This is a genomic window from Stieleria mannarensis, from assembly GCF_014154935.1.
Lineage (GTDB): Bacteria > Planctomycetota > Planctomycetia > Pirellulales > Pirellulaceae > Stieleria > Stieleria mannarensis.
Map to the genome: position 1 here is coordinate 1 of NZ_JACEHH010000014.1, position 57671 is coordinate 57671.

A 57671-nucleotide genomic window follows, 5' to 3' on the forward strand; every position below is an offset into this window, starting at 1 on the left:
GAATCTTTGTAGTCATGATCTTGCCTCAAGTTTTCAAAAAAACGATTGGGCGATAATGATAGGCGGGGGGGGCGATTGCCGTCAATGTGCGCGCATGTCTATCACACCCGTCGTTTTTTGATGTCGCGGAATTGTGGTTTGTTTTTTGCCCGCCCCCACTCGGTAGTTACCCGCGCGATGTCTTTGGCCGTTGTATGGACCACCGTACGTGTTCTAGTTGCCCAGGTTTAGCTTGGCGGCTAGGTCGGCGGGCAGCCGGTTTTCACCGTCTCGATGATTCTCTGAAATAGTGCAGCGAATTGGCTACTGTGGCGGAATCAGTGGATCAGCATTGTGGCATGCGTGTACCAATACGATGGCGCCGGAGACCTTGCTCGCCAACGCAGTTCAAAATCACGCTTTGCTTTCGCTGCCTTACCGATGCTGAAGCGGCAGCTTAAAATGCCTCCACGGCCTGTCGATTTATTCCGATCATACGTGGGACCAACCGTTTCGCGCGGGCGCACGGGCTTCCATCACCAAGAAAATGCACTCACGCCCGTAGGCTAGGGCCAAACGTCTGATTTACTCAATAGGCCGTCCAGCACACAGTTCGTCGACGCGGCCCAGTTAAATGGCGTTTGGATCTTCTTGGGATGCCTCAGAGTTCTGCTTCCGCAGGGTTCCCTCGCAGTGGGCTGACTCTCAACCGCGACGAACAAGGCGCCTCTGCACACTGCCCGACGGTGAGGATTCTACCGGTTGCCCCTGCGCGATCGAAAATGATTCTTCCTCATTGCCGGATTCATTTAGGGCAAAATGAAGGGATGGACGCACGTACCATCGCCCGCACGGTTTCTGAGCTAACCTTGCTCAGCGCCGCGACGGCGGGCACGTCGGGCGGTTCACGCGTCCCGATCCGCTCAAACCGAATCCTCCAACGACGGCCGATCCAATGAACCGACTGAGAAAGAGCCTTTGCGTAGCAATCGCCGGCGGGATGCTCGCGACGATTCCGTCCGAATCCCCGGGGCAAGACATCATCGGCGAAGCGTTGGGAAAGGTCATCTTGCCGGCCGTCGGGCCGGTCATCCTGGATCGTGCCGGCGGCCAGATCTTGGAAAAGGGCTTGAACGGGGGCTTCAGACGGGGGGGAGTCCTTCCGGGGCGAGGCTCCTCGCGTCCCTCCAGACGCCAGGGATCTTCCGGGTCACAAACGATCCGGCAGCCTTACTCCCAATCGGTTCCATCGCAGACGTACCAAGTCCAGCCCAGCGCCCAACCCAGCCCGCCGCCCGCGCCCACTCCGCCGGCGGTTAGCCCACCGGAGAACACGATCGTCACTCGGCCGGCGGTTTCCCCCAACCCTTCACCGACCGAAATCGCATTGACGCACGTCGTCTCGGCCGGCCCGCAACTGACCGCTCAAGTCATCCGTGTCGAAGCGACCGAGATCGCCAGACAGATCGACCAGGCCGTCGCGCGATTCCTGGATCAATCGAGTTCAGATCCGGCAGTGGACTCGCTGCGCCGTGATTACGGGCGATTGTCGACTCAGTCGCGCGATGGCGGTGCGCGGGCGTCATTGTTGACAACCCATGACGACGCCTTGGCGCAATTGGGCAATCGGCAATCCTGGGCGTCACTGGTCGGCGCTGCCGACACCGCCGATCAAATCGCCGCGCTCGCCCCCGAGTCCGACTCGGAAACTCTGACACAAGCCATCGATGATTTGCGGACAGAACTGACCGGAGTGACTGGACCGCTGCTCGCGGGAACCGAGCTGGCGATCATTGCCCAACGCGCCAAGAACATCCGCAACATGAGCGTGATCAGTGAGATCGCGCGGGTGTTGGGCACCCAGCGTCGAGACGACTTGTTTGTGCGGATCGCCGAGGCGGCCGTCAAGAGCGATGCTCCCGAAGAGGCGATCGCGGGCTTGTTGGGTGTCGGTCTGGGGCTGGCCGGCAACGCGGTCACCGACATGCAATTGCCCGAGGGCATCCCGGCAGTCGTGCTCTACAGCCCGTCGATCAACACGTCACCGATCAGTTTCGTGTGCGACGATGCGCTTGAGATCACACTCGCCCCCGGCGAAATGGTGCCGCTGGATCAAGCCTTTGTCGTCGCGTTTCAAAACGGCAAGGGCGCCGTCAAACGCTACACGATCAACGACGGCATGTATCGCTGGGTGGTCGGCCAAGAGGGTTGGGACGTTCGTCAAAAGACGGCCGTGGAGGTCTCGATCGATGCCAGCGGTTCCCCCGCCGAATTCCATTATCTGGTCAACGGCCAGCCGCAGAGTGCCCCAGCCGGATCGGTGGTCGAGCACCGCCTGGACGGACCGGTGCGAATTGATTTTGACACCGGGCTGGGCGACGGGACCATGAAGTCCACACTGGTCACGCCCGGCAATTATGTCGTCGGCGTCAATGCGGAAACCGGAGGCTGGGATCTGCACATCCAACCGCAACCGCAGTCGGTCGAGGAATCGACCACCTCGATCGCAAAGCAGCATTGGCGAGAGAGTGTCGCGAAAGCCCAACGGGCGCTGTCGATCGATCCGGCCGAGGCGAAGGTCGACGCGCTGTTGGATTTGATCGAATGAGAGAAGCTGCCTGGAATGTCGTTTGTCGAAGTAACGGATTTGATCGTAGCGGAAGTCGCCAAGACTTTCGCCAGCGGTGGCCCCTCTCTGGCGTTTGCTTGCTGCGCAAACGCCGTCTCTCCCCGAGGGAGAGAATCTAAGTCCGCTGCCAAATGCGGCAGGAATAGAAACGACGCCACTCGCAGCGAGGGGCGACGGCCCGGAAGGGACCATCGTACTTTTGAAAAGCGTCGTGCTAATTCCCTTCTGGGATACGAAACTCGGCGGGCAGTTCGTACTTGCCGGCGGCTGCGTCGCGGGTCGTGATCAGAATCTCGGTCTCTTCGGGCGGTTTGCCCGTCGGGTGCACGACCCAAATCAGCGATTGCTTGGGATCGGTCGGCCCGGTCGCGGTTTTGTCCGGATTGGCTCCCAGCACCAAGTCGGTCAGCACCTTTCGTAGCGGCTGCCCGTCACGCTCGAAATTGCGGATCTGTTGGTTTTGCGTGATCCCGTTTTTCTCCAGGTCCGCGCCGATGATTCGGACTGCTGGCATCGTCGATCCGTCCGGCAATGATTGTTCAAACTCGTCGACGACGGCATCGACGGCGAACTGCAAGGAGAGCTGCAAGAACGAGATCGACATCGGCCGATCGAGGATCTCATCGAGCGACAACGGTTCGGCTTTGGTAGCCTCGGCCACCGTGTCACCGCCGGCCGGGGTGTTCATCGCCAAGAACGTCCCCAGGGCGACTTGCGATCCTGCATCGATGGGCAGATACGTCGACGCGACGACGGTTTCACCCAAGATGGTGCTGCGTGTTTGTTCGTTGACGAACCGCAGCATCAGCGGCAATCGGGTGGCCAACAGTCGCCACGACGGATCGGGGACCGACGTCAAAATGAAATTGTCCGCCCACTCGGGCCATGTTTGCGTCGTGTCGCGGAAGCCTTTTAACAACGTCGCCGCGGTCGCCCCGCCGCTGGGCAGCTCACGCAGTTCTAAGTACAGCGCCCCATCGGCTGCCGAAGCGGACAAGGAGAACGCGGCGACATCGGGAATCAACCATCGTTTCAGCGGCCGAGTGAATTCGGGCAACGAGGACGCCAGCATTTGGCGGCCGTCGGCGAACAGGAAGTTGGGCGTGACCAAGGCGACCAGGTCGCTTTCGGCGCTGGTTTGGTTCCACAGGGTTTGCATGCTGCGAACCAACGGAATTGCTGCGCCTTCGGTTTCGGCCACCTCACGGATTCGATCCAACGAGGCGATGGCGAACCGCCCGACATTCCCGCCTTCGGGCGGTTTTCCTTTTTCGCCGCCGCCGACGAAGTACGCATCGCCGTCCAGGTCTTCGCCGGCGTAAATGATCACCCCGTCGGGCGTGCGCGATTCAAATGCCTGCCACTTCTCGGTCAGCGCGTCCAACGCGACCGGTGCGACCAGGTCGATCACCAAGGCGACTTCGGGCCATCCATCTCGGCCCGGAAAGAACGCCGCGGTGCAGCGCTCGATCTGGTCCTGCGGCACCCCGGCGCGCTGCTGGGCCATCGCGATCCAAGGCGATAGTTCCGCGTCAAAGGTCGACATCAACGACCGCGCATCGGCACTTTGTGTGATGCGTGCCAGCGGAATCGACAGGATCATTGCCGGCCCGGGCGGCAAGAGTTCCAGCGATGGTGGCGGGGAGTCGGCCGAGTACGGCGGCACCCAAAGCAAGCGATCGCTGTCGACGATTTCATAACCATTGACCAGTGTCGGTTCTTCACCGGCAACCGCGCGCCGCGACTCGCGGACTTCGGGAACACGGTTGATGATCCCCGGACTCGGTCGCGGCGGCCGAGGTGGCTCGACGGGACCGCGACCACGCAATGCGATGGCCAGGCCCAACATCAACAGCGGCAGCACCATCATGCCGGCCAAGATCGGGATCCGGTTCTTGCGCCGCGTGCGACGCTTCCGCCGCGTGCGTTTCGGTTCGCCATCGGGCTCGGTCGCGTCGACGGTCGCGTCGACGGTCGATGCGGTGTCAGCGGGCGTGGGGGCAGACGGTGCCGCTGCGACGTCTGGCGTCGTCATTTCCGGCGCCGCGATGTCCGGTGTTCCCGCGGCATCGGCGGCGGGTGATTCGATCGGCTGTACGGCGGGCGGTTCAACCGGCGGAGCGCCGTCCCCGGCAGGCCGAGCCGGTTCAGCAGGGGGGGCGGCGTCTTGGGCGGAGGTTGTCGCTGCGCCAGCGGGCTTCGCTGCGCCAGCGGGCTTCGCTGCGCCAGCGGGCTTCGCTGCGCCAGCGGGCTTCGCTGCGGTCGGTCGCTTCGGCGTTCGGTCGGCCGTGGGTACGGTATCGGCCGACGGTTTGGCCACCGGCGATGACTTTGGTTTCGTCCCCGCCGGGGCGGACTTCGCCGCCGCGTCGACCAACTCACCTGCCCGCCGCAGCGCTTCGGCCATCGCCGCGGCGGAATCAAACCGGGCCGCGGGGTCGTGGGCCATCGCATAGGCCAACACACGAAGCAGCGGGTTTCCCGCCGCCCCTTGCTGGACCGCTTCGATCAACTCGGGCGGTTGCGGCTGGTTGTGCCCCGCCGGCAACGCATGCCCGTCTTTGCGGGCAAAGGCGGGACGTCCAAGCAGTAGCTGGAACAACAGAGAGCCCAGTGAATACAGATCCGAGGCCGGCGTCGGCGTCGCGGCCGGATCGGCCAGCTCGGGTGCGGCATACAGGCCGGGTGATTCCAGGTATTCAATCCAGCTGGTGGAAAGGTCCGCCAGCGGTGATCGCGCCGGAGAGGACGGGTCACGGAGCAGAATCGCGTGTCCTTTGGCGGTGACCCAGACGTGATCGGATGCCACCGCCCCGTGAGCCATCACCAATCCGGAATCGAGTGGCTGATGTAGGGCGTGCAGTGCGTTGGCCAGATCGACACCAATCCGAACCGTCTTTCGCGGACTGAGCGACGGCTTGGTTTGCAGCACCTGGAAGAGCGGCGCTCCGGCGGGAAGCGGTGAAAAGATTTCGACGGTCTGATCGGCCGTTCCCGCTTGGGCGCCCCCGGACAGTTCGATCGTCTGCAGCGATTCGGCGCGAATCTCACTGTGGACGGCGATCCAGCTGCGTCGGGTTTCATCCAGGCTGCCCAGCGGGACGCGTAACAGGAATCCGTAGCGGGGGACCGGAGCGTGTTCGGTCACCGGTGTCTGGACGGGGATCCAATGCGAAAACGGCCGAACCGGTTGATCGCTGGTCATCACAAACGAACCGACCCGCAGGGCCGGACCAATCTGTCCCGCCGGACCGTCGGCTGCGAGCAGTTGGTCGGCCTGGAATTGCGTCAGAACGCCGGTTCGGACCAAAAAGGCAGCGACGGCGGCGCCGTCATCGCCCGTCGACTTTTCCGGGGACTGTGCAAATGCGGCACCGTAGCGTTGGCAACTGCCCGGGTCGGCGAGCCCGGATTGGACCAGACGAGACCAGAATTCGCTCTGTGCGATCGACATGCAGGCAACACAACTCGTGATTCGGACAAGGAGGAGCAGATTACGACGATTGACCCCTAAGTTTAGCTGATCCGGGGCAAATTCGACGTCGTCGCCCCCCGAGCTTTCTGGCGCGAGCGTTAATTGCGACCAATATTTCCATACGGGTGGGTGGGAACGCTGTGAATCCTCGGCTCGCTGCATTAACTTCGGCCGTTTCCTGTCGCCACAGGTGACGCCGGCTACGACTAAGGTATCAAGTTTTGAATATTGTCTACGTAACCTCCGAAGCAGTTCCATTGGCGAAAACGGGTGGTTTGGCCGACGTGTGTGGCACGCTGCCCCGCGAAGTCGCCGCGTTGGGGCACCGCTGCGCCGTGATTTTACCGGCCTTTCGAAGCGTCCATCGTGCGGGATTAAAAATTGACACCACCGACATCAGCTTTGCGATCCCGATGTCGCCGGGAAAACTGGTCGGCGGCCGGCTGCTGAAATGCTTGCTGCCCGAGAGCAACGTGGTCGCCTGGCTGATCGACCAACCGCAATACTTCGATCGTGAATCGCTGTACGGAGACGAACTCGGGGACTACCGCGACAACGCCGAGCGGTTCGCATTTTTTTGCCGCGCCGCGCTGGCCGCGTTGATGCGGATCGAAATGAACGTCGACGTGCTGCATTGCAACGACTGGCAATCCGGGTTGATCCCCGCCCTGCTACAGGCCTCGCCGACAGCCTATGGATCGCTCTCTCGCGCCGCGACGTTGATGACCATTCACAACATGGCCTATCAGGGCAATTTCCATCGTGACGCCTTCGCCTGGACGGGGCTGGACTGGAAACACTTCACACATGAATCGTTCGAGTACTACGGGCAGCTGAACTTTCTGAAAACGGGGATCGTTTGTGCCGACCATGTCACGACGGTCAGCCCGCGTTATGCGATGGAAATCTGCACACCCCAACACGGCTGCGGCCTGGATGGCGTGCTTGCGTCAAAGGGGGGACGTGTGACGGGGATCACCAACGGGATCGATGAGACGGATTGGAATCCGGCGACCGACGCCAAGTTGCCCGTGACGTTTGACAAAGACGACTGGCAATCCGGCAAGGTCGCTAACAAACGTTCGCTGCAGAACGAGTTCGGGCTGGAGGAGTCCGACGACGTGCCGATGATCGGGTTGGTCGGGCGGTTGGCCGAACAGAAGGGGTGGGATTTGATTCTGCCGGTGATTCGGCAACACGTCCAAGAGGGGCGACCGACGCAGTGGATGATCCTCGGCAGCGGCGACAAACAGATCGAGACCGAGCTGGCCGCCCTGGCCGCCCAGGCCCCGCAGCAGGTCGCTGCCCATGTCGGGTTCAGCGAGGCACTGGCGCATCGGATCGAAGCCGCGGCGGACCTGTTTGTCATGCCCAGCCACTATGAGCCGTGTGGGCTGAATCAGTTGTACAGTTTGCGTTACGGCACGATCCCGATCGTTACGGCCACCGGCGGACTGGCCGACACGGTGGTCGACACGACGGCGGAAAGTTTGGCCAACGAAACGGCGACCGGATTCCATTTGCGCGAGGTTTCCCCGCGTGGACTGGACGAAGCGATCGGTCGCGCTCTGCAATTGCGTTATCACGACCAAAAAAATTGGAAGAATTTGGTCGAGCGTGCGATGTCGGCGGATTGGTCCTGGAGGAAAAGTGCATCCCAGTATGTAGAGCTTTACGACCACGCAGTTTCCCTTAAGGGGGGCATGGTGAAAACGCCAAAGTAAGTGCAAGCAAACGTTTTCGTTTTTTTGATCCCCCAAGGCTGGTAATCGCTCAAAAATTGGTAGAGTGAGGTTAATCGGGTCCGCCAAAAACATTCCCAGAATGGATCATCTGGGATGGCTCACGTGGACGAGAGGATGATGTACAAGATCGGGCGGTGGCTCCGCGGTGCAGGCGTCCTCCCCTATCCCAATTACCCCCTGCTGCGAAGCTATGCCTTCTGATTCTGAGCAACGACCGCCCACCTTTTCGGCAGAGGCTCATCCTTCCAGCCGGGTCGGCGAAAACGTCTCAGGATATCGCGAAAAACCGGGGGTCATCGACACCGACACGCGGCTCGCATCGGCCGGGGAAACCGAAGCGATGTGGCCGGGGCGGCCGGCGCGGCGATCGGTGATGCGTTCGCTGGCGCGTTCGGCAACCGATAGCAAAGCCCGCAAGGAAGCCGCAGCCTCTCGTGGCAACCAATCGACCTCTCACACGCGGCGAGACCTGTTGACCGGGGACTGGACGATCTTTGCGCCCAAACGCGACCAGCGTCCCAACGATTACGAATCCAAAACCGCACCTTCGTCGGTGGCCGTGGCCACTCCGCCGGCCGTGGACGCCGATTGCCCGTTCTGTGCCGGCGCCGAAAGCCGCACGCCCGAAGCCATCTGGTCGGCCAAGCTGGGTGACCAGGGATCGCCCGCGATCGAAAATGGGGCAACGCGTTTTGCCGGACCGCACGTCGAAGTCGTGGCCGGGGAGCAAGACGGCTGGAACGTCCGTGTGGTGCCCAACAAGTTCCCGGCGGTCAGCCCCAGTGACTCAGTCACCGGCGATCATGTCGATCGCCACGAATTGTTTCCCATCACCGACGTGGTCGGTGGGCACGAGGTCATCATCGAATCGTCGTTGCATGCCGAGTCGATCACCGAGTACGACCCGGCAATGGTCTACATGACGTTGCTGGCGTTTCGCGACCGCATCCGCCATTGGCGGCAGGTGCCCGGGATCAACTACATCAGCGTGTTCAAGAATTGCGGTCCCGAAGCCGGCGCGTCGCTGCGGCACAGTCACAGCCAGCTGATCGCAACAAGTTTGATGCCGCACCACGTCCGCACCACGATGCTTCGCTGCGAACACCATCGGGCTCGGACCGGTTGCTCGCTGGCGTGTGATCTGTTGCGTGCGGAACTCGCCGAACGCAGCCGGGTGATCGACCGAACCGACTCGTTTGTCGCCTTCTGCCCCTTTGCAAGCCGTTTCGGCGGGCTGATCCGAATGACGTCGGTGGAGCATCAGCCGCACTTTGACCTGATGACCGACACCTCCCTGGATCAACTGGCCAGTTTCCTCTGGCGAGTGCTTTCCTGGGTCAACGAAGCATTCCCCGGCAAAGCGTTCAACTATCTGCTGCACACCTGCCCGCCCGGCTGTCAACAGCCCGAAGCCTTTCAATGGTCGCTCGATGTCTTTCCACGATTGAGCAAGACCGCGGGATTTGAGTGGAGTTGTGACTGCATGATCAACTCCCTGTTGCCGGAATCCGCCGCCTTGCGATACCGCGAAATCGCCCGCAAGCACGACCCCCGCAACGTTTTGCTGACGCGATAGGCCGCCGAAAGTAGCGCCCCCGGCAGAGAGGCGGGCATAGGTATCAAGTTTACCATTAATCCTCCCTCGCAGAGGTCGTGCGTTTTTTCAAATTAACCCTCCCTGAAAGGGAGGGTGACTTACTTGATTGATGGCTGCACTGCTTAACTTGCTACCAATGGGACGGCATCTTGGGGCCTCCGCCGCCCGATTGGGGGCCGCCGCCGGCAACCTCCATCACCATCGGCTGTGAAAATCTGACGATTCTGACTGTTGTTGGCCCCTACCCACGTGCCGATACACTGCATGGGGCGCCGTTAACGATTAGGGGAAGAAGTCCAAACCGGAAAACATTCCGTTTCGGCGCCGGATCGATTTCCTGCGAACTGGTGCGATGCGTCCGGAGTGGCCATTCGGAAATGTCAACTCCTTCCCTACAATTCGACCACCAGTCACGACCGGCCATCGGTTTGACCTAAGACGTTACGACGCCGCCGCGTGTCATCCGCTGCTCTCCATCCACGTTAACTTCTTCGAACATGTCTAACCACGTTCATCTTTGCTTGGTCCTGCACAATCACCAGCCGATCGGCAACTTCGACGGCGTTTTCGAGCAGGCGTACCAGGATAGTTATCGACCGTTTTTGGATGTCTTCGAGCCCTACGACCAGTTGCAGATTTCGCTGCACACGTCGGGACCGTTGATGATCTGGTTGGCCGAGCGTCATCCGGAATACCTGGATCGGCTGCGATTGTTGGTCGAAGCGGGACGGATCGAGATCATCGGTGGGCCTCAATACGAGCCGATCTTGACGATGTTGCCCTCGCGCGACCGGATCGGCCAGATCGAAGCCTATGGACGTTGGTTGGAGCGTCATTTGGGCAGCACGCCGGCCGGGATGTGGACGCCCGAGCGTGTTTGGGAGTCGACGCTGACGCGTGACGTCGCCGACGCCGGCATCCGTTACACCGTGCTGGACGATTATCATTTCCGCGCCGCCGGCGTCGATGAAGAGCGTTTGACGGGCTACTTCATCACCGAAGACGACGGGCGTCTGCTGCGGATCTTCCCCGGATCGGAACACCTGCGTTACACGATTCCGTTTCAACCGGTCGAAGCGACGATCGATCATTGCCGCAGCGTTGCCGAGCGCGCCCCCGGAGCCGTGCTGACCTTCGGCGACGACGGTGAAAAGTTCGGCACCTGGCCCGACACCAAGGTCCACGTGTACGATCGGGGCTGGTTGAAATCGTTGTTCAATGCACTGACCGAAAACGCATCCTGGCTGCACACCGTTTCACTGGGCGAAGCGATCAATCGCACCGCGCCGGTGGGAAAGATCTATCTTCCCGATTGCAGCTATCGTGAAATGACCGAATGGTCATTGCCCACGCCGTCACAGATCACGCTGGATGACGTGACCCACGAGCTCGATTCGCATGAACGCTGGAGCGATCTGAAGACGTTTGTCCGCGGCGGTTACTGGCGAAACTTCAAATCAAAGTACGAAGAAACCAACGAGATGTACGCGCGGATGATGCACGTCAGCCGTCGCCTGGCCGATGCCGAATCGGCCGGCATCGATGCAGGCCAGTTGGCGGTGATTCGCGATCACCTGTATCGCGGCCAATGCAATTGCCCCTACTGGCACGGCGCCTTTGGCGGAATCTATCTGCCCCACCTCCGCAACGCCGTCTATCAACACCTGATCACCGCCGACAACCTGCTCAGCAACCTGACCGGCGAGTTGTCCGGTGCGGTCCAAGCGACGGCCGACGATTACGATTTCGATGGGCTGCAAGAAGTCCGCTTAAGCAACGACAAACTCTGTGCCTGGGTGGCCCCCGGACGCGGCGGTCGGCTTTACGAATTGGACGTGCGTGAGATCAGCCACAACCTGTTGGCGACCTTGCAACGCCGTCCGGAAAGCTATCACCAAAAAGTCCTCGCCGGTCCGAACGCCGGCGGCGAGGACGTCGCCAGCATTCACGATCGGGTCGTTTTTAAACAAGCCGACCTGGACCAGCGGTTGCAATACGATCGCTATCCCCGCAAGAGTCTGATGGACCACTTCTATGATGTGGACACCGACCTGAACGCGGTTTCCCGCGGCGAGGCGATGGAACGAGGCGATTTTGTTGAGCTTCCCTTCGAAGCGAAATTGCGTCGCGGAAGCGACCGGGTCCAAGTGCAGATGCGACGCGAAGGAAACGCATGGGGGATTCCGATCGTCCTGACCAAGGCGGTCACGATGGTCAGCGGCAGCGATTCGTTGGAGATCACGTATCTGCTGGAGAACCTGCCTCAAGATCGCGAGTTGCACTTTGCGATCGAGATGAATTTTGCAGGACTTCCCGCCGGCGCCGATGACCGCTACTTCAGCGGCGAAGACGGGCAGCCTCTCGGCCAGTTGGGCGAGCGTTTGGATTTGCAACATGCCTCGCAACTGTCGCTGTCAGATCGCTGGCTGGGCATTGATGTGTCGATGAATCTGGATCGCCCCAGCGGCATCTGGGCGTTCCCCGTCGAAACGGTCAGCCAGAGTGAAGCCGGATTCGAATTGGTGCACCAAAGCGTCTGTGTGCAACCGCACTGGTTGGTCCGCGGCGACGCCGAAGGCCGCTGGTGCGTGAAAATCGAAATGGCCGCAAGCTGCGAATCCCACGCCGAAACCGTCAACGAAGAACAGGTCATCCAGCTGTAGCGATAGCGTGTGGGATAGGCTTCCAGCCTGTCATCGCATCGGCGCGGAATTCTGCTACCGCAGGATTTGGCAACTAATTGAGATTCTCTCCCCCAGGGAGAGACGGCGTTTGTGCAGTAAGCAAACGCCAGAGAAGGCCGGCGGCTTACGAAAGTCTTGACGGCTTCCGCTGCGATCAAGACCGGGTGCTTGAGCTGTCGGCGCGCACCGTCGACGGCCCGGCAGGGTCATCGTACTTTCGATTTTGGAAACAAGCTCATCTCACTGCAGCACCGGCAACTCGCTCTTGGAGTGTTCGCCGTCCGGGGCGTCTTTGTCCGGATCGCGATACTTCGCCGCGTCGAAGTGGCGGGCGTAGGTTCCGAAATCGTTGAACGCGTACTTCTTGGCCCAGCGATAGACAAAGCTGCGTTCGGGGATCTCATCGCCGGGTTGAAACTGGCTTCGTCGCGGCGTGACGTTTTTCAATTCATCGATCACAGCGCCCCGGGCGGTCGTGTCGCGGGCGCCGTGCTTTTCGGCCAGCTCCACCAGCAGGTCCGGCCGTTCCATGATCACACAGCCGCGGGTGTGCTCGGCCGTCAGCGACCGGAAATCTTTTAAGAACGCGGACTCGTTGAACGTTTCCGCCAGCGGCCGGTTGTCGTGAATCGATTCGGTCGCCAGCTGAATCACGGGACAGGGTTCGATGTCGCCCCATGGACCGACATGGTGGGTGAACCCGGTTGCCGCCGGGCACAACGCGTTTCCGGCATCGTCGTGATAGGCGTCGATGACGATGATCGGCTTGGTTGCCCGCGTGTCGACGACAAACTGGCGGACACGCCGTTGTTGGTCACTGGTCAGGGCCAACTGGGCATTTGATTCCGGACCGACCGGACGATAGATGTGGTACCAGCAATACATCACGCCCATCTCGATCAGCCGATCGACCCAGGCGTCTTGGACCAAGTCATCGATGTTGGACTTGCACACACTGGTGCAGACCCCGACCAACAGGTCGTGCTTCAAGGCCGTCTTCAGCCCTTCCATGGTCTGGTTCAAAACGCCGGCGCGACCCCGTCGCTCGTCGCTGATGATCTCTGACCCTTCGACGCTGATCAGCGGCGTGACGTTTCCGAACCGTTTCAATTCCGCGGCCACTTCATCGGTGATGAAGTGCCCGTTGGTGAACACCTGAAAATAGACGTCACGGTTTTGTTCAAAGATCTTCAGCAGATCCTTGTGCATGAACGGCTCACCGCCCAGGATGCCGAAGAAGCTGTTGCCCATCGCTTTGGCTTGACGGATCGTCTCGTTGGCCGCGTCCAGCTCGATGCGATGTTGTTTGGCTGCCACGTCGACCCAGCATCCTTGGCAGCGCAGGTTGCAGCTGTTGATCACCGACAGATACAGAAACGGGGGAAAGAACTCGCCGCGTTTCAATCGTCGTTTGTGCTTGTGCACACTCCACAATCCCTTCACCCCCAACGTCCAAGCCGCCTTGGCAAGCAGGCGTTTGTCCGTCTCAAAAAGAAATCGCGAAGCCAAACGAAAATACATCAAATCCAACCGAACGTGAAACTTGGAACTAGAAACTCGCAACCATTATGCCCGCCGTTGCACGCCGATGCACGACAAATCTGCCGACACAAAGTCGCGCCAGACGGCATCGAGACGTTGAGCGGTCGTAGGAATCGAGACCAACGATCCGACGCGTGTCTTTCCCGCTTCAATTCTCCCAGATCGCGATCCGGCGCCTAGCAAGGCATCCGCACCGGACATTGTCGCCATCTCCAGCACGTCGTGGGGATCAAGATCGGGCCGCTGATGGAGCAGGAATTGTACTTCTTTCCAGACGCTCAGATCGGGGTTGCTGGCCCGCGAGTCGGTGCCCAGGGCGACCCGCACCCCCGCATCGAGCAGGGTTTGCACGGGATGGGCGTCGTAGCCGAAAAAAGCGTGCGTTCGTGGACAGTAGACGACACTCAGGTGGGGATGACGCGCGATCCGCTCGATCTCGTCGTCTTGCAAGTCATTTCCGTGAACCAGCAGCACCCGCGGTGCGTCGGCGATCGCGTCGATCAAGTCCGACACGGGCTGGTCGCCTTGCCAAGGAAACACTCCTTTGGGCCACAGCCCCGCCCCGCGGAGGACCTCGGCAAATCGGCCGCTGCCGAAACGCAGCAGTTCCCGTTCATCGGGCGACTCGGCAACGTGCATCGCCAAGGGGGCTCCGGTTTGCACGGCCAATTCGACGCAGCGGCCAACCAGTTCCGGAGGTGTCGAATAGGGCGCGTGGGGGCTGACCGCAAATTCGACCGATGGGTTTTCCGCGACGGTCACCGCGTGTTTTTCCGCCGATTCGAGTCGTTCGCCCGCCCGGACGTCGCTCAGCCCCAGGACCTCGGCGAACGAAACGATCGTGGTATCGGTGTCGCTCGGGTACTGCGAGGGGGGCGTGGCGATGTCCCCGATCAGTCCGACGCCGCTGCCGGCCGATTCGGCGATCCCATCACGGATCCGGGCGTTCCGCTGGTCTTCGCTCGCCACACCTCGGGCGGCGATGACTTTGCCAATCCACTCGGCCAGCGAAATCCCCGGCTGTCCGATCGGTGATCGGCAATCGGAAAATTCCAGGTGAGTGTGGGCGTTGACCATCCGCGGCATCACGGCCACCTCCCCCAAGTCGATCACGTCCTGGCGTGGGAAGTTTTGATTTCGCAGCGCGCCGATCTCAACGACCTGTTCGTCGACGACCCGCAGGTACCCGCCATTGATCGGCGGTCGGCTGATGGGGAAAATCCACGCAGCGACATAGACGGTCTCGGGGCCGAGTCGTTTCACAGCATCACCATCATCGATTGCCACCCTTGTCGTCCATTTTCCCATGGCCCGCCCGCACCCGCTTCCCGATCGTTTGATCGCCCATCGGCTCGATGCCGCATTCTACCGACGAGCGACGGCGGTGGTGGCGAAACAGTTGATCGGCAAGGCGTTGCTTCATCGGGTCGATGGCCAGTGGCTGGGCGGATGGATCGTGGAAACAGAAGCCTATCTCGACCGCAACGATCCGGCTAGCCATGCGGCACGCGGCAAGACCCCCAGCAACGCATCGATGTTCGCCGGTCCGGGGACGCTGTACGTTTATCCGATTCACGCAAAGTATTGTTTGAACGCCGTCACCCAGGACGAAGGGCAAGGCGCCGCCGTGCTGGTGCGTGCGATCGAGCCGATCTGGGGACTGGATCGGATGCGCCAGAGCCGCGGCCATGACGATCCGAAACGTCTGACTCGCGGCCCGGCGATGTTGTGCCAGGCACTGCGAATCGATCGCAAGGATGACGGCCGATGCCTGGTCCGCGACGAGGCGCTGGGGGTGTTCGATGCACCGTCACAACCGCCGCGACGCGTCCGCGTGACCAAACGCATCGGCATCAGCAAAGCCCAACACCGCAACCTCCGGTTCATCGATGCGAATTCGGACTACCTGAGCCGAAAGGTCCAGAGAACGATAGCGGGATAGGCGTTGTCCCTAAACCCGGCAAGGGGTGTATGAGGTAGCGGAATTCGCCAAGAATTTCGGCATTTCCCGTGTGGACTGCTGCGAGTCGAAAGCCTTGGCGGCTTCCGCAACGGGTTTAGGGACAAAGCTCTAGCGATCTTTTAAATAGGCCAACAAGTCCGCCATCTGCTGCAGCGTGATGTCTTTTTCGATGCCTTCGGGCATCAACGACACGTCGCTGGCTTTCATCTGTTCAATTTCCGCCCGTCCGATCGCTTTCGTTTTACCTTCGGCCATCTTCAAGATCACCGCTTCGCTGGTTTCCGATTCGATCAGCCCCGTCAGCACCGATCCGTCATCGGTCAAGATGGAATAGGCGGTGAACCGAGGCTCAACTTTGGCGTTGGGGTCCAAGATGTCGTACAGCAACGCGGGTTTGGAACGATTGCGTACGTCCGTCAAATCAGGGCCCGTTTCGTGTCCTTCGCCGCTGATTCGGTGACAGCTTGCACAGACGCGTTTGAACACTTGTTTTCCATGTGCGGCATCGGGCTTCATCACCAATGCCCCCTCGTAATCCTTGGCCACTTTCTGGCGATTCGGCGAAACGACACCGCCGAACAACTTGGTGGCTTCCTCTCGCAACGTTTCATCACCGTGCTTGAGCAGTCGCACGCGTTGATCGATGCTTAACGCCGAAGGGTTCATTTTGCCCTGTGACATCGCCGCGAGGGTTAATCGAGTGGATTCGGTCCGACGCAACAAGAACGCGATGGCCGTTCCACGGACCGACGGTCCGAGTTGCGACCAGCGATCCAAAATGATTTCCGCGGCAGCGGGCGAGCCGTTCCGTTGCAACGCCTCGATGCAGGCCGATTGGATTTGCACCGGTTGGTCGCTCGACAGCAACGCATGAAAGGTGTCCACGGCGGCGTCGAAGGGTTGGTACGCCATTAATTCGATTCCCGCGACACGGTCCGCGACGGATTGCTCGGGATCGGCTGCGATCCTACCGCTTTGATCGAAAACCGTTTTCAGTCCATCCATCGAATCGGCCAACGGTGCCGGCGGTTTGGCGATCAGACCGGCCAGCGACATCCGTCCATGCTCGCCGCGATACCGCGGCAGCCCGTCACCGATCCCGGCAATCGCGGCGGCACGCCACCAGTTCTGGTCATCGTCGCGGCCGATCAACCGAAAGACGCTTTCAAGTTCGTCCATATCGCCACGGGCACCGACGACTGCGGCAAGCCGTCGGACCAAGTCCAATTTGCCGTCCGTACCGGAAACACGAAACGCGTCGTCGTCGATCAACCCCGCCAGGACCGCACCGCTACGCTGCTTGGTCGACGTCAGCAATCCGTCGGCAAAGGCGTTGTCGTGTCCATCGCGTCGCGCCAATTGAGTCAGCGTCGCGGTGGCCTGTGGTGAGCGGTTGGCCGAAAGTGACAACGCGACTTGGAAACGAACTTGTGCATTCGCGTCATCGGCGAGACCGATCAAAGCGTTTTGCACGGCATCGTCTTCCATCATGCTGCCCGCCAGTTTTGCCGCCGCGACGCGACAATGAAGATTCGCGTCGCCACACATTCGCCGGACATCGGCAGGTTTCACAGCCGACAAGCCGTCCAAGGTCCAAAGGGCATGCAGCCGTGTCGTCGGCGAGGGTGACGCGAGTAGTTTTCGCAATTCGGTAACCTGTGTTTTCGCCTGCTGTTCGACCAACAAACGTTGACCGAGGAATTGTCGCCATCCATTATCATCCTCAAGCAGGGCGACCGAATCGGACTCGGATTCCGGTGGAGAGAAGGATCGAGGGGCCGCGTCGCGGGGCACGATCCGATAGATTCGACCGCGATCTTCTCCGGCCCGCCAATCCAGTTTGGCGGCGATCTCCGGGGGCAGGAACTTGGGGTGTTCCACCCACAAACGATACATGTCGGCCAAGTACAGCGCACCGTCGGGACCGGTGGCCAAGCTGGACGGCCGGAACCAGGTGTCGGTCGACGCGATGAAGTCACTTTTCTCCTCCGCTCGTTTCGCGGTGAACTTCAGCGGGGCCGAGTCCACGATCGAACGTGTCACCAAGTGCCCGATCGGTTCGCAGACGAACACGCTGTTGCGAAATGATTCGTCACCCAGGTCACCGATGTACGCCGTCGTGCCACAAGCCGAGGTGTGCGTTCCCGCGTGTGACAAGTAGTTGCTCTTCATTTCAACCAGCGGAAAGACTTCAGATTGTCCACCCGAGGGTGCGACGTCGTAGTACGGTGCGCTGACGATGTGATACGGATTCCGCGCCAGAACGTTTGGCGGCAGAAAGGTCGTGATGATCGGGTTCCGGTTGGTGCAATAAAACCGATGCCCCCAACGATCGACCGTGTTGCCGAACTGCCCCATTCCGCTATCCGATTCGAATGCCATGGTTTGGGGATTGAACCGAAAGTCCTTGCGTGGCAGCGTGACCGTCGCATCGGGATCCTTCGTCGAAGATACTTTGCCGGGGCCATAATTCAGGTACACCCAATTGTCGATTCCCCAGCGTGGGTTGCCGATTTGCATTTGCGGGTGGGCGGGTGTGAAGCCGTCGAACAAGGTTTCGTTAACATCGGCAACGTGATCGCCGTCGGTATCTTTCAAGAACAACACTTTGGTTTTCGCACCGACCAGCAAACCGCCTCGGTAGGCCATCATGCTGTGGGCAAAGTCCAGTTTGTCGGCGAAGACGTGTCGACGGTCGGCCACACCATCGCCATCGCTGTCTCGCAGTAGAACGATTTTTGACAGCGGATCACCGCCGTCTTCGGGACCGATCGGGTAGTCACCATATTCGACGACATACATGTCCCCACGCTGGTCAAAGCAGATCGCGACGGGATCGCGGACCAACGGCTCGGCCGCGAACAAAGTGATCTCATACCCCGGTTCGATTTCGATCGCGTCGAGTGAATCAGCGGGCGACTTCGGCGGTGCCGTTTCCTGCTCGACCCAATGCCGACCGCCACGGTTGCTTTCAATCACCTCCAACGCCGATTTCGCCTCACCCTGCTCGGCAGAGATGGCCGACGAAGCGATCAATAAAACAACAAGTAGAAAGGGGATGAAATGCATGTTCCACCAATGAATTCAAGGCTGTCGTTGGATCGTAAGGAAAGCGGGCAGTTGAGGTTGGTCAAAAAATGGGTTGGTCAAAAAATGAAGGCAACCAGATGACCGGTGGTCCGTTGGTGGCGACGCGCAATCTTTTGACCAGCAAATCTTTTGACCAGTTTTATCTCTTCACAATCATCTCAACTTAACCTGCGTCGGAGGCATCAGCTAACCGACCAGATCGCGGATTTCAGTTTCGGAGTGTGTGGTGAGCAATCCATCGGGCATCGCAGCGGGTGTCGTTTCTTTGACGATTGCGATCGAATCGATGGGAAGCGTGTTCGTGGCGGGATGGGGCTCTAAGGCGGATGGCGCGGGCAGATGCGTTGACGTGCAGGCGTTGACCGCGATCGGTTATTCTACTCACCACCGCAATCTCCATGTTCCTGAGCCGATGCGTTTTTTCGTCGGTTGCATTGGGAACGCACCGCAGTGCGTCTGTGAAACCAGTCGAACTGCTTGCAAACGCGGTGGCGTTGCAAAACACGTTGTGAAATCACAGGTTCAACATTGAGTACGCTTGAGAAATTGGTTTCGTCGCTCCAAGTCACCGACGCGACAAGCGACCGCGTTGCGGCTGCAAAACAATCCACGTCACAAATCACCGACTTGGAACTGAGATCGATCAGCGAATTCTTGGTTGAAACCGGCATGTGGTTCATGGCCAAGAACGCTGGCGGTGGTGAAGACGAACAAAAGCACGATGCCAAGCGAATCCAGCGACTGATGGGGGAACGAAGCAACGAAGACCTGGAGCCCGTCTTTGCAGCCGTCTTTGGTGGCTTGAGTGCAGAGGTCGCGAATGCCTGGCAATCTCTACGCCGGTTGCCATTTGACACCATCCTGTATGGAATACCCGCGCGATGTCCCCGGTTGAGTTCGGCGACGCTGCAACTGCGATTCTTGTGGTTATGTGAACTGGCCAAGGTCGTCTACCGTTTTCCAGCGGGCTTGGTCACTCCCGAATGGCTGGCCGTTCACGGGGCCGGATTGAAGCTGGAGTCGGGGGCCAATGAAATGTTGCGGTTGTTCGGGTTGGCGAGGAGCGGTGCAGCAGAGCAGGATGTGGTCGGCCGGTTCCTGGGCTGCGTCATCGCGACCGAATCTTCCAGTGGAGAAAACGTCTACGAAACACTCGCCTTGATTGCACAGGGAAAACATCCCGTCGGCGAAGTCGGGAGCTATGTGTATCGAGCGCTGTGGGGCAGCAATCAAGATCGCGCGCACGACCTGCTGATCGATTTGCTTCGATGCAGCCAAGAGCCGGATCAAATTGAGTCCATTGTTTGCAGCGCTACTGATGGGGGCCGAAGGCGATCGCAGCGGTATTGCGAGTCGCGTTGGAGGCTCAGCTTCTGAATCAGAAACCGATTGCCGAATGCATCGGTTCCTGGCTCGCCTTGCGACTGGCCGATGTCGATCTTGAGCACCGCATGGTCTTGGTGGAACCTTTCACACTCGCCCTCGAAGGCGGCGTCGGCGACACCACGTCGAATTTTCAGTCGGCGGCGTTCGATAGCGAGGCGGAGTACATTCGCTTGATCACCACGTTGTTGATCGACGCCTCGGAAGTCCCCGCGCAAGCGTCCGAGCTACTCGGACAGGTCGATGCGGATCGTCGCATTTTCATCGCCGCTCTGCTGCGTCAAATCAACTTTCCGAGCGCCCTGGGCGAATCAGTCTCGCGATTTTGGTTGACGCTACTGGACGACGAAGATCTGAACGTTGCTTCTTTGGCCATTTGGTGGCCGGATGATTACCCGGTGCCGGCAGATGGCCGTCAAGTGCTCGACACGGTCCAACGCGTCCAGCAGCGGCTATCGCAACATCGCGGCAAACTTGGCGAAGACGACTCGGGCAAATCGAAGGAAGAGGCTCAGATAAAACTGGCCGCAATCATTGGCGCTGTCGCAGATCATGTACCGCTCTCTGTGGCGCTCGAGTATTTCCCGAATGCACGTGCGGGTGAATTTTGCGATTGGAGACCCTACCAAATTCACTTCACCGCGTGCACGATCGCAAGTCCAGAAGAACGCGCTGAAGCGATCGGGTTCATCAAGCGGTCTAAATCGAATGAAGAAGCTTGTCTGTTGATCGCCGCGGTGGCCCGAGATGGAGTCTCGCCAACCGACCTTGAATGGCTTCGACCCTACCTGGAAGTCAAAAACGACTACAGCCGACCCCAAGCGGCAAGTTTGATTGCCGCCAATGCTCCGGAGCAAGACTTGCGTGAGATCGTTGACGCGATCCTTTCCGAACGCAAAAAAGAGATCCGCTTGGGCGGCCAGATCATTCTTGACGAAATGATCAATGCCCGACGATCCACCGAATGGGCGGTGCAACGCGTGGTGGATCTGTCCACGCGTAAGAAACTGACCAAAGTCGAAAAGACTCGGATCGACCAAATTCGCAAATTGATCCCCAAACGTCTTCTCACCCTCGCAAAATCGAAACAGGAAACGGAATCGCCAGCACAGCAGACGATCGACACCGAACCACAAACCGAATCGCCGCAAGTCAGCCCGGTCAAGAAGCCTGGTTCGCATCACCCCCAGTTGGACTTTGAACAAATCTCGAAAACGTTCCGACAACTGACGGAATTGGTGGAGCAGCAAAAAGACGTTCACATCAGGATGATGCACTATGACGAGGTCCGCAGTGGCCGTTTGATTGAGTTGAATATCGAACACCACGCGACCAAGGGGTACGGCATCTCCAACAGACTCAACGACGACTTTCCGTTGACCGAGGTTTGGCAATCCTGGTACGAGTGCAAAAAACAGTCTGGCCTCCGTGAGTCATCAGTGCTGGAACAGATTTATGTCATGGTGCACTTGAACCGGCTTCGGAAGGCCGCCCCCATTCATTCGGAAAAGCATCAGCCTTATCTCGACTTGTTTGTGTGGGATGATCCGCTTCTGCAATCCGAGGTTGCGAAGCACGTCTTCGGTGTCGTGTGTTGGCTTGCAAGCAAGAATGCGAATGCTGCCGGCGCGCAGATGTTGCTCGATTATTTCGAAGGTTACCTCGCATCGATTCCCGAAGGCGTCTGGTTGGCCGATGCCGACCCGTATGCAACACGATGCCGGAGTCGCCATTCCTCCGGACTGCCGATCGCTCTCGGTCGCTGGGAGCGATTGATCAATGATTATTTGCTCGGTTTCGATTGCCAATTTCCCCCCGACGTTGCGGAGCGATACTGGCAATTGCTTCGATTTGTCGATCAACCGGCCCAGGATGTGCCGAGTCTGCCGCCGCAGATGCACATCACAGCCGGTGCGTTCGGTGCCGGGAAAGCAACCGTCGCCGATCTACGGGAGACTTGGCGAACGTCTCGCATGGGCGGAAAACCCCTGCAAGAAGCGACCGACGTGGATGAAGGGGCCAACGTGATTCGAAAGCACGCCCAACCACGGGCAACGGAATACGATGCCGCCTTGAATGAGTTCATTGACGAATCCGTGGCAACGGCCCTGTTTCAGAAGTCAGATGATACCGACGACGCAATTCGAATCGCCGGGCGAATCCGCTCCTACCCAGGGATCACGCGTTTGATGGCGTTGCTCAAATCCTTGGGAAAGAAAAAGCTGTCACGATGGAATCGCCAAAAACGCAACGAGGTGACGAAAGCGAACGTACTGCTTCGGCAATTGATCGCCTACTCGATGCCGGGCGACGGAGAAACCTGGGAGCAGTTCGATTCGATCGTCCAACAGGCGCTCAACGAGAAACAGCTGGATGAAAAGAGGTTGCTGGAACTCGCCCTCGCTGCGCCTCAATGGGCCCCGTGGATCGGGCGATCGATGTCACGAACCGGGCTTGTCGATGCCGTCGAATGGTTCATTCATCAGGCGGGTGAAGACTGGATTTACACCCCCCCCTGTTTGTCCGGCACAATTTCAGCCACGGCGATGTCGATGCATTCCCGACGATGGATCAAATCATCGAGTTGCCTGACCAGGCGTATCAGGTGTGGCTGAAAAGCAGATCCATCGACTCGGATATTGATTCAGAAGCGGATGTCTTCGTCGACATGGAATGGTTCGAACGCGCATCGCGAGAAATCGACGCCGCCCACTGGATGGAATTGGAAGAGTGCTTGCCCGCCATCGCTACGCCGCAACGCGTGACGCAGATCCGGACGATCACCGAAGCACTGCGGGGCGAGACGAATCCGCAAACGCTTCGCAAGCGGATTGAGTCGGAGATGAATGGAATCGATGTTCAAGCACTCGCCCTGATTCCGGTGACCAGCGGTGACGGGCGTGAAAGCGATTTGGCCGAGCGAATGAGGATTTTGCAGGAACACCTCCGCGCCGCGAAACGACTCAAGTCCAGCAAACGCGATCAGGCAATCAGCGTGAATCGACACGCGCGCGAGACACTCGCCAAGCGCGCCGGCATGAACGATCCCCAGCGGCTGGAATGGTTCGCCATGATCGACATCCAAGATCGGATCGACGCCGTCTCGCCGATCGAGATGGACGACACGAGAATGGAACTGGTTGTCCAAGCCAATGGCCAGCCGAGCATCAAAGTCACGAAGGCTGGCAAGTCGCAGAAATCCATTCCCGCCAAACTTGGCAAGACGCCCAAGGTGAAGAAACTCAAGGAGTTGCACAAGGAGCTGCGCACCCAAAGCCGACAAGTCGTCCAGTCCTTGGAACAAGCGATGGTGACGGGGGCAACCTTCGAATCCGCCGAACTGCAACGACTGCTTCAAAACGGGCTGATCGGTCCGCCACTGAGGTCGTTGTTGTTGCTGCACGACCAACAGCTGGGATTCCCCCGATTGGTTGATGGCCGCCTTGCGTTGGCCCAGATTGGCGGGCGAGAATTCCCCGTCGATCGTGAATCACAGTGCCGGATTGCCCATGTCGCTGATCTCGCCGAAATAGATTGTTTGAAAGAGTGGAGAAATGCGCTGGCCGATCGCGTCCAAGCAATCCGGCAAGTGGATCGTGAACTGTTCCAACCGACCAAAGCCGAATTGGCGTCCGAAAAGCCGTCAATCACCCGTTTCGCGGATTACCCACTTCGTGAGGACCAGACCCACGCGATCTTACTAAAAATGAACTGGCGTTCCGATCGGTATGAAACCCCGTTCACCTATGTCCAGGATCACCCGTCTTCCAACGTCACGAGTGTCGCAGAGCTCGATTTTCCGCCCGGCGACGCGGATCACGTGTGTATCAAGGAGGTGTGGTTTGCCGATCCGCAACACGCTGCGATCGCATTCAATGACGTCGATCGTCGTGTGATGAGCGAGACGATTCGACAGATCAATCAGATCGCAACCTCGGCTGAAACCGATTGAATCACATGCGTCTGTTGGTCATAACATTGAGTGGTCAAAAAAATAAGGCTGGCGATCCAGAACCGCGTCTCCATCCGACGGTTCCCATTTTTTGACCAACTCATTTTTTGACCAACTCATTTTTTGACCAACTCTCCACCCAATCTCACTCCAATTCCACCTGCGTCGGCGACATCAGGTAACCGATCAGATCGCGGATTTGTGTTTCGGTCAGTGTCGTCAGTAATCCATCGGGCATCGGCGAGAGCGTCGTTTCTTTGACGTTTTCGATCGAATCGATGGGCAGCGTTTCTTGGCGGGATTGCGTTTGGATGACCATGGTTTTGTCGTTCTTGGAAACCACCAAACCGTTCAAGACGCGACCGTCGTCCAGCAACACGATGGTCATGCGGTGATCTTTTCCGACGACCGCGCTGGGGTCGAGAATATTCTCCAGCAGGTACTCCAAACTGGATCGCTGGGCGCCGGTCAAGTCGGGGCCGATCTTTTCTCCGTCACCGAACAACCGATGGCACTGCGAACACGTCTTTTTGAACAGCACGCGACCGGCGGACAGATCGGCATCCGCGAGCACATCACCGGAAAGCTGTTGCTTCATCGCGTTGATCTTCTCGCGGCGATCGGAGGGCGAGTCGCGCAGGGCCCCCCAAGCCTCGGTCAGTTTTTCGCGCAAGGCATCATCACCGAATCCCAGAATCTGGCGGGCGTGGAACGCGGTGACGTCGCCGCGCGGAATCGGGTCTTTGTCGGCGTCGATTCGATCCAACAGTGCCGCCGCGAAGCTCGGCCGGGAGACCAGGATTTCGATCAATTGGGGGCGGTCGCTGATATGGAACCGCCGGTACATTTTGGCCAGTTTTTCAGCGACGGCCGGATCGTTGTACAGCGACAATCCCTGAGCCGCGGTCGCATTCAATTCACGTTGTCCGAGCAGCGACTCGCAAATTTCACGCAAATCGTCCGGCCGGGCGCTGATCAAGCTCCTCAGCGCCGATTGACGCGTCTGCAGCGGAACCTTCGATGATTTAACGATGTCGCGCAATTCATCGATCGCTCGGCCGTCGCCGAACAGCAAATTCAATTCACGCACCAGATCGGGATCGTCCGCTGCGGCTTGGCTTTGGGAGAACGCCGACCAGCCATCGGGCACGGGAACTTTCAACCAGCCGCGATAGGCTTCGGACATGCCGCGAAGAACACTGGTTTGGAGTGTTGCCGGCAAGTCAAGTGAAACACTCAGCAGATTGTCCAGGGGCTGCGGCGTTGATTCTACTTTCGTCGCCAGTCCACGTGTGATCCAGCGCAAAGTGTCGGGCCAACGGCAGCGTGCCGCCACATCGACCAACGCCGCCGGATCGTTTTCGACCAAGGGCATCAATCCGAACCAGACCATCATCGGCAGATCGCGATCGTCGGCGTATTGCCCGTGAGCGACAATCTCGGCTGCGATGTCTGCGCGATGTTCGACGGGTAATCGCTGCAACGTGGACGCCAGAGTCAACTGGACAAGACCGGAGGTGTCGTCGATTGCCGTTTGCTTGAGTGCCGCCAACGTCTCGGGATCATCGGGATAGGTCGCATCACGCAGTGGTCCCATGAAGGTGTCCAGCGGCCAGTGGTCGGTCAACAGCCGGATCGCCCAGACGCGGACGTGTTCATCGCGATCGGTCAGCAACCCACGCAGTTGCCGGGGCGTGGTTTTCCCGGCCTGGTAGTCACGCCAAAGCTGTGGCAGCGTTCCTTCGCCGGCCAAACACACGGGTTTGGCGAACGCGACGCTGGGCTTTTTGCCCGCGGTGTAGCTGATCTTGTAAACACGCCCGCTGGTTCGATGGACACCGGTGTGATCGTGGCACTCACCGGTGTCGCTCCAGTCCAAAACATAGACATCGCCGTCGGGACCGACGCTGATTTCGATGCCGCGAAAGAACGGGTCTTGGGAAATGAAGAAATCCGGTTGGTGGCTGGCCGAATACCCGGCGCCTTGGCGACGGAGCGATTCGACGTTGGCCCGCAAGCCGTGCATGTTCAATGTGAACAGTTTGTCGTGGTACTGTTTCGGCCAACGATCCGATTGATAGATCATCATGCCGATGTGCGCGTGGCCGCCGCCGAGATCGTTAGCGGCTCCGGCGCGACTCTTGGTCCAAGACCCCGAACGATCGTAATGGTAGTGATCGGCGATCATGTCCAACCGCTCAAACACCAACGGGTTCGGGCTCTCGCCGAAGGACTCGATGAAATGCGCACCGGGGATGCTATGCCAAAGGTGGCCGATCACCGTGTTGATGAAAAACAACTCTCCGTTAGCGTCCCAGTCGGATCCCCAGGGATTGACCGTCCCGTGGTTCAGGACTTCGACGGTCTTTCGCTGGGGATGGTACCGCCACATGCCGCCATCGATCGGGACCCTGCGATCGTCAGGCGTCCCGGGGACGCCCAGATTTCCGGGACAGGAATGGCCGCATCGTCCGTACAGCCAGCCGTCGGGCCCCCAACGCAGACCGTTGGCAAAGTTGTGGTAATTGCTTTGCGAAACCGTGAATCCGTCCAACACCACTTCGGGCGGACCGTCGGGAACGTCATCGCCGTCGGCATCGGGGACAAACAACAACTGTGGCGGGCACATCAACCAAACACCGCCGCGACCGACTTCGACGCTGGTCAGCATTTGCACTTTGTCGGTGAACACCTTGCGTGATTCGGCGTGTCCATCGCCGTCGCGGTCATTCAAAATGATCACTCGGTCTCGCAGCGAGAGGTCGAAGTGTTGCGTGCGATCGGAATACGTGTAGTTCTCGGCCACCCACATCCGTCCGCGCTCGTCCCAGGCCATCGCGATCGGATTGCGAACTTCGGGTTCACTGGCGTAAACGGTCGCCCGAAAGCCGTCGGGCAACTTCATCGTCGCGGCCGCCTGGTCCGCCGGCATCGGACTGGCCTGCGAATCCGCTTCGTTATTGAACACGGGCGGAAAATCATCGGCGGTGCAATTGCCGGCGAGACAAGCGATGAGAGCAGTCGCCGCGACGCAGATGGAAAATGAGTGAGCGATCGAATTGCAGCGGTGGTACACGTCCGAGAACTCGCGTGGATCAATAGGGAGGGAACAGCCAAACGCGGCAGGGGCAGCCGAACACTATAGCAGCAACCAGCCAGCAGGGCCGCAATTCGCAGCCCCCGCTACGCTGGCTCGCCGATCGGCAGCATCACCGTAAACACCGTGCCTTGGTCACTGGATCGGAAATCGATGCTGCCGTCGTGTTGGCGAATGATCTTGTCGCACAGCGCCAGGCCCATTCCGGTACCCTCGCTGCGGGTGGTGAAGTAGGGGTCGAAGACTTGGGACTGGATCTCGGCGGGAATCCCTGATCCCGTGTCGCTGACCGCAATTGTCACGCTGCCGTCGCCTCCGCGGACGTCAAACCGAAGCGTTCCGCCGTCGGGCATGGCCGCCAGGGCATTGATCGCAAGGTTCAAAAAGACCTGCTCCAGCCGGGTCGAATCGGCTTGGATCGTGCCGACCATTTCCGCGGGCGGATCGACGACCAACTTAACGTTTTGATGTTCGGCTTGGGGACGCAGCAGTCGCGTCAGCTTCTCAATCAAGAACACGACATCCACCGGGGCACGTCCGAGTTCGGCGACGGAGGCATAGCTGCGAAAACCGTCCAGGACATCGTTGATGCGTCGCACCTCGGTGTTCAAAATATCCAGCAGTTCGGCGACTTCGTGATCTTCGCTTTCATGATCCAATCGTTCGCACAACAATTGGATGTGCAGCGAAAGGGCGCTGAGCGGATTTTTGATCTCGTGTTGCAATCCGGCCGCCAGGGAACCGAGCCCCATGTAGCGTTCCATCCGCCGCAGTCGTTCCTCCATCAGCGTTTTTTCGGTGACGTCGCGGAGGTGGATCACCATGCCGATTTGATCGTTGTGGCGGTTGTGCAGCATCGTGCACCCGGCGCGGAGTGTGGCTTGGTGACCGTTTCGGGTCACGCAATAGTCACGGTCTCGGATCGGGTGATGGTACGTCGTGATCTCGGTACAGATCGCATCCAACAGGGCGTGTTGGGGGCCGATTTCGGACAGCCGGATGCCGACGCCGTCGCCGTCGAGCCCGATCAGCTCTCGGCCGCTGGGATTGGTGCTAGTGATGACGGCGTTCTTGTCGGTGGTGATGACGCCGACGTCCATGCTGGCCAAGATGTCCGCCGAGAGAACCCGCACGTCCTTGAGTGTTCGTTCGCTGCTCAGGTAACCACGTACGACCAAGGCGAACGCGATGGCGGTGGCGATGATGTTCAGGACCAGCACGATCGACAACCCGCTCTGCAGACTGAGATCGCCGGAAAGTTCCTGGGCAACTTGCAAATCGCTCTCGGGCAAATGCTGAATCAGCCGCGCCACGATCTCCTGTTCGCGACGAACGTTGGACAGGATCCAAGCGGTAACGGAGACGGCGACCAGACTGAGCAGCGCCAGCCCGAAGGCGAAGCGACGAACCCCTCGTCCGTCGTGGGAATCAAACATCGTGCGCTGCAGTAGATAGAACGGCTGTCGGAATGGACCAATCAAAGGTGCGATTTTAGCCGCTGCGGCAAGGGGAGATTATGAGATCCGTTTCCTCGGCGCGATTTTTTCGATCGTCACGAACTGATGCGACATCGGGACATAGGCCAGGACACGTGCCGATCGGTCATCGACGACCCAGCCATGCAGTCGCAGTTGGCCGGTGGCCAGTCGATTGCGGATAAACGGATACGACCTCAAGTTTTCGAGTTGGTAGAGGGTGTGCTCACAAATCATCAACGTTTGCCGCTCGCTTTCGGTCGTGTAGTGGTAGAAACGATCTACCACCCGACGCGCGTTTGCCATGAATCGACACCCCGGATCGGAGTCGCCATTAAGAATCGGCTGTTTCATCCAATACCGCACCACCCGACAACAGAGGTGACTGCAGACAATCACCTCACGCACCCGCTGTAGCACAATCGCGTACTCGATGCCGGCCACGGTCGAATCGTAGGGCTGGTCCGAACGCGGGATAGAGGCGGCCAGGTTTTGCACGACCGTGCATTGCCCCGGATCGGCGAACGACAGCATGTCGGGAGCAAGGTCATGTTCGGCGCAACCGACGATCAGAATTCCCGGCGGTGACGATCGAACCGACTCACGCAAGTCCGCGAGTGTGCCAAATTCAGCAGAGGCAAATCGGTGCAGGTGTTTTTTCAATTGGATACGTCGATGCATCGCCCGCCTCAGGGAATTGATCTGTCTTGGTCCGATTCATCCGGCGACGCATACGACATGCCAATGCATTCCCAGGGGGCAAACGCTGAGCGACTTGCCCAAGCACGGCAGAACGTGATGCAATTCAATGCACGTTCTGCAAACGGCTGCAGGGCAAGGGGACCGTAGTGCTCACCGCCCCCCCCCCCCCCCCCCCCCTGTGCAAAGGATTGCACGCCGGTGCAATGGCGTGCACGTGCCCGGGTTTGATGCGGTGGGAGCCGCGATTCTCGACAGTGGATCGTCACGGAATCCAATTTCTTTTGACGCGCAAGACCGGTCAATTGGACGGTGATTTGCGGGCTTCTCGGCTGAAGCGGTGTCTGTGCCGCGGCAGGCGGGGGCGGATTGGTACGGCCTGTGCTGTGCGGGAGATGCAGTGAACCAGTTGTGATCGCTTCCGCCCGAATCCTCCATCGACTCATGCAAGATGCGCCTTCAACATCCACCTCCCCGACTCAAGGATTAATTCACGTCGGCGCGTCTGATCAATCCGACTTGCGAGCGGTGATCGAGCACGCGACGCATTTCTTGCCGTCCCAGGGACCGATTTCGGTTTTTGTGCACCACAACACGCTGCATTCGTTTGAGGATCTGGCGTTTGATCAGGCCGTGATCGAAGGCGGGCGGCGCTATGGTTGCCAACCTTATTGGTCCGAACAGCGATACCGCAGCGAACTGGCCCGTGGACGGATCTCAGTCGATGATCTCCGCCAGGTCTTGATGGACGATCTGGGGGAGGACGCTGATGAGTTGATCGCCAGCTTTGGAACGCGCTACACCCTGCGGCTGGCCATGCTTCAAATGACCCTGCATTCGGCCCCCGAAGCGGAGTTGAAATGGTTGTTGGCCGAATCAGATCTGCTGACACGATTTCGCGCCGAAGTCTCTTCCGCGCGGGCCGAACAGATGGTGGGAAAGACGCGCAGTTGGGTGATGCGGCATCGCGACTTGTCGACCGTGGCCATGGAGCGAACGCCGGACGACCGCTCAAACGTCGGACAATCCCAGGAGGCTCCGACACGTTTGCCCGAGGTCGTGTTATCGGCGATCGACGCTTCTCATGGCCGCACGATTCATTCATGGTCGGATGCCAAGTGGGAAGCGTTCACGCTGAGACTCTTGTGGCAGGTCACCCGCCAGGGCGTCGAGTCGGCAGGCCTGCCCGATTGCGAACGACGCGACCCGATTCGGTTGCGAGACCTGTTGTTGAACGTGTCCGGCGAAGACATCGATGTGACCGTCAACGAAGTCCTGATTCGGTTCTGCGGCGCCTTTCTGGACCAAGGGTTTTCCGACTGGGCTCTACCGGACCGTGAGTTGGGATTCGCGCGCTCATTTGCGACCTTGTTTCAGGGGACGCCGGCGATCAGTCCGACCTGGATGAACGGGATTTCCGAGGAACTCAATGCGATCCAGGCCGGACCGTTTGATGCCTTGCAATCGATCCGGAAATCGCTTGACGCATTGGGGATCGGCGCGGATGAAGTCGAAGAGAAACTAACTTCGACGCTGCTGGCGCTTCGGGGCTGGGCCGGAATGATCTGGCAGATGGAATCCAACACGCCGTTCCTGCAACAACCGATTCCCCCCGGGACGCTCGATGAGTACCTGGCGATCCGATTGTTGTTGGAACGTCATGCGATCGCGGAATTCGGCCGGCGGCACTACGGGACGCGCGATTACCAACAAATACGTCGGGCCGCCGAAAGCCGACGCAAGATCGAACAGGGGCCATCGACCGACGAGCGGACCTACACGATCTTTCAACTCGCCCAAGCCGGCGGCTGGACTCCCGAACAATTGGTCGCGATGACGCCCGAACAATGGGCTTGTCTGATTCGCGAAATCGAATCGTTCGATTCGATCCATCGACGTCGTGTACTGCATGCCGCCTATGAACGGCACTATCGGATCGCGACACTCGATGCCATCGCCGCCCACTCGGCGCGTCGGCGCGAGCAACGCCAGGAGGCGAGCGACGCTCCGCCAGCGTTCGCGGCGGTCTTCTGCATCGATGACCGCGAAGAATCGTTTCGGCGGCATCTCGAAGAGGTCGCCCCACAATGCCGAACCGCTTCGGCAGCCGGCTTTTTTGCCGTCGCGATGTACTACCAAGGGGCCGATCATGCCCACTATCGCGCCCTGTGCCCGGGTATCCTGACGCCACAACACTACGTCCGCGAAGAGCCGCTTTTTTCTGCCATCCAGGTCGGCCAAAAACGTGCCCAGCGACGTCGACGGATCGGCTGGTTCACGCATCAAGTCCACACGCATTCGCGGACGATGATCGGCGGCTGGGTCACGGGGATTTTCGGGGCGTTGGCGACGTTCCCGATGGTCGCACGCATCCTGGCCCCGCGGCTGACGTCGAAGATTCGTGAAACGATGGGTTCGTTCGTCAAACCGCCCGCGACCGAACTGCATTTGGAACGGATCGCGCCTGCACCGGGGCCGGATCCGGACGCGCTGGGATACAGCTTGGAGGAAATGGCGGGAATCGTCCTGCAGATCCTGCAGGACATCGGCATGGTCGACAACTTTCCGCCGATCATCGTGTTCTTTGGTCACGGCAGCGGCAGTCTGAATAATCCCCACGAATCGGCGTATAACTGCGGTGCGTGCAGCGGAGGACGTGGCGGTCCGAACGCGCGAGCGTTTGCGATGATGGCCAACGATCCCCGTGTCCGAAAACTCGTCGTCGGTCGTGGCGTGGAATTGCCCGAAGACGTCCGTTTTGTCGGGGCGTTTCACAACACCTGCAACGACGACGTCGAATACTACGATCTGGACCTCTTGCCGCGGACGCACCGTCCACTGTTTCGACGCATTGAAAAATCTGTCAACGAAACGCGGGCCCGCAACGCACACGAACGCGCCCGGCGTTTCGAATCGGCCCCGCTGGATCTGACGCCCCAGGAAGCGTTGGAGCATGTTGAAGAGCGCGCCGAGGACCTTTCGCAGGCCCGTCCGGAATACAACCATGCCACCAACGCAGTCGTGACCGTCGGCCGCCGCGACTGGACGCGTGGTTTGTTCATGGATCGGCGCGTGTTTTTGACCGAGTACGATCCGGCGGTCGATGATGACGACGTCACGGTGTTGTCGCGGATCCTTCGCGCGGCGATCCCGGTTTGTGCCGGCATCAGTTTGGAATACTACTTTTCCACCGTCGATGTCGAAGGCTATGGCTGCGGATCCAAGCTGCCACACAACGTCGCATCAATGATCGGGGTGATGACCGGAGCCGCCAGCGACCTCCGTCCGGGGTTGTCGCAACAAATGGTCGAAATCCACGAACCGATGCGAATTCTGTTCGTGATCGAAACCACACCGGAAAAGATGGACAAGATCATTGACGAGAACCCAGGGATCCGGCGATTGGTCCGCGGCAACTGGGTGCAGGTCGCCCTGATCGACCCCGAAACGTCGACCATCCTGCGTTATGTCGATGGCCGGTATCAACGTCATGTCCCGGAATCGACGGAGCTGCCTGTGGTGGCGTCATCGATCGATTGGTACCGCGGCCGTCGCGACCACTTGGGTTATGCATCGATCGAACCCGATTCCGAGGCCCTCTCTGAAAACCATGGCCGCGAAAAGGGGACGGGGGTTAATAGCCGGCACGGCCCTCCGGGTGCTTCGCACTATTAACCCCCGTCCCCTTTTCAACCCGCACTCCAACACCACAGACGCTTCCGCCGGCATCATGCCGACTTTCCTTCCATGATCCCTCTCGAAGTCCTTTTTCAGATTCTCGGCACGACCGTCTTGGCCAGCCCGGCTGTCTTGCTGGCGGTTCTCGGCTTGTCCTCGTTGATCAATCGTCCGCTCAGTGAAACTGCGATCGCCCGGCTGACCCAGGGCGCAGTGCTGTGTGCGTTGCTGCCGGCGATCGTGATCTTGGCGATCATGCTGGGCACCGGCATCCGTCATGTCCCGATCGAGTTGGGGAATTGGGTGATGCTGCCGGAGGAGCAATTTCATTTCCATTTGAAGTTTGTTTTTGACCGGCTGAGCATCCCGTTTTTGATGTTGTCCTGTGTGTTGTGCGGTGTGGTGGGAGCGTTCACGCGGCGTTACTTGCACCGTGAAGAAGGCTATGGACGTTTCTTTCTTTACTACGCCATGTTCTTTTGCGGCATGGTTTTGTCCTCGCTTGCCAGCACGATCGAAGCGTTGTTTGTCGGCTGGGAAATGGTCGGCCTGTCATCGGCGTTGCTGGTCGCCTACTTTCACGATCGGACCAATCCGGTCCGCAACGGGCAACGGGTTTGGTCCATCTATCGGCTCAGCGACGCGGCGTTTTTGATCGCCGCGATCACGATGCACCACCTGACCGGACGCGGCGATTTTGGCGGATTGATGAGCAGTGGGATCTGGCCCGAGGGAACGGCCGCGATGACGTCCAGCCAGGCGTTGATGGTCGGTTCGTTGTTGCTGGTTGCCGCGGCCGGCAAATCGGCACTGTTCCCCTTTAGCGGTTGGCTGCCGCGGGCGATGGAAGGCCCCACGCCGTCGAGTGCCATTTTTTACGGCGCGCTGTCGGTCCACCTGGGCGCGTTCCTGTTGTTGCGGCTGAGCCCGATCATCGAAGCCTCGTTGACGCTGCGATTGATGGTCCTCTCTCTGGGGATCGTCTCGGCGGTCTGCGGCGGCATCATGTCGCGGGTCCAGAACGACGTGAAGGTCTCGCTCGCCTACGCCTCATTGACCCAGGTCGGAATCATCGTCGTGGAGATCGGCTTGGGGCTGAAGTACCTGGCGCTCGTTCACATCATGGGGCACGCCAGCCTGCGAACGATGCAATTGCTTCGCGCCCCGACGTTGCTGAGGGACTATAGCGACTTGGAGAACAAAATCGGCACCCGTTTGCCGCGTGATACCTGGGTCGGTGCAGGCTTCTTGCCGCCGGGTGTCCAGCGATGGTGTTATCGATTCGGATTTGAACGAGGCTTCATGGACATCGCGTTGGACAAATGGGTCGTGCAACCGTTTGTGCGTTTCTTCCGCTGGTGCGATTCGGTCGAGCGACGGGCCACCGATGCGTTGTCCAGCGAGGCATCGCGTGAATCCGACCAAGCCGAATTGCATCCCGAAGACTTTAAATCCGCAGCATGAGACTTTGTCCAGAACAGGAATCGTGGTCCTAGCCGTAGCGGAAGTCGCCAAGACTTTCGGCGGTTCGTGCTGCGGGCCGAAACTCTTGGCGAGTTCCGCTACCTCGATACAAAATTCGACCATGCACAAGCGTTTTAACAACCATGTCTGAACTTCATTTCCCCTGGATCGAAATCTCCATCCTGGTTCCCCTGTTGGGGGCGGTTTGGATCCAGTTGCTCGGCGAACGTGAGAACCTTTTGCGGCACGCGATCGCGATCTGTTCGCTGACGTTGGTGTTGACGATCGGCGAACTGATCGACTTTGTTTCGATCGGCTCCTTCGAAGCCCGCGACCATTGGTTGTTGCTCGACTGGTTGTTCAATCGAGACATTTTTGTCGTCGATGAATTGAGCGCGTTTCAATTGCCGCTGGTCGCGTTGATCTTTTTGGTCACCGTGATGTCAACGCTTCGCACCAAGGCGCCACGTTTTTCGCTCAAACTGACGCTGGTTTCCGAATGCTTGATGCTGGCGACGTTCAGTTGTCGCAGTTCATGGATGTTGATCGCATTGTTGATCGTATCGACCGTCCCTCCGTATTTGGAATTGCGGAAACGCGGGCGGTGCACTCGGATCTACGTGCTGCACATGGCCCTCTCCGCGGCACTGCTGCCGATCGGTTATGGATGGTTGAGTGCGGTCGATCAGACCGGTTCGGCGATCCTGATTCCCGGCGCGCTGTTGACGGCGGCGGCGTTGATTCGCAGCGGGATTTTTCCGTTTCATTTGTGGATGACCGATCTGTTTGAAAAGGCGACCTTCGGGACCGCGATTCTTTTTTCCACGCCGCTGGTGGGGGCGTATGCCGTGATGCGGCTGGTGTTGCCGATCGCACCGTCTTGGGCGTTGCAAAGCATTGCCGTGCTGTCCTTGGTGACGGCCGTGTATGCCGGATCGATGGCGTTGATTCAACGCGAAGCGCGGCGCATGTTCTGCTTTTTGTTCCTCAGCCAATCCGCACTCGTGTTGGCCGGGCTGGAACTGGTCACTCCGATCGGGCTGACCGGCGCGCTGTGCCTGTGGTTGTCCGTCGGACTCTCGCTGACGGGGTTCGGGATCACGCTGCGTTGTATCGAAGCGAGAATCTCCCGCGTGGCGCTGGCCGACTATCACGGCTTGTACCGCCAGATGCCGATGTTGGCCGGATTCTTTTTGCTGACCGGGCTGGCGGCGATCGGGTTTCCCGCGACGGTCGGTTTCGTCGGTATGGAATTGCTAATCGAAGGTGCGGTGGATGTTTATCCCTTTGTCGGGACGATGGTGGTGATCGCCGCGGCGCTGTGCGGAATCACCGTGCTGTCGGCCTACTTTCGCATCTTCACCGGGCATCCCACTCGCACCCTGGTTCCGATGCACGCGCGACCCGCCGAGCGGATCGCCGTGCTGGTGTTGACCGTGTTGATTCTGGGCGGTGGCTTGGTGCCGCAACCCGGCGTCGCCTCACGTTATCACGCCGCAAAAGAACTGACGCGGCTACGGGAGTCGCCTAAAGGCTAGACACCAACGCTTATGCCCGTGCCATTCGTGTCAGATACCTTCGCCGGAAAGTGATTCCCCGGCGCCTCCCACGCTCTGGCGAGCGTAGCTACATCAAACGCAAGTCTGGCACCCCACAACAACCTTTCGAGATCATTTGAAAACCGACGCATCGTAATCCTATGAATTCCCCGACCATCAACCAAAACGACGTCCCACGCGGAAATCTGCAGGGCTTTACCGGTTACTTCAAGCACGACTTCATCTCGGGACTGCTGGTCTTTCTGATCGCGCTGCCCTTGTGCCTGGGGATTTCCATCGCCAGCGGCTATCCGCCGATTGCCGGCATCTTCACCGCCATCATCGGATCGGTCGTGGCGACGCTGATGAGCAATTCGGAGCTGACGATCAAGGGCCCCGCAGCCGGGTTGATCGTGATCGCGATCGGTTGCATCGGCGAGTTCGGCGGCGACGGAATGGTCGGCGGTTGGAGCGAAGCAGACCAAGTGGCCTATCGGGCGGCGTTGGCCGTCGGCGTCGCCGCGGCGGTGCTGCAAGTCTTTTTCGGCATCTTTCGCGCCGGCATCTTGGGCGAATTCTTTCCGATCTCCGCCGTCCACGGCATGCTGGCGGCCATCGGTGTGATCATCATCGCCAAGCAGATTCCCGTGGCGCTGGGCGTGAGTGCAACCGGAGGGCCGCTGGAATTGATCCAGCAAATCCCCCACTTCATCGCCGCGGCCAATCCGGCAATCGCGGCGATCGGTTTGACCAGCGTGTTGATCATGTTCCTCTGGCCGATGGTCGGCAACAAGGTGCCGATGTTGAAGGTCTTGCCGTCACCCTTGATCGTGCTGGTCGCGGCGATCCCGATGGGGATGGTGTTCGACCTGATGCACGAGCATTCCTACACGCTGCAAAACCACGAATACCAGCTGGGTGAAAACTATTTGGTCGCGATGCCCGAACGTGTCTTTGGCATGTTCGATTCGTTGACCACGCCGGATTTTACGGCGCTGCAACAACCTGTTGCTTGGAAATGGGTGTTCATGTTCTTCATCATCGGCAGTTTGGAATCATTGCTCAGCGCCAAAGCGGTGGACTTGATCGACCCTTGGCGCCGCAAGACGAACATGGATCGTGACATGGTTGCGGTCGGTGCCGGGAACCTGTGTTGTGCGTTGGTCGGCGGATTGCCGATGATTTCTGAAATCGTGCGAAGCAAGGCGAACATCGACAACGGCGCCCGCACGCGATTCGCGGATTTGTGGCACGGGATGTTTTTGCTGGTCTGTGTCGCTTTTATCCCCATGGTGCTGCACCGCATTCCGATGGCCGCGCTGGCGGCGATGCTGATCTACACCGGTTTCCGATTGGCGCACCCCACCGAGTTTTTCAACGTTTGGAAAATCGGCCGCGAGCAATTGGTGATCTTCGTCGTCACGTTGATCGCCGTGTTGGCCACCGACCTGTTGATCGGGATTGCGATCGGCATTGCCACCAAAGTTGTAATCCACCTGTCCAACGGCGTCCCGTTGCGGTCATTGTTCAAGCCCGAGATCGAAGTCAGCAGCGATGACGGCCAGACGGTGCGATTGACCGCGTACAAGTCAGCGGTTTTCAGTAACTGGATTCCGATTCGCCGCCAGATCGAACGCGTCGGACTGCTGCAGGACAAGAACGTCGAATTGGATCTGGCAGAAGTCGAGTTGGTCGATCATACGGTGATGGACAAGCTGCACGAGATGGAGAACGATTTCCAGCAACAGGGACTTCAATTCACCGCGCTGGGACTCGAATCGCATCAACCGTTTGCCGCCCACGCCCAGAGCGCCCGTCGAAAGGGCCTGTGCACGGTCCAACGGTTGACCATCATGACCGATCCGGAATTGGAAGAAGAGTTGGAAAATGCGATCGTCGCTTTGGGGGCCAGCGGTTACACATCAACGCCCTGTCGGGGGCTGGGGCGGCGTGGGATTACGAATGAATTTCGCACCCCGCGCGCCCAAGTGCGGATCGAAGTGATCGGCACCAAGCAAATCTGCGATTCTGTGGTCGATTACCTGCGCCGCGACGCCCAGGTCGAGCACCCGCTGGTGTTTACGGTCGAAGAAGTCCGGGTGGCGCGGTTGGATGCCTTCGCGCCCGTCCCCGATTCGACTCAACCTGCGGTGGACCAGGAAGAGGACCATTTGGACCCGGTCGGCCATTGAGCGGGTTGCGTCCCAATGGAGTGCATCCGTTGAGGCGTTGTAGGAGCGGGTAGGGAAATTTTGGAGGTAAGAAAATCGGATGCTGGGCGGATGAAGTCGTCCGTCGAATCTTCTTACCTCCCCGATCTTCTTACCCCAATCCCGCGTCACTTCTCATCCACCCAGTCCCAGGCCGCGTCGATTTCGCTGGCGTCGAAGTACTTGATCTTGGCCGCGGTGAAGGGCTTGCAGAAGATCGCCATCCACTTTTCCCAGGCACTGTCGCCGACCATGGCGATCCGCTCGATGTCGCGGAAGTGCTGGATGTCAAACTTGATGTCGTCCCACAACGCCCGGGCGGTCCAGCCGTGGAAATCATCCAATTCCAACAGGACTCGAATCTTTCCGTGCTTTTGAATCAACTGTTCGATGTCGGGCCCGAAGATCTCGTAATCTTCGTGGTTCATGGTGCCACTGACATGCAGGTGAATCACGTTGCTATCGGCTCGAGTCGCCAAATCGACTTCACTGAATCGAACACCCATCAATCGGCCCTTTTGTAGAAGAGAAGAAAAAGAACGAATGCCCCAAAGTCTAGCGGGTGTGGCGGTGGAACGCAAAATTGTGCGGTCGGTCGCGGATGGAGCAACGCAAGTCGTCGCATGCCTGCCGAGCCATTTTCTGCTCGTTCTGCAATCGCTCTCAAATCTTGCTACCACCAAAATCTTCTCACCATCGTCTCTTTGATCCTTCCGTCCCCAGATGGTGAAAACGAATGCCGTGGACGCCATCGAGGCTGGAAACCGGTTTTCGGGTATACTGATGGCGCCCTCCGCCCCAGTCATAGCCCTCCCCACCGATGCGATTTACCTGCTTTTCCTCCGTTACCCCGATCGGCATCTTTCTGCTGCTGGTCATGCCAATCCGCGTGGCAGCCGGCGAGCCGGCGGTCGATTTCAACCGCGACATTCGGCCGCTGTTGTTCGGCCGCTGTGTGACGTGCCATGGCCCCGATGAAGCCGAACGGGCCGCGGGGCTGCGTCTGGACACCGCTGCCGGGGCTCAGGGTGACCTGGGCGGTTACGCGGCTGTCGTTCCCGGCGATGCCGAGGCGAGCGAGTTGATTTTGCGGGTCACCAGTGACGACCCGGACATGCTGATGCCACCGCCGGGCAAGGGGGATCCGCTCAAACCCGCGGAGATCACGTTGCTGCGACGGTGGATCGATCAGGGCGGGCAGTATGCGAAACATTGGTCCTACGAAGTTCCCGTCCGGCCGCCGTTGCCAGAGGTATCCGACCCGTCATGGCCGGCCGGGCCGATCGACCATTTCACACTTGCACGCATGGATGCCGAAGGCTTGCACCCTTCACCGCCGGCCGATCGTCTGACCTTGGCCCGGCGGGTGGCGATTGACTTGACCGGTTTGCCGCCGACGTGGGATCAGGCCAAGGCGTTTGCTGAGGACCAGCGAGCCGACGCGTATGAGGTGTACGTGGATGCGTTGCTCGCCAGCCCCGCCTTCGGCGAACGTTGGGCACGCGTCTGGCTGGACCTGGCTCGTTACGCCGATTCGGCCGGCTACGCCGACGACCCGCCGCGCACCATCTGGGCCTATCGCGACTATGTGATCCGAGCGATCAACGACAACCTGCCCTTTGATCAATTCACAATCGAACAGATTGCCGGCGACTTGTTGCCCAGCCCGACCGACCAGCAATTGATCGCCACGGCCTTTCATCGCAACACGTTGACCAACAACGAAGGCGGCACGAACGATGAAGAGTTCCGTAACGTCGCGGTCGTCGATCGGGTGAACACGACGATGGCGGTTTGGATGGGCACCACGATGGCCTGTGCCCAATGTCACACCCACAAGTACGACCCGATCACCCAAGACGAATACTTTCAATTCTTCGCCTTCTTCAACAGCACCGAAGACGCCGACAAGCGAAACGAAAGCCCGCTGTTGGATGTTTGGACCGACGACCAGAAACACCGCAAAGCAGAATTGGCCGAACGGATCGAAACGCTCCAAGCCGAATTGGCCGCCCCCTCCGATCTGGTCGACCGACAACGCGACCAATGGCTGGCCGAATTTTCCTCGCCGCCCGATTGGCACCCCGCCGACGTCGCTGCCATCGAATCGCAGCGCGCTTTGGAAATCACCGACGACGGCTGGATCCAGGCCGACGCGGACGAATTGGAACGGGACACCTACCAGATCCAAATTTCCACCTCGAACGAACCGGTCACGGGACTTCGATTGGAAACCTCCGCGTCGCAAAAACGCAACTTTGTGATCTCCAATCTTCACGCGACCTGGACACCGAAGCCATCTTCCCCAGTCCAGGCCCGCTACGTTCGCGTCGATCTGCCGGGGAAGTCTCGCTTCTTGCACCTTGCCGAAATCGAAGCGTTCAGCGGCGGGGCGAACGTCGCGTCGCGCGGCAAAGCCACCCAAAGTTCGACCTACGCCGACGCGGTCGCCGCACGCGTCAACGATGGCAACACCGATGGCGACTACCAAAAGGGATCGGTGCAACACACCGGCGGCGAAAACGATCCTTGGGTCGAAATTGATTTGGGCAATGTGATGCCGATCGACGATCTGGTGGTGTGGAATCGGACCGATGGCGGCATCGCAATCATCGAGCGTCTGAACGGTTTCATGGTGTCGTTGTTGGACGATGATCGAAACGTGGTCTGGACACAGCAACCCGATGGCCCAGCCAACGCGAAACACGCCCTTTCACCCAGCGGAATGCGTACGGTTTCGTTCAGTCATGCGGCGGCCGATCATGAACAGAACGGTTTCCCCGCCACTGCTGTCCTGCAAACACCCGCGGATCCCAAGACAGGTTGGGCCGTCGCGCCACAGGTCGGCCGCCCCCATCAGCTGACGCTCGCGCTCGATTCACCGACACCGGAGTCCGAAGGTGTGCTGACGGTCACGATCGTCCAAGAATCCGTGCACCCGCGTCATCTACTGGATCACTTTCGATTGTCCGTCAGTTCCGATGCGAACTTGACCCGCTGGGCGACCTTGCCCGCTGCGATCCGCGAGATCGTCGCGAAGAGCAAGGACGACCGGAGCGGGCAAGAAGCGAAACGGATCGACGACTACTTTCGCTCGATCGCCCCGGCGCTCCGGTCCCAGCGTGACCAACTTCAATCGGCACGCGACGAACTGGCCAAGATGAAGCCGATGACCAGCGTTCCGGTGATGAAACAGTTGCCCGCGGAAAAACGTCGGGTCACCAAAGTGCAGCTTCGGGGGAACTATCAAAGCACGGGCGATGTGGTCAACGAAGGCACACCCAAAGCCTTTCACCCGATCGACAACACCGACAACCCCAACCGTCTCGACCTGGCGCGTTGGCTGGTCGATCCGGCCAATCCGCTGACCCCGCGTGTGATCGTCAATCGACACTGGGAACAATTGTTCGGAATCGGGATCGTGGAAACCAGCGAAGAATTCGGATCACAAGGCGAATTGCCCTCTCACCCCGAGTTACTCGACTGGATGGCCGTCGAGTTTCGTGAAAGCGGGTGGGACGTCAAACGGTTGATCAAATCGATCGTGATGTCATCGACGTATCGTCAAAGCAGCGTGGCGACGCGCGAAGCCATTGCGGCCGATCCCGGCAACCGGTTGCTGGCTCGTGGCCCCCGATTCCGCGTCTCGGCAGAAATGGTGCGTGACCAGGCCCTGTTCGTCAGTGGCTTGTTGAGCGACAAACGCTTCGGCCCGCCGGTCAAACCGCCGCAGCCCGAATTGGGATTGAAAGCCGCCTTCGGATCGGCAACCGACTGGAAAACCAGCCAGGGTGAAGACCGTTATCGACGCGGACTGTACACGACGTGGCGACGCAGCAGTCCGTACCCGTCGATGGCCCAGTTCGACGCGCCCAACCGCGAAGTTTGCACCGTCCGTCGGATTCGCACCAACACCCCGCTTCAAGCGCTGGTGACGCTGAACGATCCCGTCTATGTCGAAGCGGCTCAGGCGTTTGCCAGAAACATGATCCAGGCCGCAGACTCGCACGAAGGCCGGTTGGACTACGCCTTTCGCACCGCGTTGATTCGTCCGCCGAGCACCGCCGAGACCGAGCGACTGAAACAACTCGTGTCCTCGGCGACCGAAACGTATCGCCAGTCGATCGACGACGCGATGCAGATGGCCACCGATCCGCTGGGGGCGTTGCCCGAAGACGCCGACCCGGCCGAGTATGCCGCCTGGACCGTGGTCGCCAACGTGATTTTGAATTTGGATGAATTGCTGATGAAACGTTAATCATCGTGAATCGCCGTTCAAACGTAGCTACCTTCGCCAGAAGGTGGATCCCCGCCGCTTCCCACGCTCTGGCGAGCGTGGCTACATCGAAGCGATGCTGTCCACTAAGTCATCGATTGACTGCCACCACATCGCTTATTTGCCGCCAGCTTCCCTCAATCCCCCACTACCTTAATCCCGCCATGGACCCTCAAACCTCGCTCTTGCAATCGCGAACCCGCCGGCATTTCCTGCAGCAGTCCGCAGCCGGAATCGGGTCGATGGCTTTCGCATCGTTGTTGGCGGGGGACGGTTACGCCGGTGATCCCTCGACAACGCGTGCGAGCGATCCCCTTGCCAGTCGACCGCCCCACTTTGCCCCGAAAGCGAAGCGGGTGATCTACCTGCACATGACCGGATCGCCACCGAATTTGGATCTGTTTGACTTCAAAGACGAATTGGTCAAACGCAGCGATCAGGATTGCCCCGATCAATTCCTGGCCGGCCGCGAGTTCGCGTTCACCTCTGGCACGCCGAAGCTGATGGGTTCGCCGCGCAAGTGGCAGCGTGTCGGGCAAGCCGGCATGTGGATGTCCGACGCGATTCCCCACTTCCATGGAATCGCCGACGAGATGTGTGTCGTGCACTCGATGTACACCGACCAATTCAACCACGCGCCGGCGGAGTTGTTGGTTTACACCGGTTCGCCCCGCAGCGGTCGCCCCTCGATGGGATCCTGGATCACATACGGACTGGGCAGCGAAAACGAAAACCTGCCCGGGTTCGTCGTTCTAATCTCCAGCGGTGTGCAACCCAACGGCGGCAAAAACTCCTTCGGCAGCGGCTTCCTGCCGTCGGTCTACCAGGGCGTGCAGTGTCGATCCAAGGGCGACCCCGTGCTGTACTCGTCCGACCCGCCGGGGATGAGTCGCGCGATGCGACGCGAGACGCTCGACGCGCTGGCGGACCTGAACCAGATGCAAGCCGAACAGATGGGGCATCCGGAAACCCTGACGCGGATCTCGCAATATGAACTAGCCTTTCGCATGCAGACCTCGGTTCCCGAGGTGATGGACATCTCGGCCGAGTCACAGAAGACGCTGGACGAATACGGTGCGACGCCGGGTGCGTCCAGTCTGGCAAACAATTGTTTGCTCGCCCGCCGTCTGGTCGAATCCGGAGTGCGGTTTGTGCAGCTGTTCGATTGGGGCTGGGACTTTCACGGCACCCAAGCGGCGACCGGACTGACCGACGGTTTGACCAACAAGTGCGCAACGATGGACAAACCCGTCGCGGCGCTGATCCGCGATTTGAAACAGCGTGGGTTGCTGGAAGACACGTTGGTCGTTTGGGGCGGCGAGTTCGGCAGGACGCCGTTCCGCGAAGGCCGGACGGCGAAGAGCAAGATCCTCGGTCGCGATCACTACCCCGACGTGTTCACGATGTGGATGGCCGGCGGCGGCATCAAGGGCGGATTCGAATACGGCCAGAGCGACGAATTGGGATTCGGTGTCGCCGAGAACCCGGTCCATGTGCATGACCTGCAAGCGACGATCCTGCACCAGCTGGGGTTCGATCACGAGCGATTGACGTACCGATTCCAGGGTCGCGATTTTCGCTTGACCGACGTCCACGGACACGTGGTCAAAGCGTTGCTGGCGTAGGTCAATCGCTCAGGTCGATGACTTTCGTGATCTTCGGTTCGTAGTCGTTAAAGCCGAATCCACCGTGCGTCACCTCAATGCGCCAGGTCTTACGAATCGGATGTCCGCCTTTGGTGGCCGAGTTGACCAGGACGTGTACCGACGTGTCGGAACGGTTTTTGGGTTCGTTCACGACGGACCAATCGGCGACGCTGTACAGTCGCGACGGGCGCGTGTTTCGAGCCCAGTAGTCGGTGCCATCACCACCACGTCGTTGTTCATCCAGCCAGTCTTCAACGTGGTCGACCGCCAGTCTGGAATAGTATCCGAGCGGGTCGCTTAAGTTCTGTGCCGAACTGATCTTGGGGACGGATTGTTTGGTCGCAATCTTGAAATCCGACCCGATCGTGATGCGATATCGTTCGGGAGCGACGGCACGCCCGAGCCGGTCCAATCGATGGACCAGCACGGTGACGTGCGCGCCCGATGATTCCTGGATCTGCCAATCGACCAGTGACGTGAAGCGATGCGGATCACTGAACTGCTCCCAAAATGGCTGAGTGTCACGCCCCGTCTTTTCAGCCGTCAACCAATCTTGGACCAAGGCTTCGGCAACCTGGCTTCGTTGTGTCGCATCGAAGTGTCCCAGGTAGCTCAGGACGCCAAAAGGCAAGAAAAAGACGGTGGCCAATAAGGCGATCGTGCGCATCGTGATAGGTCCAGATGTAGCGGGGGAGGATCGTTCAACCATGGCACGCGTTGGCTGGACAGGTTTGGCGAACTGTCGACGTGTCAGCGAATGTTCTTTCAGTCGAATGGTCTATGGAGGTTGCGCGGAATGATCGAGCGGTTTGGACCAGAGGGGTGAAACCGAATAGAATGGAAGGATCGAAACGGATGTCCCGCACGTTGGTGTCTCGCCTTGAGGCGATTGTCCGTCGCTGCTTTGCAGCGAGGATCGACCGCCGGGAAGGGCGGTCGTACGAGGGCGGTCGTACGCTGAGGGGCGACCTTTGATGGACGGTCAACATCGCGTTTTTTATCCAAGGGTTTCATCGATGCACCACATCCGGCTCGTTCGACCGGCGGACCTGGACGCCCTGTTCGACTTGGCCGGCAAGTCGACGTACGGGTTGACCACGCTGACGCCGGATCGCGATCGACTGGCCAAACGGATCGAAGAATCCGAGACCGGCGAGTCGCCGTTGTTGGTTTGGGTCGAGGGTGCTGAGCAGCGGGTGATCGGGACCGCCGGGCTGTTCACCCACGTCGGTGATTCTTCCAAAGGCGAACCGTTTTATGCGTTCCGGCTGGAACGCAGCATTCATCGATCCGAGGCCTTGAACGTGCGCACGGAAGTCGACACGTTGCACCTGGCGAAAATCTTTGACGGTCCGACCGAGCTGGGGACGTTGTTCTTAGACCCGCAATTTCGCGGGGGCGGGAAAGGCCGCGTGTTGTCGCTGTCACGGTTCATGTTGATCGCCCGTGACCCGGAACACTACGATCGTCAAGTCATCGCGGAAATGCGAGGTGTGATCGACCAGGACGGTCGGTCGCCGTTTTGGGACGCCGTCGGGCGACACTTTTTTAAAGTCGATTTTCCGATCGCCGACACCCAGTCGTTTCGCGACAAACGGTTTATCGCCGAACTGATGCCGAGCCATCCGATTTATGTGCCGCTGCTCCCCAAGCAAGCGCGTGAGGTGATCGGAAAGGTGCACAGCCACACCGAGCCGGCGCTGCGGTTGCTGGAATCCGAGGGTTTTCACGAAGCTCAAATGGTCGACATCTTCGACGGGGGGCCTTGCATTCGCTGTGACCGCAAAGCGATTCGAACGATCCTGGAATCCAGTCGCGTTGAGCTGACGGGCGTCTTCACCGCCAGCGCCGACGCCAAGATGGATACCCTGGTTGCGACCGCTGACGGCCCCTTTCGTTGCGTCGGATGTGCGACGCGGCGAACGGCCGATGGAATCCAAATGCAACCACAAGACGTCGACAGTCTGGGCGTGTCGGTGGGCGATTCCATGATCGTCTCGCCACTGAAAGGTACGGCCAAAGCATTCTGGACCGACGAGACGGCGAACCAAGTGGAGCCCTCATGACAGCATCCGATTCGCCATCAACATTGGTGGCCTGCTTTCCGGGGACCGACCAAGTGGTCTGGGACGGCACGACGGCGACGGAAACCGACGTGGGGGATGCTGTCGCCAACGCAAGGTCCGCACTTGCGGCCTGGCAGTCCACAGCGGTCGAGGACCGCATTGCCGTGGCGGAACGATTCGCCGCCTTGGCGACCGATCAACAAGATTCGATCGCCGATCAGATCAGCCGCGAAACCGGTAAACCGAAGTGGGAAGCGACCGCCGAGGCTAAGTTGGTGCCGGCAAAGGTCAAACTGGCCGTCCAAGCCTATCGCGAGCGCAGCGGTTCGCGACAGATCGATCTGCCGCAGGGGACCGGACGGGTGGTTTACCGTGGCGTGGGAGTGATGGCGGTGCTCGGTCCGTTTAACTTCCCCGCCCACTTACCCAATGGCCACATCGTTCCGGCGCTGGTCGCGGGCAACACGGTCGTCTTCAAACCCAGCGAGATGACGCCGGGCACGGGCGAACTGCTTTGTCAACTTTGGCACCAGGCTGGCCTGCCGTCTGGAACGCTGCAGCTGGTTCAGGGCGACGGGGCCGTCGGCGCCGCGCTCGTTTCGCAAGCGGTCGACGGGGTCTTGTTCACGGGAAGCTATGCCGCCGGATGCGCGATCCATCGGTCGTTGGCGGGGCGGCCGGAAGTGCAGTTGGCGTTGGAGATGGGCGGCAACAACCCGCTTGTCGTTCATCGGGCCAAGGATTTTGATGCGGCAGCCTATCTGTGTGCCGTCTCGGCGTACGCCACCGCTGGCCAGCGTTGCACGTGCGCCCGCCGTTTGATTTTGGTCGACGACGCCGATGCCGATCCGCTCCTCGAACGCTTGGTCCGTCATTGCGAGACGCTTCGGGTCGGATTGCCCGAAGACGATCCGGCGCCGTTTTGCGGACCGTTGATTTCCGCGGCCGCGGCAGACCGCGTGTTGGACGCCCAGGCGTCGTGGCTGGACGCCGGCGCGAGGGCACTCGTTTCCGCGCAACGTGACCGGCGCAATCCCGCGCTCGTGCGTCCGGGACTGATCGATGTGACGACGATGGCCGATCGAAGCGACGAAGAAGTGTTCGGGCCGCTGCTGCAAGTCATCCGTGTGGCGGACTTTGATGCGGCACTCGACCAGGCTAACCGGACGGCGTACGGATTGTCGGCGTCGTTGCTGTCAGATGACCCGGCAATATTCGATCGGTTTCGAACACACATCCGCGCCGGCGTTGTCAATTGGAATCAACCGACGGTGGGTGCCAGCGGCCGGTTACCGTTCGGCGGCTTGGGGGCGTCGGGGAATCATCGCCCCAGCGGCTATTTCGCGGCCGACTACTGCAGCGACGCCGCCGCGGTGCTGGAATCGGATTCTTTATCGTTGCCCGCGACCATCCTGCCTGGGATCGAGGTCGCGGGGAACACTCCGTAGCGGAAGCCGCCAAGGCTTTCGGCGAAAGCCTAAACCCAAACTCTATCTGGACAGCGCCACGTTGCAAAAAAACATCGTGAATCGCCGGTCAAACCTAGCTACCTTCGCGCACTTCATCATTCTGCCCCGTATCATTCTGCCATCCCTCTCCTGACCCCAACGACGCGACAGGACACCGAATCCGGGTGGAGAGGTAGGAAGATTTTGGAGGTAGGAAAAAAACATGCCCGACACCGATTGCCCCACCGCGGTCGAAGTCAACTTCGACGGATTGATCGGACCGACGCACAACTTTGCCGGGCTCGCGCCGGGAAATCTGGCGTCGTGGCTGCACCGCAGCGAACCCTCCAACCCGCGCGCCGCGGCGCGACAAGGGTTGGCGAAAATGTCGCGGTTGCGATTGATCGGCGTCCCCCAAGCCGTGCTGCCTCCCCAACCGCGCCCGAACCTTCGCTTGTTGCGACAACTCGGTTTCTCCGGTGACGATGCAAATGTGTTGGCAACGGCGCATAACCAATCCCCCCGAATGCTGGCGATCGCCATGTCGGGTTCCAGCATGTGGACCGCCAATGCCGCCACGGTGTGTCCGTCTGCCGATGCCGATGACGGACGCGTCCACTTCACGCCGGCCAATCTGGCCAACAGCCTGCATCGCGCGTCTGAAACGACCGTGACGGCGACGATCTTAAAACGCATCTTTCACGACCCGCAATTCTTTCGGCACCACGACCCGATCCCTTGTTCGGCCGACATGGGAGACGAAGGCGCGGCAAACCACACCCGATTCTGCGACTCGTTCGCCGATCCCGGCGTGCAACTGTTCGTCTATGGAAACGATCACGAGGACGACGACCGCTCGCGTCCCAGACGATTCACCGCCCGCCAATCACGGGCCGCCAGCGAGTCGGTTTCCCGCTTGCACCGGCTTGATCCCCGCCGCGTCGTGTTCGCCAAACAAGACCCGCGTGCGATCGATGCGGGTGTCTTTCACAACGATGTCATCGCGGTGGGACATCGGAAATTGCTGTTCTGTCATGAGCAGGCATTTGAGAATTCCATGCAGGTAGATGATGCCCTTCGCCGGGCGACGAGCGATCAGATCCGAATCGTCGAAGTCCCCCAGCGGCGTGTCAGTTTGGATGATGCCGTCGCGACGTATTTGTTCAACAGCCAGATCGTCACGGCAGCCGACGGTCAGACGGTGTTGATCGCGCCGGAGGACTGTCGCCGACACCCCGGAGTCAAGATGTTGTTGGACGAACTGGTCGACGATGGGACTTTCGATCGCGTGGAGTTTGTCGACCTGCGCGAAAGCATGAACAATGGCGGCGGGCCGGCGTGTCTGCGGCTGCGCGTGGTGTTAATGCCCGAGGAGGTCGCGTCGCTCGCGCCGGGCGTCTTTCTGACCGTTGAGTTGGAAAATCAGCTGGATGCCTGGATCGACCGTCACTACCGAGATTCGCTGACCGCCGCGGATCTGGCCGACCCACAGCTGATGCGTGAATCCTACGCGGCGTTGGACGAATTGACGTCGCTGCTGGGATTGGGCAGCGTTTACGAGTTTCAACGCTGAATCCGCCGGAACACCGAGTTCCGCTACAATAGGAATCCGCAATCGTTGGTGTCGAGCCTTGAGGCGATTTCTCGGTCGCTGCGTTGCAGCGACGCGAAATCGCCCGGAAGGGCCGTCTTACTTAGAGATCCGTCGTACTCGGTGAGTCGTCCACGGCGGCGACGATTGCGAAATTGAATCGAATTCACTTTTTTCCCCGAGTGATCGTGATGACGAAAACCTGGCTCGCTGTTTTGATTCTGTGTGGTGTCCCTGGCCTTAGCATCGCGGCCGATTTTCCGCCCGGCGTGCAGACATTGGAAATCGGTGATGCCGCACCTGATTTTCAATTGCCGGGGATCGATGGACGCGATTGGACACTGGACGACTTTGACGACGGCAAGGTGCTGATCGTCTACTTCACATCCAATCACTGCCCGGTTTGCCATGCCCATGACCCGCGGTTCATGGATTTGGTCCGTGAAGTCGACGACCGCGGCGTGGCGGTCGTTGCGATCAATCCCAATTCCGGCGACGGATTGCGGCCGGACGAACTGGGGTATTCAAAGTACGACGACAGTTTCGAAGACATGAAACCGTACGCGAAAGACCATGGGTTCACGTTCCCGTATTTGTACGACGGAGCGACACAGGCGACGGCCAAGAAGTACGGTTGCTTGGCGACACCCCACGTGTTCGTCTTCGACTCCGAACGAAAACTTCGTTACAAAGGCCGGTTGGACAATTCTCGCTACTCCGACCCGGCGTCGGTGAAGTCGCGTGAGACGCGAGATGCAGTCTTGGCGCTGCTGGACGGGAAACCGGTTCCCGTCCCCGTGACCAAACCGTTTGGGTGTTCGACCAAATGGCGCGAAAAGATCAGCAAGGTCGAAGAAGATGAGCAGCGTTGGCAATCCGCCGAAGTGACGCTGGATGAAATCGATGCGGCGGGGCTGGCCAAATTGGTCGCCAACGATACCGACAAGTATCGATTGTTCAACGTTTGGTCGACCACCTGCGCGCCATGCGTCGAAGAGTTCCCCGGGTTGACCCGAGTCTCACGCCGCATGGGACTGCGTAAATTTGAATTGATCACGATCAGTACCGATCTGCCCAAAAACCGTGATCGCGTGGTGGCTTTTCTGTCGGCCAACAGAGCCGTATTGCCGGCACGCTTGAAACCGTCACTGGAGTCCGAAGGTCGGACGTCGAACAATTACCTGTTCACCGATCCGGACGTCGATGCCTTGATCGCCGCCTTGGATCCCCAATGGGAAGGCCCCGAACCGCACACGGTCTTGGTGGCTCCGGGAGGCAAGATTGTGTTCCGCCACAACGGAATGATCGAGGAGACGGAGTTGCTGGAGGCATTGCTGGCGGAAATGAAAGGCACTTATTTGGAGTGATCTGCGGTGATGATGAAATCGACCTTCACGCTCGCCACGCTGCTCGTTTGCGGTGGCTGTTTTCCTCCGCCGGCTTCGTCGCCCGCCTCGGCCCAGAAACGGCAAGCCCAGGCGATCGCCGACCGCGAACAAGAACTCCAGTTTCGCGACGAATCCGGCAACATGGACTGGCGAAAACGCGTCGATGCGGCAAAGAAATTGCTCGACCAAGCCCAGTCCAATCGCCGCTGGGGCCAGTCCCAAGCGGCGCTCGACCAGGCCTTGGACGCCGCCCGTTTGATGCCGCCGCCCAGCAAGGATTTTGATTTGGAAGCCGAATTGGCCGGCCTTGAAAAGGATTCGGCCGATGCGTCGGTCGAATCAGACGTTCCCGGCTCCTCGGGGGGAACGGCTGATCCGACGGGCGGCGAAACAGATGCTGCCGAATCCGGTGGCGGTGTGACCAATGCGGAAGTGCGTCAGATTCGAAAAGAGCTGGAAGCATTGCTGGAGCGGCTGGAAGGAAGTACCGGTCGGACCAACGCCGAATTAAGCTTGGAGCGAGATTTGATCGAGATCCAGTGACCGAATCCGCATGACTGGTGGAGGTCGTCGAGTTGTTTTCTATGCCTGTGGTGTCTCTTTGATTCAGCGAAACGTCGCCCCCGTGATTCACCGCTTGCAGCGTGCGCTGGAGACGGGGGCGCCGCGCGAGGAGGTCGCACAGGCCTTGGCCGCCGCGGAATCCGCAGCCGGATCTGCCACCGAGAAATCGTCCGATCCATCCACCGAGCCGCCCGGCGAAGGTTTGTCGCCGTTGTTGCGTTATCGTGCCGACGAGTACATCCGTGCCGAACGGATGCTGGAGCGTCGCCGGTTGATGTTCGCCGTCGCCTGTGTCGTCTGTGTGTTCGCCACCGTGGTCGGCGGGTTTGGCTTGGCCACGTTGGACCGGATGCGTGCGTTGGTCGATCACCAAGCCGAATTTGACAAACTGGTTGCGGCGGAACAATGGGACCAGGCCTCTGCCTTTTTGGATCAATTGGACGACTCCACGCGCGCCGAACCGGCATTCGTCCGAGGTCGCGAGATGGTCGACCAGGCGATCGCCCGCGAAGTCGAACGGAAGGCCGAGTTCAAACGATTGGCCGACCAGATGCGGACACTGCCGATTGCAGACATCGATCCAGATGAAGTCAAACGATTGAACTCATTGGCCCGCAGCGAGGAAGAGATCGCGTTCGCCAGTGAGATGCTGGCCAAAGCGGAAGAGCAACGACTGCAGCGCGAAGCCGCTCGGGCGAATGACCAGACACATGAATTTGAAACGCTGCAAGGAAAGGTCGACCGGTTCCTGCGTGTGGAGTCGGCGGAACTGACCGAGGAAGTACGTGCCGCGCGACGTTTCGAGCTGCAACAGGAATTAGGCCGATTCGCCGCCGCACATCAGCTGGGCAACCCGGAACTGAGTGAGGCGGCCAAGCAGGCGTCCAAAATGCTTGCCGCGTCCGCCCAGCAGGAACAACAACAGACCGATCGTGACAAACTGATCGACGCGATCACGCACGCCGTCGGAGATTCACATCGCTACACCGTTGCCATCGAACGGTTCGCCGACGCGTGGCCACGTGACCCGTTGGCGCAGCGGCTACAACAAGATGCCCCGGGGGCCAAGGCGATCGACACCACGCTGGCCTGGATCGATGTGCTGAATCATCCTGGTTACCGCCAACCACAACTGGCCGACAGCGCGATCGCCGCCGACTGGCTGGCGGCACTTCAGCAAGCGGAAACACTGGACCCGGACCATCCCTTGTCCGGCCTTGCGACCCGCTGGCGGACCACCTATGAAACGATCGCCCGCTGTGACGAAGTAATCCAGGAGCTGCGAGAAGCGTTTCGATCGCCGCTGCTGAATCGGATCTATGTCTATCCCGATCCCGGCGGTCAGGTGTTTTATTCCGAACAAGCACCGAATCGAAAATCACAGCGGGCGCACCTGATTCCGATCCTGGTTGATGCGACGCTTAAACGCGAAACGAAGAATTTTGGGCTGCGTTTTCGCGACGACGTGCTGCCCAAAGTCACGTTGTCCGGACACAGCCAATTTGCCACCAAGGTCGGCCCAAGTGTTTCCGATGTCACGGCGATCGATTTTACCCCGGTCGCCTATCGTCTGATCAACGAGCTGCGAAACTTTCAAAGCGACCCGGAATTTGATCCGATCTATCGTTTGATCTGGATGCGACGCGTTTTGGAAATCGCCGTCAAAGGAAGCGTGCCGATCAAGCTGGCGTTCGGCGACTGGCTTGAATCATTGCAAACGGCGCAGTTTGATTGGGACACCAATTGGCTGGACTCGGACCCGGAGGACGTGGACCGGCTTGTGCAACGGACTCAGGCCAAGCGATTGATCGAATCCGTCGACGACTGGGACAAACGGGTCGAACGCATGCTGACCGAATTCAAATCGTTTCGCCGCCCGCGCCCGCCCGCACCCCGATGGATTGGCTGGGTTTCAATGGACGGCGCGAAATACCAAGTCGTCTTGAACCAACCGGCCGTTGCGGATCCGTTGGTTGTGTTCTCGTTCGATGCAAAGACGGGGCAAACGAAACAAGTTGCCATCGGCCCGCCGCAATCGTCGATGGCTCGCAGAGTAACGGATCCGGCAGGGCAACAGTGCGGCGCGATGGTCTGTGTCCTCGCCCGCCCCGATTCCGAATCGCCCGACCCCCAACAAGGAACCGATCAAGGTGGATGAATCGCCGGTCACAAGCGATCGATTGGTCTGGATGCGTCGCGACATCGAACGTCGCTTCGGATTCTCCGGTGCACGCTACACGCGTGTGGGCAGTCTGCTACCCGCGATGATGGCGGCGGCGATGACCGTGGCGTTGTTCGGTTCCCTGATTGCGATCGGATCCAACCCGATCGTGGACATGTTCATTCGTCGCGGCTGGACCCCGCCGGTGATCGTTTTCTTTACCTTTTGGTCGCTTCTGATTCTGTGGTTCAAACGCGCCAAACTGCGCTTGCAGCAGAAGGCACTCGGTCTGGTCTTGATGCCCGACCAAATTGATTTCGTGTTGTCGGTCGACCGGGTCGCGGACGTCCTGCATCGCTTGTACCAGGTTTGTGACGATCCCAAACGGTTCGTCTTGCTGCATCGCATCGAAGTCGGATTGTCCAACGCCAGGAACTTGAGCCGCGTGGTCGACTTGGGCGAGATCCTGCGAACCCAATCCGAACACGACGAATCGGTGATGGAAACCAGTTTTAACCTGATTCGCGGGTTGGTGTGGGCGATCCCGATCCTGGGCTTCATCGGTACCGTGTCGGGGCTGTCGACCGCGATCGGTGGATTCGGACGTGTGCTCAGCCAGACCGAAGACCCGTCAAAGTTGATCGGTGCGTTGCAGGGGGTGACCGGCGGACTCGCGACCGCCTTCGAAACAACACTGCTGGCGCTGATGGCCGCGTTGCTGGTTCAAATGGCCATGACGTTTCAAAAGAAACAAGAAGAAGAATTTCTCGACGAATGCACCGAGTATTGCCAGCGTGAAGTGCTCAGCCGGATCGCGCATTCCGATTCCGACAGGGACGCCAAACGCGTGTCGACAAACACAGAAGCCGCGGCCGGTTCACATCAGACGACTGAACCGGAGTTCGCGGCGGTGCAAGTGATCCAGGAAGGCGATGTGGACGACGATGCGGTCGTCATCGATGACCCGATCGTGTTGGAGTGATGCAGCATGCGACGTCGCCGACGCGAACAAACCGTTAACCTGTTCGCCTTTCAAGACATCATCACCGGTGTCGCCGGCGTGATGTTGTTCATCCTGTTGTTATTGGTGGTGCAACTGAGTTTACGGCTGGCGACTCAGGCGGCCGAGATGCAAGCGGAACTGGCCCTTGAGCCGTCCGCCGCCCGATCGTCGATGACTCCACCGGCCGAACCAACCCAAGATCCTGCGATGAACCTGAAAGCGTTGCAGGAAGAATTGAAGCAGTTGCGGCGCGACAATCAGGCGTTGCTCGACGCCACCGAACGCGATTTGGATTCCGAAATTCAAGCCGCCCAATCGGAACTTGCCGAAATCGTGCGAAGCGCTGAAGCGGCCAAGGCACAGGCCGAACAACTGCAACAACAAGTCGCCGCGGGAGAGATGAGCGACCAGCGGAAGCAAATTCTGGAGCTCCGCGAGCGGCTCCGCGAGCGGCTCGATTCACTGAAGCAGGAACAAGTCCTGCATCGCAGCGGAAAACTGGTCGCATTCAAGACCACCGCGACGCCCTCGCGACCGATGTGGGTGGTCGATTTGCGAGACACGTACGCCGAGTTGTTTGATGTGCTCGATCCCAACGATGTGACGGCGGTGTCCTACGACCGCAAACAGCTGCCGATGCTGGTGGTGCGACAGATCCGCGACGTGTTGTCGGAAAAAACGAAAACGCGATCCGTCATTCTGGTCTTGCGTCCCTCCGTCGCCGGGGCTGGTGCCATGTTTCTGTCCGAGTTCCGCGACGCCGGTTTCCGCTTGGCCTTGGAATTGTTGGACGAGGATTCTCAGATCACCGCCCAGGCGAGCGTGCCAATCCGAGCGGACGTTCAGGAAGAGTCACAGGGAGAAACCCAGGGAGAAACCCAGGGAGAAACCCAGGGAGAATCGCTGTGAGTCGGCGACGAACCAACAGCAACGATGACGATTCGCTGGAGTTGTTGCTGGACACGGTGTCAAACGTTTTCGGCGGCGTGATGTTTTTGACGCTGTTGGCCGCGTTGTTGATCATCGCCCGCGGCACCGCCCCTGCCGAACCGGAGGACCCGACCGACCAACGCCCCCAACCGGTCAGCACGGCGTTGACCGATGCCAAGGTCCGCCAAACGATGGCGGCGATCCAGGCCCAGAAGACGATCATGCGGCGGTTGGATCCCCAAGGGGACGTGACGGCCATGGCCGACCGTCTGGAATCACTCCAACAGACCCTCTCACTGGCCCGACGCCACGCCGGCCGCACCGATCATCAACGGCAAGCCCAACAAAGAGCGCTCGAGGATCAATTGGCCGATCATTCCGAACTTGAACGGCAGATTGCCGAGGCGAGACAACAGATCGCCGAACAGGCGGCCAGTGTCAGCGCCGTTCGATCTCAGTCGGAACGGTCGGTGGAGTTTCGTCCCTTGAATCGAAGCATGACCGAAGAGGCGGTGGTGTTGCTGCGTTATGGACGTTGGTATCTGTTGCAGAACGCTCCCGATGCAGGTGTCAACCGCGACGATTTTTTCGTGCTCCAGCATAGCCGTTCGCTGACAAGGGTAACGCCCAAGCCGCACAAAGGATCAACGGTCGATGACGAATCGCTGTCGGAATTGGCGGTGCGTTTGCAGTCCGAATTTCAACCCGGCCGCTTTCATGTGTTGATCGCCGTGTGGGACGATTCGTTCTCCGAATTCAATCCCGTCAAAGACGCGGTCAAAGCGGCCGGCTACACCTACCGCACGCTCCCCTGCGACAGCAGCACCCGGTTGAGCAATCAGTACGCCGCCGAAGCGTATGTCCAATGAGTGAACGTACGTTGGTGTGTCGCCTTCAGGCGACTCCCTTGCTGCGAGGGACGACCGCCCGGAGGGCCGTCGTCCTCATCCCAAGAGCACGTCGGCACTCTTCTGACGGTCAAGCATCCTCCAAAGGGTCGGGCGACCTGAAACCCGCAATTTGGCGGTCAACCCCGTCGAATTCGGCCGCGCAAACGACACAACGACGACGACCGACACAGAAATTCCAGCCATCGAGGGTATCTCAGCAGAACCCTTCGTGGCGCGATGCCCCGATGGTGTAGATCCATTACATCGGGCCCTGCACGGCGTTCCGGTAAGACAGCGATGTGCTTCCCGGCGAGACTGCCCCGATCTCGCGTAGGAAACCCATTTCCGGTGGACGCAGGATCCCACCGAAGAAGGCGAAATGATAAGTGAGTTGGGCGCCCCAAAATATCGCAATACACGCAAAATGATGGCGATTCTTAATGTCTGATGTGATTCTGGACGGGATAAATGTCACGATCTGCGACTGGCGCGGCCATCTGGTTTGGCGGAGCGCTGACAAACCGTCGTGGAAACCCGGTGACCTGGTCTGGAAACATCTGGTCAGTGAATCGATGCACGATGCCAAACAAGCGTTTGCCAAAGTCGTCGCACTCGGCGAAGCCGCCACGTTGGAACTGGAGAACAAACGTGGGCATCACTTCCGCGTCTGGCTGTGGCCATTGGAACGGCCCGAGATCGCCGTCTGCATGCTCTCGGTCATGATCCCCAAAGAACTCAAGACGCTGACCGAGCGGGAACGCGAGATCCTGGGGCTGCTGGCGTTGGGCTATCCGACACGTGAAATCGCCGAGAAGCTGGATGTCAGCGCGAGCACGGTTCACACCCATTTACGACGGGCACGGCAAAAACTGTCGCTGCCCAGTGTCGAGTCGCTGACCGGTTTTGCCGCCCGATACTGCCACCCGGGTGCCGCCCCCACCCACTCCCTCTCATTTTGAAGCGTCCTCGGCGTTCGTTTCTGCACTCCCGCGTTCGGATTCATCGCTGGTGGTTCGGTGATGCCGGGAAATCCAAACGCTGCAGGGGGCATGACGCAACACATACTTCGTCGTGCTGCCGAGCAGAAAGTCATCCAGCAAACTGTGGCCGGAATCACCGACGACGACCAGATCGGAACCGCTCTTTTCGGCCAGGTCCGCGATCGCGTCGCCGACCCTCTGGTCATGCATGATGACCGAATGAGTCTTGGGAAGCACTTCATGAATCCGGTGCTTCATCTCATCCCCGCCCTGCTTCATCTCCTTGAAAATCTCCTCTTCGTTGGCGATCGCGGCCGTCGACAACCCGTTGCCCAGCAGGTAGTCATAGATCGGCGCGACGCTCAGCAATTCGACCTCCGTCTCGGCATCCCAGTCCAGTGCCGCGATCTCTTCGACCGCCTCGCGTGACGCGTGGGAACTGTCGTAGCCGATCAGGATTCGGTTGGCCCGATCCGGATCGCGATCGCGTTTGCCTTCATCGTCCTTGGGCGGGCGAACCACCAGCAC

At 59.5% G+C, this 57671-nt stretch carries 34 protein-coding genes (1 of these 34 running past the window's edge); 24 read left to right on the forward strand and 10 right to left on the reverse strand.

Going from position 1 to position 57671, the window contains the following annotated elements; genetic code table 11:
• Positions 1-934: 934 nt before the first annotated feature.
• Entirely contained in the window at positions 935-2587 is a 1653-nt protein-coding gene (locus tag H1B37_RS11285; RefSeq protein WP_182866763.1) for a hypothetical protein, read from the forward strand.
• 235 nt (positions 2588-2822) lie between these two features.
• On the opposite strand, the gene H1B37_RS11290 is transcribed toward H1B37_RS11285, so the two are convergent.
• Complete coding sequence (locus H1B37_RS11290) at positions 2823-6062, reverse strand: protein kinase family protein (RefSeq protein WP_182866764.1); 3240 nt, start codon at positions 6060-6062, stop codon at positions 2823-2825.
• 242 nt (positions 6063-6304) lie between these two features.
• Here H1B37_RS11290 and glgA point away from each other — a divergent pair, with 242 nt between their 5' ends.
• The 3 genes from glgA (at position 6305) to H1B37_RS11305 (ending at position 12088) form a co-directional block, all read left to right on the forward strand.
• Complete coding sequence (glgA, locus tag H1B37_RS11295; protein ID WP_182866765.1) at positions 6305-7807, forward strand: glycogen synthase GlgA; 1503 nt, start codon at positions 6305-6307, stop codon at positions 7805-7807.
• Positions 7808-8018: 211 nt separating this feature from the next.
• Positions 8019-9404 (forward strand): galactose-1-phosphate uridylyltransferase, encoded by a 1386-nt coding sequence (locus tag H1B37_RS11300; RefSeq protein WP_182866766.1) that lies wholly within the window; start codon positions 8019-8021, stop codon positions 9402-9404.
• 518 nt (positions 9405-9922) lie between these two features.
• On the forward strand, positions 9923-12088 hold the full coding sequence (locus tag H1B37_RS11305) for an alpha-amylase/4-alpha-glucanotransferase domain-containing protein (protein ID WP_182866767.1): 2166 nt from the start codon (positions 9923-9925) through the stop codon (positions 12086-12088).
• A gap of 261 nt (positions 12089-12349) precedes the next feature.
• Here H1B37_RS11305 and H1B37_RS11310 read toward each other — a convergent pair whose 3' ends face one another.
• Complete coding sequence (locus H1B37_RS11310; RefSeq protein ID WP_182866768.1) at positions 12350-13630, reverse strand: radical SAM protein; 1281 nt, start codon at positions 13628-13630, stop codon at positions 12350-12352.
• A 45-nt stretch (positions 13631-13675) separates the two neighbouring features.
• Positions 13676-14938, reverse strand: a complete 1263-nt coding sequence (locus H1B37_RS11315) for an amidohydrolase family protein (protein ID WP_353620818.1) — start codon at positions 14936-14938, stop codon at positions 13676-13678.
• 19 nt (positions 14939-14957) lie between these two features.
• On the opposite strand from H1B37_RS11315, the gene H1B37_RS11320 reads away from it, so the two are divergent.
• A complete protein-coding gene (locus H1B37_RS11320) occupies positions 14958-15593 on the forward strand; it encodes a DNA-3-methyladenine glycosylase (protein WP_182866770.1) in 636 nt (211 codons plus the stop codon).
• A 129-nt stretch (positions 15594-15722) separates the two neighbouring features.
• On the opposite strand, the gene H1B37_RS11325 is transcribed toward H1B37_RS11320, so the two are convergent.
• A complete protein-coding gene (locus H1B37_RS11325; RefSeq protein ID WP_182866771.1) occupies positions 15723-18683 on the reverse strand; it encodes a PVC-type heme-binding CxxCH protein in 2961 nt (986 codons plus the stop codon).
• A gap of 549 nt (positions 18684-19232) precedes the next feature.
• On the opposite strand from H1B37_RS11325, the gene H1B37_RS11330 reads away from it, so the two are divergent.
• From H1B37_RS11330 to H1B37_RS11340, 3 genes are read left to right on the forward strand one after another with little or no spacing between them, the layout of a single operon-like run.
• On the forward strand, positions 19233-20081 hold the full coding sequence (locus H1B37_RS11330) for a hypothetical protein (protein ID WP_182866772.1): 849 nt from the start codon (positions 19233-19235) through the stop codon (positions 20079-20081).
• The gene (locus tag H1B37_RS11335) at positions 20063-22702 is read left to right on the forward strand and encodes a DUF5724 domain-containing protein (protein ID WP_182866773.1); all 2640 of its coding nucleotides are present in this window, start codon (positions 20063-20065) and stop codon (positions 22700-22702) included. Before H1B37_RS11330 ends, H1B37_RS11335 begins: the two co-directional genes overlap by 19 nt.
• Positions 22654-24039 (forward strand): DUF4132 domain-containing protein, encoded by a 1386-nt coding sequence (locus H1B37_RS11340; protein WP_182866774.1) that lies wholly within the window; start codon positions 22654-22656, stop codon positions 24037-24039. The genes H1B37_RS11335 and H1B37_RS11340 overlap by 49 nt, the downstream gene beginning before the upstream one ends.
• Before the next feature lie 145 nt (positions 24040-24184).
• Here the strand turns inward: H1B37_RS11340 and H1B37_RS11345 are convergent, their stop codons facing one another.
• The 3 genes from H1B37_RS11345 to H1B37_RS11355 form a co-directional block, all read right to left on the reverse strand.
• Positions 24185-27007, reverse strand: coding sequence for a PVC-type heme-binding CxxCH protein (locus tag H1B37_RS11345; protein ID WP_182866775.1), 2823 nt, complete (start codon positions 27005-27007; stop codon positions 24185-24187).
• 215 nt (positions 27008-27222) lie between these two features.
• Positions 27223-28572 carry a two-component system sensor histidine kinase NtrB gene (locus tag H1B37_RS11350; protein WP_182866776.1) on the reverse strand — a complete coding sequence of 450 codons (1350 nt, stop codon included), beginning with the start codon at positions 28570-28572 and terminating at the stop codon, positions 27223-27225.
• Between the two features lie 78 nt (positions 28573-28650).
• Entirely contained in the window at positions 28651-29292 is a 642-nt protein-coding gene (locus H1B37_RS11355; RefSeq protein WP_182866777.1) for a carbonic anhydrase, read from the reverse strand.
• Positions 29293-29754: 462 nt separating this feature from the next.
• Here H1B37_RS11355 and H1B37_RS11360 point away from each other — a divergent pair, with 462 nt between their 5' ends.
• From H1B37_RS11360 to H1B37_RS11375, 4 genes are all read left to right on the forward strand, one after another.
• Positions 29755-32985, forward strand: a complete 3231-nt coding sequence (locus tag H1B37_RS11360; protein WP_182866778.1) for a DUF2309 domain-containing protein — start codon at positions 29755-29757, stop codon at positions 32983-32985.
• A 72-nt stretch (positions 32986-33057) separates the two neighbouring features.
• On the forward strand, positions 33058-34452 hold the full coding sequence (locus H1B37_RS11365; RefSeq protein WP_182866779.1) for a proton-conducting transporter transmembrane domain-containing protein: 1395 nt from the start codon (positions 33058-33060) through the stop codon (positions 34450-34452).
• Between the two features lie 143 nt (positions 34453-34595).
• The gene (locus H1B37_RS11370) at positions 34596-35990 is read left to right on the forward strand and encodes a proton-conducting transporter transmembrane domain-containing protein (protein WP_182866780.1); all 1395 of its coding nucleotides are present in this window, start codon (positions 34596-34598) and stop codon (positions 35988-35990) included.
• Positions 35991-36151: 161 nt separating this feature from the next.
• Entirely contained in the window at positions 36152-38182 is a 2031-nt protein-coding gene (locus H1B37_RS11375) for a SulP family inorganic anion transporter (RefSeq protein WP_182866781.1), read from the forward strand.
• A 146-nt stretch (positions 38183-38328) separates the two neighbouring features.
• On the opposite strand, the gene H1B37_RS11380 is transcribed toward H1B37_RS11375, so the two are convergent.
• The gene (locus H1B37_RS11380) at positions 38329-38706 is read right to left on the reverse strand and encodes a SpoIIAA family protein (protein ID WP_182866782.1); all 378 of its coding nucleotides are present in this window, start codon (positions 38704-38706) and stop codon (positions 38329-38331) included.
• A gap of 314 nt (positions 38707-39020) precedes the next feature.
• Between H1B37_RS11380 and H1B37_RS11385 the strand changes: the two genes are divergently transcribed.
• Both H1B37_RS11385 and H1B37_RS11390 read left to right on the forward strand, forming a co-directional pair.
• On the forward strand, positions 39021-42458 hold the full coding sequence (locus H1B37_RS11385) for a DUF1553 domain-containing protein (protein ID WP_286177639.1): 3438 nt from the start codon (positions 39021-39023) through the stop codon (positions 42456-42458).
• Between the two features lie 182 nt (positions 42459-42640).
• Complete coding sequence (locus H1B37_RS11390; protein WP_182866783.1) at positions 42641-44101, forward strand: DUF1501 domain-containing protein; 1461 nt, start codon at positions 42641-42643, stop codon at positions 44099-44101.
• A 1-nt stretch (position 44102) separates the two neighbouring features.
• Here H1B37_RS11390 and H1B37_RS11395 read toward each other — a convergent pair whose 3' ends face one another.
• Positions 44103-44789, reverse strand: a complete 687-nt coding sequence (locus tag H1B37_RS11395) for a hypothetical protein (RefSeq protein ID WP_182866784.1) — start codon at positions 44787-44789, stop codon at positions 44103-44105.
• A gap of 349 nt (positions 44790-45138) precedes the next feature.
• On the opposite strand from H1B37_RS11395, the gene H1B37_RS11400 reads away from it, so the two are divergent.
• From H1B37_RS11400 to H1B37_RS11445, 10 genes are all read left to right on the forward strand, one after another.
• Complete coding sequence (locus H1B37_RS11400; protein WP_182866785.1) at positions 45139-46188, forward strand: arginine N-succinyltransferase; 1050 nt, start codon at positions 45139-45141, stop codon at positions 46186-46188.
• A complete protein-coding gene (gene astD / locus H1B37_RS11405) occupies positions 46185-47636 on the forward strand; it encodes a succinylglutamate-semialdehyde dehydrogenase (protein ID WP_182866786.1) in 1452 nt (483 codons plus the stop codon). Before H1B37_RS11400 ends, astD begins: the two co-directional genes overlap by 4 nt.
• A gap of 223 nt (positions 47637-47859) precedes the next feature.
• Positions 47860-49209: an N-succinylarginine dihydrolase gene (gene astB, locus H1B37_RS11410; protein WP_182866787.1), complete on the forward strand. Its 1350-nt coding sequence runs from the start codon at positions 47860-47862 to the stop codon at positions 49207-49209.
• A 209-nt stretch (positions 49210-49418) separates the two neighbouring features.
• Positions 49419-50594 carry a redoxin domain-containing protein gene (locus H1B37_RS11415; RefSeq protein WP_182866788.1) on the forward strand — a complete coding sequence of 392 codons (1176 nt, stop codon included), beginning with the start codon at positions 49419-49421 and terminating at the stop codon, positions 50592-50594.
• 9 nt (positions 50595-50603) lie between these two features.
• Positions 50604-51158 carry a hypothetical protein gene (locus H1B37_RS11420; RefSeq protein WP_182866789.1) on the forward strand — a complete coding sequence of 185 codons (555 nt, stop codon included), beginning with the start codon at positions 50604-50606 and terminating at the stop codon, positions 51156-51158.
• Positions 51159-51168: 10 nt separating this feature from the next.
• Positions 51169-53337, forward strand: a complete 2169-nt coding sequence (locus tag H1B37_RS11425) for a hypothetical protein (protein WP_182866790.1) — start codon at positions 51169-51171, stop codon at positions 53335-53337.
• Positions 53330-54322: a MotA/TolQ/ExbB proton channel family protein gene (locus H1B37_RS11430; RefSeq protein ID WP_353620819.1), complete on the forward strand. Its 993-nt coding sequence runs from the start codon at positions 53330-53332 to the stop codon at positions 54320-54322. The genes H1B37_RS11425 and H1B37_RS11430 overlap by 8 nt, the downstream gene beginning before the upstream one ends.
• A 6-nt stretch (positions 54323-54328) precedes the next feature.
• Entirely contained in the window at positions 54329-55252 is a 924-nt protein-coding gene (locus tag H1B37_RS11435) for a hypothetical protein (protein ID WP_182866791.1), read from the forward strand.
• Positions 55249-56142: a hypothetical protein gene (locus tag H1B37_RS11440; RefSeq protein WP_182866792.1), complete on the forward strand. Its 894-nt coding sequence runs from the start codon at positions 55249-55251 to the stop codon at positions 56140-56142. Before H1B37_RS11435 ends, H1B37_RS11440 begins: the two co-directional genes overlap by 4 nt.
• Positions 56143-56603: 461 nt before the next feature.
• A complete protein-coding gene (locus tag H1B37_RS11445; protein ID WP_182866793.1) occupies positions 56604-57122 on the forward strand; it encodes a helix-turn-helix transcriptional regulator in 519 nt (172 codons plus the stop codon).
• Here the strand turns inward: H1B37_RS11445 and H1B37_RS11450 are convergent.
• Positions 57114-57671 carry the 3' portion of a universal stress protein gene (locus H1B37_RS11450; RefSeq protein ID WP_182866794.1) on the reverse strand. 405 nt of this gene lie beyond the right edge of the window, so only the last 558 of its 963 coding nucleotides appear in the window; the start codon falls outside the window, past its right edge; its stop codon occupies positions 57114-57116. The two genes, H1B37_RS11445 and H1B37_RS11450, sit on opposite strands and share 9 nt — an antisense overlap.

Excerpts from the sequence above, each read along its gene's own strand:
- H1B37_RS11285 (WP_182866763.1), top strand. The coding sequence starts at position 935 with ATGAACCGACTGAGAAAGAGCCTTTGCGTAGCAATCGCCGGCGGGATG.
- H1B37_RS11290 (WP_182866764.1), bottom strand. The coding sequence starts at position 6,062 with ATGTCGATCGCACAGAGCGAATTCTGGTCTCGTCTGGTCCAATCCGGG.
- H1B37_RS11300 (WP_182866766.1), top strand. The coding sequence starts at position 8,019 with ATGCCTTCTGATTCTGAGCAACGACCGCCCACCTTTTCGGCAGAGGCT.
- H1B37_RS11305 (WP_182866767.1), top strand. The coding sequence starts at position 9,923 with ATGTCTAACCACGTTCATCTTTGCTTGGTCCTGCACAATCACCAGCCG.
- H1B37_RS11310 (WP_182866768.1), bottom strand. The coding sequence starts at position 13,630 with ATGTATTTTCGTTTGGCTTCGCGATTTCTTTTTGAGACGGACAAACGC.
- H1B37_RS11320 (WP_182866770.1), top strand. The coding sequence starts at position 14,958 with ATGGCCCGCCCGCACCCGCTTCCCGATCGTTTGATCGCCCATCGGCTC.
- H1B37_RS11325 (WP_182866771.1), bottom strand. The coding sequence starts at position 18,683 with ATGCATTTCATCCCCTTTCTACTTGTTGTTTTATTGATCGCTTCGTCG.
- H1B37_RS11340 (WP_182866774.1), top strand. The coding sequence starts at position 22,654 with ATGGATCAAATCATCGAGTTGCCTGACCAGGCGTATCAGGTGTGGCTG.
- H1B37_RS11350 (WP_182866776.1), bottom strand. The coding sequence starts at position 28,572 with ATGTTTGATTCCCACGACGGACGAGGGGTTCGTCGCTTCGCCTTCGGG.
- H1B37_RS11355 (WP_182866777.1), bottom strand. The coding sequence starts at position 29,292 with ATGCATCGACGTATCCAATTGAAAAAACACCTGCACCGATTTGCCTCT.
- H1B37_RS11360 (WP_182866778.1), top strand. The coding sequence starts at position 29,755 with ATGCAAGATGCGCCTTCAACATCCACCTCCCCGACTCAAGGATTAATT.
- H1B37_RS11365 (WP_182866779.1), top strand. The coding sequence starts at position 33,058 with ATGATCCCTCTCGAAGTCCTTTTTCAGATTCTCGGCACGACCGTCTTG.
- H1B37_RS11370 (WP_182866780.1), top strand. The coding sequence starts at position 34,596 with ATGTCTGAACTTCATTTCCCCTGGATCGAAATCTCCATCCTGGTTCCC.
- H1B37_RS11375 (WP_182866781.1), top strand. The coding sequence starts at position 36,152 with ATGAATTCCCCGACCATCAACCAAAACGACGTCCCACGCGGAAATCTG.
- H1B37_RS11380 (WP_182866782.1), bottom strand. The coding sequence starts at position 38,706 with ATGGGTGTTCGATTCAGTGAAGTCGATTTGGCGACTCGAGCCGATAGC.
- H1B37_RS11385 (WP_286177639.1), top strand. The coding sequence starts at position 39,021 with ATGCGATTTACCTGCTTTTCCTCCGTTACCCCGATCGGCATCTTTCTG.
- H1B37_RS11390 (WP_182866783.1), top strand. The coding sequence starts at position 42,641 with ATGGACCCTCAAACCTCGCTCTTGCAATCGCGAACCCGCCGGCATTTC.
- H1B37_RS11395 (WP_182866784.1), bottom strand. The coding sequence starts at position 44,789 with ATGCGCACGATCGCCTTATTGGCCACCGTCTTTTTCTTGCCTTTTGGC.
- H1B37_RS11400 (WP_182866785.1), top strand. The coding sequence starts at position 45,139 with ATGCACCACATCCGGCTCGTTCGACCGGCGGACCTGGACGCCCTGTTC.
- astD (WP_182866786.1), top strand. The coding sequence starts at position 46,185 with ATGACAGCATCCGATTCGCCATCAACATTGGTGGCCTGCTTTCCGGGG.
- astB (WP_182866787.1), top strand. The coding sequence starts at position 47,860 with ATGCCCGACACCGATTGCCCCACCGCGGTCGAAGTCAACTTCGACGGA.
- H1B37_RS11415 (WP_182866788.1), top strand. The coding sequence starts at position 49,419 with ATGACGAAAACCTGGCTCGCTGTTTTGATTCTGTGTGGTGTCCCTGGC.
- H1B37_RS11420 (WP_182866789.1), top strand. The coding sequence starts at position 50,604 with ATGATGAAATCGACCTTCACGCTCGCCACGCTGCTCGTTTGCGGTGGC.
- H1B37_RS11425 (WP_182866790.1), top strand. The coding sequence starts at position 51,169 with ATGACTGGTGGAGGTCGTCGAGTTGTTTTCTATGCCTGTGGTGTCTCT.
- H1B37_RS11435 (WP_182866791.1), top strand. The coding sequence starts at position 54,329 with ATGCGACGTCGCCGACGCGAACAAACCGTTAACCTGTTCGCCTTTCAA.
- H1B37_RS11445 (WP_182866793.1), top strand. The coding sequence starts at position 56,604 with ATGTCTGATGTGATTCTGGACGGGATAAATGTCACGATCTGCGACTGG.